The organism is Streptomyces sp. WAC05374 (assembly GCF_004353505.1).
Lineage (GTDB): Bacteria > Actinomycetota > Actinomycetes > Streptomycetales > Streptomycetaceae > Streptomyces.
Genome location: NZ_SMNQ01000012.1, coordinates 171,980 through 212,966, shown reverse-complemented (window position 1 = coordinate 212,966; position 40,987 = coordinate 171,980). Strand labels below are relative to the sequence as shown.

The following is a 40,987-nucleotide window of genomic DNA, read 5'->3' as shown; positions in this document are numbered from 1 at the left end:
ATCAACCTCACCCGCATCGACGCCTGGCTCACCGGCAGACCCCTCGCCCGCACCCGGACCTCACCCTTTGCAGCACTCCGCCCCGCTGGATGAAGCCCAGCGGGGCGGAATTAACCAACAGCGTCCGCGATCGGCCGGGGGCTGCCCCGCGTCAGTCCTCGGCCGCGGTCAGCGCCGCCACCAGCACCGGCGTGACCTGCTCGATCTGCCACTGCCGCGCCCCGTACCCGGCCAGCGCGCCCGAGACCGTCTCCTCCGAGATGTCCTTGGGCGGCTCCCAGCACACCCGGCGCACCGTGTCCGGTGTGATCAGGTTCTCCGGCGGAAGGTTCAGCGACTCGGCGAGCGCGGAGACGGCCGCACGGGCTGCGGACAGCCGCGCGGCGGCCACCGGGTCCTTCTCCGCCCACGCGCGCGGCGGGGGCGGGCCCTGCAGCGGCTGGCCGGGCTGCGGCAGCTCCATGTCCGGCAGCGCCTTCGCCCGGTCCACCGCCGCCTGCCACTGCTCGAGCTGGCGGCGGCCCATGCGGTGCCCGAACCCGGGCAGCGCCGTCAGCGCGTGCACGCTGGCGGGCAGGGCGAGCGCGGCCTCGACGATCGCCGCGTCACTGAGCACCTTGCCGGGCGACACGTCACGCCGCTGGGCGATCCGGTCACGGGCGGTCCACAGCTCCCGTACGACCGCCATCTGGCGCCGTCGGCGGACCTTGTGCATGCCGGAGGTCCGGCGCCAGGGGTCCTTGCGGGGCGGGGGCGGCGGGGCGGAGGCGATCGCGTCGAACTCCTGGTACGCCCACTCCAGCTTGCCCTGCCGGTCGAGCTCCTTCTCCAGTGCGTCACGCAGGTCGACGAGCAGCTCGACGTCCAGCGCGGCGTACCGGAGCCACGGCTCGGGCAGCGGGCGGGTGGACCAGTCCACGGCGGAGTGGCCCTTCTCCAGGGCGTACCCCAGCACCGACTCGACCATCGCGCCGAGGCCGACGCGCGGGAACCCCGCGAGACGGCCGGCCAGCTCGGTGTCGAAGAGCCGGGTGGGCACCATGCCTATTTCCCGCAGGCACGGCAGGTCCTGGCTCGCGGCGTGCAGGATCCACTCGGCGCCCGCCAGGGCCTCGCCGAGCCCGGACAGGTCCGGGCAGCCCACCGGGTCGATCAGCGCGCTGCCCGCGCCTTCCCGGCGCAACTGCACCAGGTAGGCCCGCTGGCCGTAGCGGTAGCCCGACGCGCGCTCGGCGTCGACGGCGACGGGGCCGGTGCCGCGTGCGAAGGCGGCGATCACTTCGGCGAGGGCATGCTCTTCGGCCACCACGGGCGGGATGCCCTCACGGGGCTCCAGCAGGGGGATCGGCGTCCCGTCGACCACGCCGTCTGCGACGCCGTGGTCCGGAGGGCCGCCCCCGGTGGTTCGCAGTGCTGTCTCTGCTGCGGTCTCTTGGGCGTCGGTCACCTGTCAAGGGTATCTGTGAACGGCAAGCGCCCGTCGACGGAACGTTCCGTCGACGGGCGCGGGGGTGGTGTGAACCGGTCAGTGGATGATTCCCGTACGAAGTGCCACGGCGACCATCCCGGCCCGGTCGCCGGTGCCCAGCTTGCGGGCGATGCGGGCCAGGTGGCTCTTGACGGTCAGCGCGGACAGGCCCATCGACACGCCGATGGCCTTGTTCGACTGGCCCTCCGCGACCAGCCGGAGCACCTCGACCTCGCGGCCGGAGAGCTCCCGGTAGCCGCCCGGGTGGCTCGGGGCGCCGGGGGGACGGCGGTGCAGCCGGGCGGCGGCGGCGCCGATGGGGGCGGCGCCGGGGCGGGTGGGGTGGCCGATGTTCGTGCGCGTACCTGTGACGACGTATCCCTTGACGCCGCCGGCGAGCGCGTTGCGTACGGCGCCGATGTCGTCGGCCGCCGAGAGGGCGAGCCCGTTCGGCCAGCCGGCGGCGCGGGTCTCGGACAGCAGGGTGAGCCCGGAGCCATCGGGCAGGTGGACGTCGGCAACGCAGATGTCGCGCGGGCTGCCGACGCGGGGACGAGCCTCCGCGATGGACGACGCCTCGATGACGTCACGCACTCCGAGAGCCCACAGGTGGCGGGTGACGGTGGAGCGGACGCGCGGGTCGGCCACGACGACCATGGCCGTCGGCTTGTTCGGGCGGTAGGCGACCAGGCTTGCGGGCTGCTCGAGGAGAACGGACACCAGGCCTCCTGGGAAGGTGCGGGACACAGCCGGCTCGGGGAAGAAGCCGGGCGAACCGTGTTTGAAGGGTCACAGACCTCTTCGGCAGCCCTGGCGTCCGCCTTTAGGGGAAGATCACGATTTAGTGAGTAACAATTGGGGCAATTCGGACGGGCGATCGATCATCCTACGAGCGCCCCATCCCACGCGGGGCGCCCGCCGGCCCGGCGGGGCCGCGCCCCTGAGCGCGGGTACGGCCCCATGAACGGCCACGGCAGGCGCCGCAGCCTACGCGCTCGGCACGCCGCTTAGGCCCACCCGGTGACCGCCGCGGCGCCACGTTGACGCGGCCCCCCGCCGGGCTTGCCCCCGTGGGTGGCCGGGCCGCGGGGCTAACCCCGCCCCGTTGCGGGTGGTCCGGCTGGGCCGGCCCACCCCGTGGTCTGCAGCCGTCCTGCTGGGACGGGTGGGCACAACGGGACTGGGGCGGTGCCTGTTCTCGGGGCCCACAGGGGCGGTGCCGTTCCGGCGGGCAACGCCGGTCGCGGGTCCGCCCCGGCCCGGAGGCCGACCGCGGGTGGTGGGGGTGGGCAGGGCCCGCCTGGTTACGGGTGCTGGGGGCCCCGGCGCTGGGGGAGCGAGACCACGGCCCCCGAACCGGCGTCCAGCGGCCCCGGCCCGGAAGGCGGCAGGCCCCCGATCTGGCACAGCAGGTCGCACCAGGCCGCCAGGTGCGCGGCGGTGTCCGGCACCCCGCCGCGGCCCTCGCGCGGCGTCCAGGACGCCCGGATCTCGATCTGCGTGGCCGGGCGGCGCTCGGCGAGTCCACCGAAGTAGTGAGACCCCGCACGGGTGACGGTGCCCGAGGCCTCCTCGTACGACAGGCCCCGCGCCTCCAGCGCGCCCGTCAGCCACGACCAGGACACCTCCGGCAGCAGCGGATCGGCCGCCATCTCCGGCTCCAGCTCCGCCCGCACCAGCGTCACCAGCCGAAAGGTGCCCTGCCACGCCTCGTGACCGGCCGGGTCGTGCAGCAGCACGAGACGGCCGTCCGCCAGGTCCTCCTCGCCCTCCACGACCGCGGCCTCCAGGGCGTACGCGTACGGGGCGAGCCGCTGCGGCGGGCGGGACGGCTCCACCTCGATCTCCGGCCGCAGCCGCGCCCCGCGCAGGGCCTCGACCGCCAGCCGGAAGGCGGGCGGGACGGACGTACCCTCCCTGTCTTCCGTTCCTTCGGCGCCGTCGGAGTGATCGGAGAACTGTCCCTGAGCCGCAGCCATGCGGGGAAGAGTAGGCGGAAGGACGGCCCCGCGCAGGGAGAGACACCCGCACCACGCCAGCCGCTTGGCCGTACATGCGAAGATTCTGGGCGTGAGTGCCAACGACAGCCCTTCGGGCGCCCAGCAGACGAAGACCTACGACTCCGCGTTCCTCAAGGCGTGCCGGCGGGAACCCGTGCCGCACACGCCCGTGTGGTTCATGCGGCAGGCGGGACGGTCGCTGCCCGAATACCTGAAGGTCCGCGAAGGCATCCCCATGCTGGAGTCGTGCATGCGGCCCGAGCTGGTCACCGAGATCACCCTCCAGCCGGTGCGGCGGCACAAGGTCGACGCCGCGATCTTCTTCAGCGACATCGTGGTGCCGCTGAAGGCCATCGGTGTCGACCTCGACATCAAGCCGGGCGTCGGCCCGGTCGTCGCCGAGCCGATCCGCCGCCGTGAGGACCTGGAGCGGCTGCGTGCCCTCACGCCCGAGGACGTCTCGTACGTCACCGAGGCGATCGGCATGCTCACCGGCGAGCTCGGCACCACCCCGCTCATCGGCTTCGCGGGCGCGCCGTTCACCCTCGCGAGCTACCTGGTGGAAGGCGGGCCCTCCCGCAACCACGAGCACACCAAGGCCCTCATGTACGGCGACCCCGAGCTGTGGGCCGACCTGCTGGACCGCCTCGCCGACATCACCGCCGCCTTCCTGAAGGTCCAGATCGAGGCGGGCGCCTCCGCGATCCAGCTCTTCGACTCCTGGGTCGGCGCCCTCGCCCCCGCCGACTACCGCCGCTCGGTCATGCCGGCCTCCACCAAGGTGTTCCGGGCGGTCGAGGAGTACGGCGTACCGCGCATCCACTTCGGCGTCGGCACGGGAGAGCTGCTCGGCCTCATGGGCGAGGCGGGCGCCGACGTGGTCGGCGTCGACTGGCGCGTCCCGCTGGACGAGGCCGCCCGCCGCGTCGGCCCCGGCAAGGCGCTCCAGGGCAACCTCGACCCGGCCGTCCTCTTCTCCACCCCCGAGGCCGTCGAGACCAAGACCCGCGAGGTCCTGGACGCCGCCGCCGGGCTGGAGGGCCACGTCTTCAACCTCGGCCACGGCGTCCTGCCGACCACCGACCCGGACGCCCTGACCCGTCTCGTGGAGTACGTCCACACGCGGACCGCCCGCTGACCGTCCCTACAGGGCGGTGACGTTCACCGACGCGATCCGGCCCGCCTCGTCGAACGACACCGTGACCGGTGCACCGTTCGGCAGGTCGGCGCCGATCGCGTCCGGCGACGGGCGCTGCGCGAGGCCGTGGTGGGCGAAGTACCCGCCCACCACCGCGCGCGGCACCGCGCCCTCGACGGCGCCCGCCCCGGTCAGCAGCACCCGCGGCAGGGTGACCGCGTCCGGCGCGGTGCGCGGCACCGACGGGTCGTCCGGGACCAGGTAGAGCCGCGTCCCGGGCGCCGCCTCCACCCCCAGGTACCCGGCGGCCGCGAGCACGCCCATGGCGCCGAACGCCAGGCGCTCCACCGCCATGCGCGGGTCCGGGAACGCGGACAGGTCCAGGCCCGCCTCCGTGAACTCCGGCACCCCGGCCCGCTCACCGCGCCGCCGCACCTCCGCCGAGGCGCCCACCACCGGCATGTCGCCGAACCCCGGGTTGGCCCAGCCCCACAGCCACGAGCCGTCGGACTCGTCGAACGTGCCGAGCACGGAGATCCGCAGGTCACGGCCGCCCTGCTGGTACAGGCACCGGCCGAGGTCGGCCGTCCAGGGGCCGGAGGGCATGAACGCGGTGAACACCTCGAGCTGCTCCCACCCCCACGCGGCATGGGGCTCGGTCGCACGGACGAAGGCGTCGCTGAATGAAGTGATCATGACGCCCGACCCTAACTGTCGTCCGTCACCCCGCCTTCCGCACCGCCGTCACCGCCTTGCGGGCCGCGACCTGGACCGGGTCCCAGACCGGGGAGAACGGCGGGGCGTACCCCAGGTCCAGGGCCGTGATCTGCTCGACCGTCATCCCCGCCGTCAGCGCCACCGCCGCGATGTCCACCCGCTTCGCCGCACCCTCCCGGCCCACGATCTGGCAGCCCAGCAGCCGGCCCGTGCGGCGCTCGGCGAGCATCTTGACCGTCATCGGCGCCGCCCCGGGGTAGTACCCGGCCCGGCTCGTCGACTCGACGGTCACCGTCACGAACCGGAGGCCCACCGCCTCCGCGTCCCTCTCGCGCAGCCCCGTGCGGGCGATCTCCAGCGAGCAGACCTTGCTGACCGCCGTACCGACGACCCCCGGGAACGTGCCGTACCCGCCGGCCACGTTGGCGCCGATGACCTGGCCGTGCTTGTTGGCGTGCGTGCCCAGCGGAATGTGCCGCTCCCGGCCCGACACCAGGTCCAGCACCTCGACGCAGTCACCGCCCGCCCAGATGTTCTCCCGGCCGCGCACCCGCATCGACAGGTCGGTGAGCAGCCCGCCGGACGCGCCGAGCGGCAGCCCCGCCTCCCGCGCCAGCGTCGTCTCGGGCGCCACGCCCATGCCGAGGACGACCACGTCCGCCGGGTACTCGGCGTCCTCGGTCGCCACCGCCCGCACCCGGCCGGCGTCGTCCGTGAGGATCTTGGTGACGTCCGCGCCGCCGACCGTGGTGATGCCGAGGCCGTCCATCGCCTCGTGCACCAGCCGCCCCATGTCCGGGTCGAGCGTCGACATCGGCTGCTCGCCCCGGTTGAGGACGGTCACCTCGTAGCCGCGGTTCAGCAGCGCCTCCGCCATCTCCACGCCGATGTACCCGGCGCCGACGACCACCGCCCGCCGCCCCGCCGTTCCGTTCAGCTCGGTCAGGGTGTCCAGCAGCGCCTGCCCGTCGTCCAGCGTCTGCACCCCGTGCACGCCCGCCGCGTCGATGCCCGGCAGCCGCGGCCGCACCGGGCGGGCCCCGGTCGCGACGACCAGCTTGTCGTAGCCCTCCCACGACTCGGCGCCCGACTCCGCGTCCCGTACGCGCACCCGCCCGCCGTCCGGGTCGATCGCGGTCACCTCCGTGCGCAGCCGCAGGTCGATGCCGCGCTCGCGGTGCGCCTCGGGCGTCCGCGCGACCAGTTGGTCCGGCCCGTCGACGTCACCACCGACCCAGTACGGAATGCCGCACGCCGAGTACGAGGTGAAGTGCCCCCGCTCGAACGCGACGATCTCCAGCTCGTCGACACCCCTCAGCCGGCGGGCCTGCGAGGCGGCGGACATGCCGGCCGCGTCCCCACCGATGATCACCAGTCGTTCCCGTCGCTGCTTTCCCATGCGGGACACGCTACGGCCCGCGCCTCCGCCACGACCGGTCACCGTCGGGAGCGGGAAGGGCGTTTGAGACAGTGGAGTCATGAACGCGGACACCGGGGACACCTCCCAGACCGGCCACGTCGTCGTCATCGGCGGCGGCATCGCGGGCCTCGCCGCCGCCCACCGGCTGATCACCGCCGGGCGGCGCGTGACCCTGCTGGAGGCCACCACGCGGCTCGGCGGCAAGCTGCAGTCGGGGGAGATCGAGGGCGCCCCCGTCGACCTCGGCGCCGAGTCGATGCTCGCCCGCCGCCCCGAGGCGACCGACCTCGCCCGCGCCGTCGGCCTCGGCGACCGGCTCCAGCCGCCCGCGACCGCCACCGCGGCCGTCTGGACCCGAGACGCGCTGCGGCCGATGCCCAAGGGCCATGTCATGGGCGTCCCCGGTGACGCGGCCGCCCTCGCCGGGCTGCTGTCCGCCGAGGGCCTCGCCCGGATCGAGCACGAGCGGGACCTGCCCCCGGCCGACCCCGCCGCCCTGGGCGACGACGTCGCCGTCGGCCGGTTCGTCGCCGAACGCCTCGGCCGCGAGGTCGTCGACCGGCTCGTCGAACCGCTCCTCGGCGGTGTGTACGCGGGCGACGCCTACGCCCTGTCCATGCGCGCCGCCGTGCCCAAGCTCTTCGACGCCGCCCGCACCCACGGCACCCTCACCGGGGCCGTACGCGCCCTCCAGCGCGGCGCGCAGGCGCAGACCGGGCCCGCGTTCATGGGCATCGCCGGCGGCATCGGCACCCTGCCCGGCGCCGTCGCCGGCGCCATCACCGCCCTCGGCGGCGAAGTCCTCACCGACACACCCGTCCACCGGCTCACCCGAGCGGCCGGAGGCGGCTGGGACGTCCGTACCGGCGACCGCGTCCTGCGCGCCGGCGCCGTGGTCGTCGCCACCCCCGCCTGGTCCGCCGCCGAACTGCTCGCCGCCGAGTCACCGGTCGCCGCCGCCGAGCTGGCCGCCGTCGAGTACGCCTCGATGGCACTGATCACCCTGGCCTTCCGGCGCGCCGACGTGGCGGACGCGCTGCCCGCGGGCTCCGGCTTCCTCGTCCCGCCCGTCGACGGCCGCACCATCAAGGCGTCCACCTTCTCGTCGCAGAAGTGGAAGTGGACCGACGAGGGCGCGAAGGACCTCGTGGTGCTGCGCACCTCGGTGGGCCGGTACGGCGAGGAGGAGCACCTGCACCGCGAGGACGCCGACCTCGTCACCGTGTCGCTGAAGGACCTCGGCGACGCCACCGGCCTGGCCGCGAGGCCCGTCGCCACCGAGGTCACCCGCTGGATCGGCGGCCTGCCGCAGTACCCCGTCGGCCACCTCGCCCGGGTCGCCCGCATCCGCGACGCCGTCGCCAAGCTGCCCGGCCTGCGCGTGTGCGGGGCCGTGTACGACGGCGTCGGCATCCCCGCGACCATCGCCAGCGCGCGGCGCGCGGCCGACGAGATCCTCGCCACGCCGACCCTGGCGCACGGCACCCTGAGTGACGAGCGAGAATAGCCCCATGAGTGCGCCCGAAAAGATCCCGAACGCCGGTAAGAAGGCGAAGGACCTCAACGAGGTCATCCGCTACACCCTGTGGTCCGTCTTCAAGCTGCGCGACGTCCTGCCCGAGGACCGGACCGGCTACGCCGACGAGGTCCAGGAGCTGTTCGACCAGCTCGCCGCCAAGGACATCACGGTCCGCGGCACGTACGACGTGTCCGGCCTGCGCGCCGACGCCGACCTGATGATCTGGTGGCACGCCGAGACCTCGGACGCGCTCCAGGAGGCGTACAACCTCTTCCGCCGCACCCGGCTCGGCCGCGCGCTTCAGCCGGTGTGGTCCAACATGGCGCTGCACCGCCCCGCCGAGTTCAACCGGTCGCACATCCCGGCGTTCCTCGCCGACGAGACTCCGCGCGACTACGTCTCGGTGTACCCCTTCGTGCGCTCCTACGACTGGTACCTGCTGCCCGACGAGGACCGGCGCCGGATGCTCGCCGACCACGGCAAGATGGCCCGCGGCTTCCCGGACGTGCGCGCCAACACGGTCGCCTCGTTCTCGCTGGGCGACTACGAGTGGATCCTCGCCTTCGAGGCGGACGAGCTGTACCGGATCGTGGACCTGATGCGCCACCTGCGCGCCTCCGAGGCGCGGATGCACGTGCGCGAAGAGGTCCCGTTCTACACCGGCCGGCGCAAGTCGGTCGCGGATCTGGTCGCGGGTCTCGCCTGACGGCCCTGACCCGACCGACCCGGTGACGGGCGGCGCGGTGTCCTCGACGGCCGGCCGCCCCTCACCCACCGACCCGGAAGATCAGACGGCGGGCCCGTACGCCCGCCGCTCCAGCGACACCGGGTCCGGCTCCGGGTGCGGCGCGCGTCCCGCGCGCCGCACCGGCGTCATCCCGGCCCGCGCCGCCCCGGCGTGAGCGCCGCCCGCAGCGCGGGGTCGTCCAGCGCGTGTATCCCGCCGATGGCGACGGCGGTGAGCGGGTCGCGCGGGCTCGCCCGCACCTTCCGCAGCAGGCTCTGCCCGGCGGGGGAGGCCCAGCGCGTGTACGGGTGGACCTCGACGCGCGCGATGACCAGGCACCCCAGCGTGAGGACGAGCGGCAGCGCGAACCAGGCCATCCCGCGGGCGTCCGGCCCGTGCCCGGCGGGGAGCAGCAGCGAGGTGGCCGCCGCCAGCGCGACGGTCAGGGCCGTCGAGCGGCGCACGTTCCGCAACGCCGCGACGATGCCGGACCGCGCGGCGTCGGGCACGGCGAGCCCGGCCGCGACCAGCCGGTCGGCGAGCGCCCGTACCGCCTCCGCGGCCGACGCCGACGCGCGTACCGCCGCTATCCGCGACTGCCCCTCGGGCCCTATCGCGCCGATCACGGAACGCTCCAGGGGGTCCGCGCCCTCCGGGTCCGGGTCGACCACGGTCGCCCAGCCGGTGTGCGCCAGCCACAGCCGTCGCCGCCGGTGCATCGACACCAGGGTCAGGTCGGTCACCCGCTGCGGGCCGCCGGCCAGGAACGCGGCCTCGTACAGGGTCAGTTCGCGGTCACGGTCCGGCGCGCCGGTGCCCACCGGCTGGGCGGCCTCGACGGCGGCCAGGCACAGCCGCGCGCAGCTTGCCGCCGCCGCGACCCACGTCACCAGCAGGAACGGGACCCAGAGCATGCCGGAGTTCTACGCGAGGCGGTGGGCCCGGCGCCACGGGGTTTTCACGATGTGGACGTCTCCAGGGCGGTGAGGTCCCCGAGGAGGCGCCGCACGGCGTCGTCGGCGAGCGCCCGGACCAGACTGTTGCGGGTGGTGGCGCGGACCTCGGCGGCGGCGGAGAAGAGGGCGCCGTGCTCCTCCCGCAGGAGCGTGGCGAACACCGGGCCGTAGGCCGTCCCGTGCGTCCCCGTCAGCCGCTCCAGCCAGCCGCCCTGCTCCGCCGTGGGCTGGGTCGGCAGCGGCAGCCGCAGCCGGGCGGCGACGTCACGGACGCGGACGCCGAGGTACGTGTGGTCGTCCGCGAGATGCCGCCCCGCGGTCTCGACGGCGCGGCTGGGGGCGCGCCCGGCGGCCTGCTGGGCGGCCGGGAGGGCCCAGAGGCCGGCCAGCCGGACACGGACGACGAAGTCGCGGTCGGCGGCGGACAGCGGGCCCCACCGGGTGGGTACGGAACCGGCCGCGAGGCGGTCGGGGGGCGTGCCGGAACGGTCGGCGTAGGACCAGACGGGGAAGACGAGGGCGGCGATGGTCGCCGTCAGGGCGACGACGACCAGGCCGGTGCCGGTGTGGTGTCGCATGGTGTGCCGCACGCTAGCGGGAGGCGCGGTGATCGTGCGGACGGTTGCGCGACCTCCGCCCAACTCCCTTCTGAACGCGGTACTTTGGAGGATTGCGGCCCCGTCAGTCGCCGCCTCCGCCGCCCCCGCCGCAGCTCGACCCTCCACCGCAGCTCGACCCCCCGCCGCTCGACCCGCTTCCGCAGCCCGATCCGCCGCCGCACGCCGAGCCGCTTCCGCCGCCCCCGCCGCAGCCGCCCCCGCAGCTCGACCCGCCCGAGTCGTCGCTCGCGCACCACACGACGACCGTCGTCATGGCCGTGTCGTCCTGGGTGCCCCCGCCGCCGCTCCTCGACCCGCGCATCCCCGCCGCCGCCTGCAACTGCTCCCGCAGGGCCGGGTCGGGCAGCGCGCGCAGCCCGTGCAGCGCCACCAGGTCCCCCGGCTCCGTCAGGTGGGCGTGGGCCCCGCGGTACGCGGCCAGGGCCCGGCGGCCCGCCCCGGTGATCCGCCGGCCGCTGACCGTGCCGCAGATGATCGCGACGACCACGCCCGCCACCAGCGCGGGCAGCACCTTGACGACGAAGGGGAACGGCATCTCACCGAAGTCGAGCGTGGCGTACTCGGCGACGGTCGCGGCGATGGACGCGAAGAAGAGCAGGAAGCACCCGACCGCCTGGACGGTGCTCCACCGGCGCCAGACGCGCGCCGCGCCGCGCGGCACGATCAGCCCGCGTGCCGCGAGCCGGTCGCCGACCTCCTGCACGGCGGGGTGGCGCATGGCGGCGAGCCGGACCACGTGCAGCGCCCCGCTGGGCGCGGCGGCCAGTTCGTGCAGCACGGCGCGCTCGACCGGGTCGTGGCCGACCGGGCGCACGACGTGCACGATGCCCGGCCCGCCCACGGTCACGCGGCCGTCCGCGTGCAGCGAGGCGAGGGCGGCGTCGACCACCCGGGCGGGCCCGCCGCCGAGGAACGCGGCCTCCACCCGGTAGTGGAGGGGACCGCCGGGCCCGCGCCGGGAGGCGGCCACCCCGTACACGAGCAGGGCGGAGGAGACGGCGACGGCGGCGTACAGGAGGACGGCGACGGTGTTCATCATGTTCACCGCCCCACCAGCGCGGCGCGGGCGGCACGCACCAGCCGGCCGGCCCGGCCGGGCGGCCGCACCCCGGAGCGCTCCTGCCACCACAGGGTGAGCCTCCGGCGGGCGGCGGGGTCGTCGGGCCGCCCGGCGATCAGGAGGTGCTCCGCGAAGTCGAGCGCGTCGCGCCGGTAGCCGGCGCGCATGGGGCGGGCGGCCGCGTAGGAGAGGAACGCGGCACGGTAGCCGTCGCCGAGTATCCGCGGCAGCTCGGGCGCGACCTTGGCGACCACCCCGGCCCGCTTGCCGGCCAGCGCCCGGCTCTGCACGCGAAGCCGCGCGTGGTCGAAGCCCTCCGGTGCGGGCGTCCCGGCGACCAGCGCCGACAGCAGCGCCGCCTGAGCGATCCCCACCCGCTCCCGCACCCCCGGTGCCACCGTGCCGGCCGCTCGCGCGCGGGACGGCGCCGCGGGAACGGCGTCCGCCGCGGGCGCGGCCCCCCGCACCGTGTCACGGATCGCCGCCAGCTCGGCCGCCAGCTCCCGCGCCGGGGGGAAGTCGTCGTCCCGCTCCAGCAGGACGCCCGGCGGGCTGACGCGGGAGGCCAGGTCCGACAGGATGTCCAGCACGGCGGGCGGCACCGGGTGGGCGTGCGAGTCGTGCCAGACGCCGTCCCGCTCCACCCCGCCCGCCACGTGGACGTACGCGATGGCCTCGACGGGCAGCTCGGCCAGCGCCTTCGCCGGGTCCTCGCCCCGGTTGACGTGGTTGGTGTGCAGGTTCGCCACGTCGATCAGGAGCCGGACCCCGGTGCGCTCCACCAGCTCCGCCAGGAACTGCCCCTCCGTCAGCTCCTCGCCGGGCCAGGAGAACAGCGCCGCTATGTTCTCCAGCGCCAGCGGCACCGGCAGCGCGTCCTGCGCGATGCGGACGTTCTCGCACAGCACGTCCAGCGCGTCCCAGGTGCGCGGCACCGGCAGCAGGTGGCCCGCCTCCAGCGCGGGCGACGCGGTGAGCGGCCCCCCGGCCCGTACGAAGGCGATGTGCTCCGTGACCAGCGGTGCCCCCAGCGCCGTGGCCTTCGCCGCCAGCTCGGCGAGCCGCCCCTCGTCGGGCCGGCCGGCGCCGCCCAGCCCCAGTGACACGCCGTGCGGGACGACCGTGACGCCCCGCTCGCGCAGCTTCAGCAGCGGGTCGGGGAGGTGGCCGACGCAGATGTTCTCCGCGACCACCTCCACCCAGTCCACCCCGGGCAGGCCCTCCACCGCGTCCGCGATCTCGGGCCGCCAGCCGATCCCGATCCCCAGCTCACGCCTCACCATGTCCCCCTCCTCGTGCGTCGGTCGGAGGGGTGATGGCCCCGGACATGGCCCCTCAATCCGAAAGAGCCCCAGTTCAGAGCTTCATTTGAGGTTCCGGGCGCGCGGTGCGGGCGTGACGCTAGGGACGGTTCGTGTTGATCGCGGTCGGCGGTCCGGGCTGCGTCGAGGGCCGGGACGTGAACGACTGGTCCGAGCCCGACGGCACGGCCGGGGAGGGGGCCGGCGGAAGGTTGCCGTTGGGCGCCGGCGGGCCGGACGGGCTCGCGGTCGACAGCCCCGCCGCCTCGTTGGCGATCGCGTCGAAGTCGACCTTGCCGGTCGCCTCGAGCATGGTGATGTGGTCCAGCACCGTCTGGTTGGCGTCGCTCGCGAGCTGCCGTATCAGGGTGTTGCGGGTGGTGTGCCGCACCTGGGCGACCAGGGCGAAGACCTTGCCGTGCGCGTTGCGCAGCAGGTTGGCGAACTTGCGCTCGTACTCCTCGCCGCTGGCCGCCGACAGCTCGCGCAGCCACCCCTGCTGCTGCTCGGACGGCTGGTTCGGCAGTTCGACGCCGAGCTTGGCCGCCACGTCGCGGGCCCGCTGGTCCAGGTCGGTGTGGCCGACGACGAGGTGGTCGCCGGCGTCCTTGATGGCCTGGCTGGGCGCCCGCTCGATGGCCTGCTGGCCGGCCGGCAGCTCCCACAGGCCGGCGAGCCGGACCTTCACCAGGAAGTCGCGGTCCGTCGCCGACAGCGGCCCCCACTGGGTCGCCACGGTCGTCGCGTTGAGGTTGGCCTGGCCGGTGCCGGAGCGGTCGGCGTACGACCAGACCGGGAACGCCAGCGCGCCGACCGTGACGACGAGGGCCGCGATGATGAGTGCCGAACCGTTGATGCGTCGCAACAGCAAGGTGGTGCCTCCCGAACCTGATGGCATTACTGGGAGGTACGTATACAGGCGGAGATACGTTCAGTTCACCTGGAGGGGGAAGTCGGCGACCACCGTGCACGACCCTGGCGCGATCTCCGTGAAGCCCGCGTCCCGCACCAACGGCCGTCCGCTTCCGGCCAGTTCGGCCCACCGGTCCGGGTGCGCGGTGCGCACCGCGAGGGGGAAACCGGCCTCCCGCCAGGCCGCGCGGTCCGCGTCCGTCATCGCCCACCACAGCAGTTGCGCGCCATGGCCGACCTGCGCCATCTCCTTGCCGGTCGACATGGTCAGCTCCGGGTTGAGCCACAGCAGCGCCTGCCCGGGCGCGGGCGGCGCCGGCTCACCGGTGTCGTCCAGCTCGGTCCCCGACACCTGGAGCTTGGCCAGCTCCTTGGGCCAGCCGTCCAGGGGCACCGGAGGGAAGACCCGCACCTCCGCGGTGGCGCCCGTGACCGTGATGCCGGGCAGGAGCGCGGCCTTGCGCCACTCGCCACCGCGCGCCCGGCGCACCACCTTGCGTATCCGCGCGTCCTGCCAGTCGCGCATCACGCGCGCCCACTCGCCGTCGCCCACCGACCGGTCGTCCGACAGCATCACCAGCACCGCGCGGGCGGCGGTCTCCAGCGCGTCGGTACGGGCGGGCGGCTCGCTCTTCTCCACCCGCACGACGAGGGGGAGAACGTACTCGGGGAGGTCATCACTGCTGCTCACCCCGCCAGTCTGCCAGGCACCGAAGACGGCTTTCTTGGCGGAATGGGTGGTTCCGGGACACGATGCCCGCATGAAGAGCGATCTTTTCGCGTCCGAGAACATGGCGCAGCAGGCGACCGTCCCCGGCATGACCCTCCAGAACGCGAAGTCGGTCAAGTACGTCGTCAACGGGGAGATGCACGCCCGGCAGGGATCGATGATCGCCTACCGGGGCAACCTCCAGTTCGAGCGCAAGGGCCAGGGCCTGGGCGGCATGCTCAAGCGCGCCGTCACCGGCGAGGGCCTGCCGCTGATGGCCGTCCGCGGCCAGGGCGAGGCGTGGTTCGCGCACGAGGCCCAGAACTGCTTCATCGTCGACATCGAGCAGGGCGACGCCCTCACCGTCAACGGCCGCAACGTCCTGTGCTTCGACGCCACCCTCTCCTACGACATCAAGACCGTGAAGGGCGCCGGAATGACCGGCGGCGGGCTCTTCAACAGCGTCTTCACCGGCTACGGCAAGCTCGCGGTGATCTGCGACGGCAACCCCGTCGTCATCCCGGTCACCACCCACCAGCCGGTGTACGTCGACACCGACGCCGTCGTCGGCTGGAGCGCCCAGCTCAGCACCTCGCTGCACCGCTCGCAGTCCCTCGGCTCGATGATCCGCGGCGGCTCCGGCGAGGCCGTGCAGCTCATGCTCCAGGGCGACGGCTTCGTGATCGTACGGCCCAGCGAGCTCACCCCCGAGAAGGCGAAGCAGTCCTGAACCTCCAGCGCGTGGGCCGCCGTTACGGCCTGACCGGGCCATGGGTGCTGCGGGACGTCCACCTCGGCGTCCCCGCCGGCACCCTGGTCCGGATCGAGGGCACCAACGGCAGCGGCAAGTCCACCCTCCTTCGGCTGGCCGCCGGTATCGACGCCCCCACCGAGGGACGCGTCACCGGCCGCCCGCCGCGCACCGCCTACGTACCCGAGCGCTTCCCCGCCGCGCTGCCGTTCACGGCCACCGGCTACCTCGTCCACCTCGGACGCGTCCAGGGACTCGGGCGCCGCGCGGCGGGGGAGCGGGCCGCCCGGTGGCTGGAGCGGTTCGGCGCCGGGGCGCACGCGCGCACCCCGCTGGCCGAGCTGTCCAAGGGCACCGGCCAGAAGGTCGCCGTGGCCCAGGCGCTGCTCGCCGACCCGGACCTGCTGGTGCTCGACGAGGCGTGGACCGGCCTCGACGCGGCCGCCCGCGCCGAACTGGACCGGGCGGTGCGGGAGCGGGTCGCGGCGGGCGGTGCCGTGCTCTTCGTCGACCACGACCCACGGCGCCTCGCGGGGGAGGCGGACGCGGTGTACGCGGTGAACGGCGGCCGTCTCGAGGCCCGCCCCCGTGCCGCGGGAGCCGCGGAGGCGACCGGAGCGGGGCGGCCGGTCCGGGTCACGGCGTCCGGCGGCCGGCTGCCCGGCCACCCGCTGCCCGGCCCACCCGCGTACGAGACCGGGACGGACGGCACCGTCACGTTCACCGTGCCCGCCGCCCACTCCGACGCGCTGCTGCGGGAGCTGCTGACCGCCCACCCGCCCTGGCACATCCACGGGGTCAGCCCCGCGACGACCGGAAGTCCCGCCCGATGACCGCGCTCCTGCACTACCAGACCGCCCTGCTGCTGCGCTCCCAGCGCTGGCTGCCGCCGGTCCTGCTCTACCTGGCCTTCCTGGCCATCGGCGTACGCGCCGGGGAGCCGGTCCTCGGCACGCTCGGGTACGTCACCGCGCCCCTGCTGCCGGTCACGGCCTGGCTCGTCCGGACCTGCCTGAACCAGGAGCCGCCCGCCGCCCGGCACGTCGCCTCGGCGGCGGCCGGCCGCACCCGGGTCCACCTCGCGGCGGTCCTCGCCGGCACCCTGTGCGGGGCCGTGCCCGGCGTGGCGGCCGTGCTGCTGGTCACGGCGACGGCCGGACCGGTCGGCGCCGACGGCCGTACCGCTGTCCCCCTGCCGTCCGCCGCCCTCGCCGGCCTGCTGACCGCGGCGATCTGTGTGCTGCTCGGCGCGGCCCTCGGCGCCCTGCTGACCCGTCCGCTGGTGCCCGCCCGGGGCTGGTCCACCGCCGCGATCACGGCGGCCGCGCTCCTGACGCTGGTGACCACCGGCTCGCCGGCCAACCACGCGCTCACCGCGCTGGTCACCGGCAACCGCACCGGGACGGTCCCGCTGCCGCTGCTCCCGCTGGCCGCCGCGGCGGTCCTCGCGGTGGCGGCGACGGCCCTCGCCTGCCGGCTCACCGCCGTGCGGGAGTGAGTACGCTCGTATACATGGACGATTCGTACTGCGAGACACCGGCTCCCGAGGACGCCGGGGCGCCCCGGGGCGGGCCGCCGTTCGCCGCGTGTGTCCTGTGCCAGGAACCGACCGAGTACCCGGAGTCGACCAAGGGCATCACGCTGTGCCCGGTCTGCGAGTGGCGGGAGGCCGAGCGCACCGCCTGCTCCGGCTAGCGACGGTCCGACCGGGACGCGCGCCAGGTGCGCCGGTCGTCGATGTCCGCGCGGCGGTCGCCGTGGATGTTGCGCACGATGCCCGGCTCCGCCAGGAAGTCGTGCGGGAAGCCCAGCGGCACCGCGCTCACCCGGTCGAGCCGCTCGACGGCCGCGGCGTCCAGCTCCACGTCGAGGCAGCCCAGGTTGTCGGCGAGCTGGTCGGGCCGGCCGGCGCCGATGAGGGGCACGATGTTGCCCGGGCGGCCGCGCAGCCAGGCCAGCGCCACCTGGGCGGGGCTCCAGCCGCCCTGGCCGGCGATCTCCTGGACGGCGGTGATGACGGCGGCCTCCCGCTCGTCCTCCCGGGCCCCGTCCGCCAGCCGGCCCGTCTCACCGCGGCGGTACTTCCCGGTGAGCTTGCCCGCCGCCAGCGGCGCCCACGCGAAGACCGCCTGGTCGAAGCCGCGGGCCTGGGGCAGCAGCTCCCGTTCGGGGGTGCGCTCCAGCAGGCTGTACCGGAGCTGCGAGCCGGCGAAGCTGGTCCAGCCGCGCAGCTCGGCGAGGGTGTTGGCCTGGGCGATCTCCCAGGCGGGCCAGTCGGACACGCCGAGGTAGAGCACCTTCCCGGCGCGTACGAGATCGTCCAGGGCCCGCATGAGTTCCTCGACCGGGGTCAGCTCGTCCCGCGCGTGCACCCACAGCACGTCCAGGCGGTCGGTGCGCAGCCGGCCGAGGCTGGCCTCCACCGACCGCACCAGGTTCTTGCGGTGGTTGCCGCCCGAGTTCATGTCGTCCGCGTCGGTGGCGCAGGTGTACTTGGAGGCCAGCACGAACCGGTCCCGGCGGCCCTCCAGCAGCCTGCCGAGGACCGTCTCCGAGGCGCCGGCGCCGTAGATGTCCGCCGTGTCGACGAAGTTGCCGCCCGCGTCGGCGTACATGTCGAGGATCCGGCCGTTCGGCTCGTCCTCGCCGTCGCCGCCCATGGTCATGGCGCCCAGGGCCAGCTCGCTCACGCGCAGGCCGGTCCGGCCGAAGAGTGTGTAACGCACGGTGTGTCCCCTCGTCAGGTCGTACGCGTGACGTTACGGGCTGGAGTGCACTGCAAGGCAAGGCGGTTCACGCGCCGCGGGCGGCCGCCATCAGCTCCGAGACCTTGACGAAGCGGTAGCCGCGCCTGCGCAGCTCGGGGACGATGCGGCGGACCGCCTGCTCGGTGACGGGGGCGGCGCTGCGGGTGCAGTGCATCACCACCAGCGAGCCCGGCCGTACGCCCGCCAGGACCTGCTCGGCGACCGCGTCCGCGTCGGTGGCGAAGGCGTCGCCGCCGATCACGTCCCACTGCACGGCGGTCACCCGGGCCTCGGCCAGCGCGCGCAGCGCTCCGTCGTCGTAACAGCCGCCGGGGAAGCGGAAGTACGGTACGACGTTGCGCGCCCCGGCCGCGCGGAAGGCGGTGAAGGCGCGGCGGACGTCGGCCGCCATGTCCGCGGGGGGCAGGGCGGGCAGCCCGTAGCAGGGGGCCTTGAAGGCGTGGTGGCTGTAGGAGTGGTTGGCGAGCTCGAAACGCGGGTCGTTGCCGATGGCCCTGGCCTGGTCGGGGTACTCCTCCGCCCAGCGTCCGGTCATGAAGACGGTCGCGTCGACCTCCAGGCGCCGGAGGGTGTCGATCAGCGCGGGGTTGTCGAACCGCTCGCCGCGCGCCGCCCTGGGGCCCTGGTCGGCCGTCATGTCGGCGTCGAAGGTGAGCGCCACGGTCCTGCCGGCCGTCACCGGCCCCCGCTCGAACACGGGCGTGAGGCCGCCGGGGCCGGGAGCCATGGTGGGAGGCACCCCGGCGGGGGAGGGGCTCGCCGCGGCGGACGGCCGTCCGGGTGTCGCGGGGCGGGTGACCGGGGCGCTGCCGCAGCCCACGAGAACGGTGCACAAAGCAGCCAAGAGCGACAGATTCCGCACAAGAGTAGTCACAAGCGGAAAATATATGATCATCGTGCGGGTGGTGTGCGTGCCGCTTCCGTCCGGAGTAGTCCAGCGCGAGGTCTCACCCCGAGCGGGTGATCGTGGAGGGGAACCCCACCCCGAAGGGACGGACGGACGCATGACCGAGGACACCGCGATACGGCCCCTCCTGGGTCCGCCGCCCGTGCGGCACTGGCCCGCCCTGGACATCACCGGCACGGACTTCGACCCCGTGCTCGCGGAACTGATGCGCGAAGGGCCGATCAGCCGCATCCAGCTTCCCCACGGCGAGGGCTGGGCCTGGCTGGTGACCCGCTACGACGACGTCAGGATGGTCACCAACGACCCGCGCTTCACCCGTGCGCCGATCACCGGCCGCCAGGTCACCCGGGTCGCGGCACACTTCCAGCCCCGCCGGGGATCGCTCGCCTTCGCCGACCAGCCCGACCACAACCGGCTGCGCGGCGCGGTCGCCCCGGCCTTCACCCGGCGCGGCGTGGAACGGCTGCGGGTCCTCGCCCGGGACACCCTGGACGAGATGGTGGACGCCCTGCTCGCCGACGGGCCGCCGGCGGACCTCACCGAGCGCGTCCTGGAGCCGTTCCCCCTCTCCGTGATCTGCGACGTCATGGGCGTGCCCGCCGCCGACCGCGAGGCGATGCGGGCCTGGACCCGGCGCATCGTCTCCCCGGAGGGCGACGCCGCCGCCACCGCCGAGGCCAAGGACGGCATGTACGGCTGGTTCACCCGGACGATCCGGTCGCGCTACGGCAGCACCGAGGAGGACGTCATCTCCCTGCTCGGCGCCGCGGTCGGGCGGGGCGACATCAGCGAGGAGGAGGCCATCGGGCTCGCGGGCCCGCTCCAGATCGGCGGGGAGGCCGTCACCGCCAACACCGGCCAGATGCTCTTCCTCCTGCTGACCCGCCCCCGGCTCCTCGAACGGCTCCGCACCGACCCGGCCGTCCGCCCCCGCGCCATCGACGAACTGCTGCGCCACATCCCGCACCGCAGCTCCGTCGGCCTGGCCCGGATCGCCCAGGAGGACGTGGACCTGCACGGGGTGCGGATCAGCGCGGGGGACGCCGTCTACGTCTCCTACCTCGCCGCCAACCGCGACCCCGGTGTCTTCCCCGATCCGGAGCGGATCGACGTCGACCGCACCCCCAACCCGCACGTCGCCTTCGGGCACGGACCGCACCACTGCATGGGCGCACTGCTCGCGCGCATGCAGACCGAGCTGCTGATCGACACCCTGCTGGACCGCCTGCCGGACCTGCGCCTCGCGGTCCCGCCCGAGCAGGTCCCCTGGCGGCGCGGCACCCTGATCCGCGGCCCGCGGGCGCTGCCCGTCACCTGGTGAAAGGCCGCCGCACCACCACCGGGCGGCGGCCCGCGCCGGACGCGCCGCCGCCCACGGCTCACCTCAGCGCCACGGCCCGGTCACCGCGAACGTGGTGCCCGGCCGGTAGCAGTTGACGTACATCGTCCCGCCGTCCGGGGAGAACGCGACACCGGCGAACTCGCCCCACTCCGGCTCCTGCGGCGTACCGATGTTCTGCGCGCCGCGCGCCATCGCGTACACCTCGCCCCGCCGGGTCAGCCCGTACACGTGCTGCGCCCCGTTGCCGTCCTCGCACACCATCAGCCCGCCGCCGGGCGCCAGGCAGATGTTGTCGGGTGACTCGCCCGGCAGCCGGACGTCGCTGCTGGGCCCGAACACGATGACCAGCGTGAGCCGTCGCCGGTGCGGCTCGTACTTCCACACCTGGCCGTAGTGGTCGCCGGCCGACCCCTCGGCGGCGCGGGCGTAGCTGGAGACGAAGTAGACCGAGCGCCCGCCCCAGTAGCACCCCTCCAGCTTCTGGGCGTGGGTGATGCCCCGGGGGCCGAAGTCCTGGAGCCGGATCGGCGTCTGCCGCGCCTGGCTGTCGGGCACGGGCACCCACTCGACGCCGTCGAACGCCGCGCCCGCCTCCTGGATGGCCGACAGGTCCGGCACGCCCGGCACCCGCATGGCCTCCAGCGCCCCGCCCGCGCGCAGCGAACCGGTGCCGGCGAGCGGCCGGTTGGGCAGGAAGCGGTAGAAGAGGCCGAACGGCCGCTGGAAGGCGTCCTCGGTCTCGTACACGATCCCGGTGTACGGGTCGACCGCCACGGCCTCGTGCTGGAAGCGGCCCATCGCGGTCAGCGGCACCGCTCCGGTGCGCAGCGGGTCGGCGGGGTGGACCTCGAAGACGAAGCCGTGGTCCTTGGTGTAGCCGTTGGTCCCGGCCCTGTCCTCCGTCTCCTCGCAGGTGAGCCAGGTGCCCCACGGGGTCAGCCCGCCCGAGCAGTTGACGGCGGTGCCCGCGATGGCGACGCGCTCGCCGAGCACGTGGTGGCGGCCGTCCAGTTCCAGCGCCGTGCAGCCGCCCTTCGCCGCCGGGTCGTAGGTCAGGCCCCGGACCGTGGGGACGCCGAGGGGGGCGGAGGCGCGGTTCTCGTGGTTGCGGACGAGGTGGACGCGGCCGCGGCGGCCGGCGAAGGCGCCCATGCCGTCGTGGTTGCCGGGGACCGTGCCCTCACCGGAGCGGAGGGGGTCGCCCTCCCGGGAGAGGACCTTGTACCGGAAGCCTCTGGGAAGGTCCAGCAGACCGGCCGGGTCCTGTATCAGCGGGCCGTAGCCGGCGTGGCCGAGGGCGGCGGAGGTGCCGGCGAAGAGCTCGGAGAAGGCGCCGGTGAAGGCGATGGTGGCCAGGGACGCACCGGTACCGGCCAGAACTTGACGTCGTGTTGCGGGCAGTCGATCGGACACGAGGCAACAACTCCCTGTGGGGAACAGGTGTGACGTGACCCGCACGTGTGTACCACGCACTGTGGTGACACGTGAACACTGCGGGCCACGTCGCCTCGTGTCGCGCCCGGCGTCAGACCAGACGGGCGGTGAGGGTGATCTCGGTGCCGGAGAGCGCCTGGCTGACCGGGCAGCCCGCCTTGGCCTCCTCGGCCGCCTTGGCGAAGCCCGCCTCGTCCAGGCCCGGGACCTCGCCGTCGACGGTGATGTGGATGCCGGTGATGCCCTTGCCGGGCTGGAAGGTCACGTCGGCCTTGGTGGTCAGCCGGGCCGGGGGGTTGCCGGCCTTGGTGAGGGCACCGGACAGGAACATCGAGAAGCAGCTCGAATGGGCGGCCGCGATCAGCTCCTCCGGGCTGGTCATGCCGTTCGGCTCCTCGGCGCGGGCGGGCCAGGAGACGGGGTACTGGCCGATCCCGGAGGAGTCGAGGGACACGGTGCCCGACCCCTCGGTGAGGTTGCCTTCCCAAACGGTGTGCGCGTGACGCGTGGTGGCCATGCCGAATTCCCTTCGGACGATGTACGACCCCAAATGGGTTATGCCACCCAAACCTACTGCTCGACCAGCCCCTTCGCGTCGCGCGCCAGCGCGGTGAGCCGCGAGATCGCCCGGAAGTACTTCTTCCGGTACCCGCCGTTCAGCATCTCGTCACTGAACAGCTTGTCGAACGGCAGCCCCGAGGCGAGGACCGGCACCTCCCGGTCGTACAGCCGGTCCGCCAGCACCACCAGACGCAGCGCGGTCGACTGGTCGGGCACGGGCCGCACGTCCGTGAGGCAGACCGCCCGGAGGTCGTCCGTCAGCGCGCCGTACCGGCTCGGGTGGACCCGGGCCAGGTGCTCCAGCAGGTGCGGGAAGTCGTCGAGCGACGCGCCCGGCGTGGCGTGCGCCGCCCTGGTGACCTGCTCGTCCGTGAACGGCGCCGGGGCCTCGGGCAGACCGCGGTGCCGGTAGTCCTCGCCGTCGATGCGCAGCGGCCGGAAGTGGGCGGACAGGCCCTGGATCTCGCGGAGGAAGTCCGCGGCGGCGAACCGGCCCTCGCCCAGCTTGCCGGGCAGGGTGTTGGACGTGGCGGCCAGGGCCACCCCGGCGTCGACCAGCTTGCCGAGCAGCGTCGACACCAGGACGGTGTCGCCCGGGTCGTCCAGCTCGAATTCGTCGATGCACAGCAGACGGTGCCCGCTGAGGGTCGCCACCGTCTGCTGGAACCCGAGCGCCCCGACCAGGTTGGTCAGCTCCACGAACGTGCCGAACGCCTTGAGGGACGGCTCGGCGGGCGTGGCGTGCCACAGGGAGGCCAGCAGGTGGGTCTTGCCGACGCCGTACCCGCCGTCCAGGTAGACCCCGCGCGGTCCGGTGGGCGCGGCGGGCTTCTTCTGGAACCAGCGGCGCCGCCCGGCCCCGGTCGCGTGCGCGCCGCCGAGCCCGGCCGCGAAGGAGCTCAGGACCGTCACCGCCTCGGACTGGCTCGGCTGGTTCGGGTCCGGGATGTAGGTGTCGAAGCGCACCGCGTCGAAGCGCGGCGGCGGCACCATCTCGGCGACCAGACGGTCTGCCGGGACGTGCGGCTCGCGGGCGCACAGGGACAGCGGGGCCGCTTCGGTGATGGCACGGGTCGACACAGTTACTCACTCTAATCGCCATGTCAGACTGCACGGCATGCGACGCCTGTTCCCTGTGACCGACCAGACACGCCCGACCGAGGACCGGGAATGGTCCCTCGACGAGCTGGCCGACGCCTACGCCTATCCGCGGCGCCCGTCCGGCACGCCCTGGCTGCGCGCCAACATGGTGTCGTCCCTGGACGGGGCGGCCCAGCACGAGGGGCGCTCCCAGCCCATCTCGTCCGACACCGACATGCGGGTGTTCGGCACCCTGCGGGGGCTGGCCGACGTGGTGATCGTCGGTGCCGAAACGGTACGGCTGGAGGGGTACCGCCCGGCACGCGCGCGTGAGGCGTTCGCCGAGCGGCGGGCGGCGGCCGGCCAGGGCCCGGCGCCCGCGATCGCGGTGGTCAGCGCCTCGCTGAACCTGGACTTCTCCGCCCCGCTGTTCACCGCGCCGCTCGTCCCGACGCTGCTGCTGACCGGCGCGGCGGCGCCGCCGGACCGGGTGCGGGAGGCCGAGCGGGCGGGCGCCGAGGTGATCGTCGCGGGCGACGGACCCGGTGTGGACCCCGGGCGGGCGCTCGCGGCCCTGGCCGGGCGCGGGCTGACGCGCCAGCTCACCGAGGGCGGGCCGCGCCTCCTCGGGCAGTTCGTGGCGGCCGGGGTGCTGGACGAGCTGTGCCTGACGGTGTCGCCGCTGCTGACCGCCGGGGATGCGCAGCGGATCTCGGGCGGGCCGGTGATCGCGGTGCCCGAGCGGTACGCGCTGGCCTCCCTGCTGGAGGAGGAGGGGTTCCTTTTCACCCGGTACACCCGGAGCTGACCAATTAGCGGAATAATCCGTTCCGCTTAGCTTCCGGTGGGCAGACTTACTCTCGCAGTCCCCGTGCGGACACGGGGAAGGATGGTTTCCGCAGAAGGGCTCCCCAGGTGTTCACAAGCGTTCTGATGATCGAGAAGCCGCTGTCGTCCGTGGACGTGGAGTTCGTCACCACCCTCCACGGCGACGAGAGGATGTCCTTCATCGTCCTGATGCAGCCCCGCGGCGACCAGGTCGTGCTGCTGCGGGCCATCGACGACGTCGCCCTGGGCGAGCTGAAGGAAGCCGTCAAGGAGGGCGAGGAGCACGCGGGCGAGGCCGCCGGGCTCACCGCCCAGCAGGGCCTGGAGCTCTCGCTGCGCGCCCTGCGCGCGGCCGGCTGCGACGCCGTCGGCCAGGTCGTCGAGGACCACCCGCTGGACAAGCTCAAGGCGGTCGTGGACGAGTCCGGCGCCGACGAGGTGATCGTGCTGACCAAGCCCCACTACGTCGAGGAGTTCTTCCACCGCGACTGGGCCTCCCGCGCCCGCCACAAGGTCGGCGTACCCGTGCTCAAGCTCTTCGCGCACAACGACGAGCCCGACACCGCATAGGCTGGGGCCCCTCACGTACGTCGCACCCCGGGGAGAGACACGCATGGCACCCGCCATTCCCGCCGCCATGATTCCCGCCGCCATGGAACGGCCGCACTTCATCGGCATCGGCGGCGCCGGAATGTCGGGCATCGCCAAGATCCTCGCCCAGCGCGGGGCCCTGGTCGCCGGCAGCGACGCGCGCGAGTCCGAGACCGCCGCGTCCCTGCGGGCCCTCGGCGCGACCGTCCACATCGGGCACGCCGCCGTCCACCTCGCGGACGACACCACCGCCGTCGTCGTCTCCAGCGCCATCCGCGCCGACAACCCCGAGCTGGCCCGCGCCACCGAGCTGGGCATCCCGGTCGTCCACCGCTCCGACGCGCTGGCCGCCCTGATGACCGGGCTGCGCGCGATCGCCGTCGCCGGCACCCACGGCAAGACGACCACGACCTCCATGCTCGCCGTCGCCCTCACCGAACTGGGCCTCGCCCCGTCGTACGCCATCGGCGGCGACCTCGCCGGGCCCGGCACCAACGCCCTGCACGGCGACGGCGAGATCTTCGTCGCCGAGGCCGACGAGAGCGACCGCAGCTTCCAGAAGTACGACCCCGAGGTCGCGATCGTCCTCAACGTCGAGCTGGACCACCACGCCAACTACGCGTCGATGGACGAGATCTACGAGTCCTTCGAGGCGTTCGTCGCCAAGATCCGCCCCGGCGGCACCCTCGTCGTCGGCGAGCACGCCGGCGCCCGCGAGCTCGCCCGCCGGGTCGCGGGCCGCGACGACCTGACGATCATCCGCGTCGGCGAGTCCGCCGACTCCGACGCCCGGATCCTCGCCATCACGCCCCGGGGCATGACCAGCGAGGTCACCGTCGCCCTCGACGGCACCGAGCACACCTTCACCGTCTCCGTGCCCGGCCGCCACTACGCCCACAACGCCGCCGCCGCCCTCGCCGCCGGCGCCCGCGTCGGCATCGACCCCGCCGCCCTGGCCCAGGCCCTCACCGCCTACACCGGCGTCGGCCGCCGCCTCCAGCTCAAGGGCGAGGCCGCCGGCGTCCAGGTCATCGACTCGTACGCCCACCACCCCACCGAGATGACCGCCGACCTCGAGGCCATGCGCTCCGCCGCCGGCTCCGAGCGCCGCCTCCTCGTCGTCTTCCAGCCGCACCTGTTCTCCCGCACCCAGGAGCTCGGCAAGGAGATGGGCCAGGCCCTCACCCTCGCCGACGCCTCGGCCGTCCTCGAGATCTACCCGGCCCGCGAGGACCCGATCCCCGGGATCACCAGCGCCCTGATCATCGACGCGGCCCGCGCCGCCGGCGCCGACGTCACCGCCGTGTCCGACAAGGACACCGTGCCGGACGTCGTCGCGGGAATGGCCAAGCCCGGCGATCTCGTTCTCACCATGGGCGCCGGGGACGTCACCGACCTCGGCCCGAGGATCCTGGCCCGCCTCGCGGACCGCGACTGAGGGAGAGCAGCATGGCGTACGACGTCGAGAAGCCGGACGAGCAGTGGCGCGCGGAGCTGTCCCCGGAGGAGTACCACGTCCTGCGCGAGGCCGGCACGGAGCGCCCCTTCACCGGTGAGTACACCGACACCAAGACCAAGGGCGTCTACTCCTGCCGCGCCTGCGGAGCCGAGCTGTTCACCTCCACGACCAAGTTCGAGTCCCACTGCGGGTGGCCGTCCTTCTACGACCCGAAGGACACCGACGCGGTCGAGCTGATCGAGGACCGCACCTACGGCATGGTCCGCACCGAGGTCCGCTGCGCCCGCTGCGGCTCGCATCTGGGGCACGTCTTCGAGGGCGAGGGGTACCCCACCCCGACGGACCAGCGGTACTGCATCAACTCGGTCTCGCTGAGGCTGACCCCCGACGAGGAGTGAGGACACGGCCCGCGCGCACCGCGCGGGCCGTTCCGTGAGTCACTCCGCCGCGGGCGGGTGGCCGGCGTCAGGACGGCGGGCGGGGTGCGGCCGGCGGGTGTGTCAGGGCAGCGAGTGCGGTGCGGCCGGAGGGTGGAGGATCTGTCCGGCGGCGAGCCGGCGGTAGGTGGCGCTGGTGGTGAGCAGGTCCTTGTGACGTCCCCGGGCGGTGGCGCGGCCGTCATGGAGGACGATGATCTGGTCGGCGTGCTGGACCGTGGACAGCCGGTGCGCGATCACCAGAAGGGCGCATTCCCGCGCGGCGTCCCTCATGACCTCGGTCAGCGCGGCTTCGTTGATGCTGTCCAGGTGCGAGGTCGGTTCGTCGAGCAGCAGGAGCGCCGGCCGGGCGAGCAGCGCGCGGGCCAGGGCGACCCGCTGGCGTTCACCCGCCGAGAGCGTGCCCCCGCGCGGGCCGAGCGTTCCCGACAGCCCGCCGGGCAGCCCGCGGACGACGCCCTCCAGCCGGGCCAGCTCGATGACGCGCCGCACCTCCGCGTCGGTGGCGTCGGGCGCGGCGTAGGTGATGTTGTCCCGGAGCGTGCCGTGGACGACGTGGGTGTCCTGGTCGACGACGGCGATGCGTTCCCGGCAGGCGGCGCGGCTCAGTTCGGTGGCGGGCAGACCGTCGAAGAGCAGACGTCCGGAGTCCGGTTCGTAGAACCTGGCGGCCAGCGCGAAGATCGTGCTCTTGCCGGCTCCCGACCGGCCGACCAGAGCGGTCTGACCGCGGCGGGGGACGGTGAAGGAGACGCCGCGCAGGACCGGCCGGTCCGGTGTGTAGCCGAAGCGGACGTCACACAGGGCGAGGGCCGGTGCTGGGTCCGGCTTCCCGCCGGTGCGGTCGGGCTTCCCGTCGGTGGGGTCCGGCTCCGCGCCGGTGTGGTCCGCCTCCCCGCCGGTGCGGACCGGCTCCCTCACGACGGCGGCCGGCGGGCGTACGGGGGCCCGGGTGGCCGGGCCGGGGGCGGTGTCCTTCCGCGGCCGCTCCCCGGGCGGCGCGGACGCGGGCCCGGTCGGTTCCACGGGCAGGTGGAGGGCCTCCTCGATGCGCTGGTAGGCACCCATGCCGCGCTGGATCAGACCCACCGCGCGGAAGACGGACGACAGCGGCAGCACCAGGTACGAGGCGTACAGCAGGAAGGCCACCAGGTCGCCGAGGGAGTTGGCGTGGCCGCTCACCCTGAGCCCGCCGATGACGAGGACGATGAGGAAGGAGCCCTGGACGGCGAGTTCGACGGCCGGGCTCATGACGGAGGCGAGCTTCGCGGTCCGTACCCCCGCGTCGTACGCCGTGTCGACCCGCTCTCCGATACGGGCCGCCTCCCGGTCCTCCGCACGGTGGACCCGGACCATCGGGAGCGCGCCGAGCGCCCGTTCCAGGTCGGCGGCGATCGCGCCGACCGACTCCTGCATGCGTTCGGAGGCGGCCCGGATGCCCTTGAGCAGGGAGGCGACGACCACGGCGGCCAGCGCCACGGTCAGGGCCACCAGGAGCAGCAGCAGCGGGTCGATCCACAGCATCAGCGCGACCGCGCCCGCCGCGACGAGGGCGCCCGTCACGAGGTCGACCAGCGCCTGGGACACCACTTCCCTCAGCAGGGTGGTGTCGGCGGTGACCCGGGAGATCAGGTCACCGCCGCGGTGCCGGTCGTACTCCCGCATCTCCAGCCGGAGCAGGCGCGCCACCAGCCCGTGCCGGAGCCGGCGTACGACGCCCTCGCCCATGCGCTCCAGGACGAAGCGGCCCACCGCGCCGGTCGCCGCCTCGGCCACGAACAGCACCGCCAGGGCCAGCAGGAGCGGCCACAGCACCTGCCCGCGGCCACTGGCGTCGACGGCCTGCTTGGCGACGAGCGGCTGGGCGAGACCCAGGGCCGAGCCGACCAGGGTGAGCACGGTGGCGACGACGATGGACGCCCGGTGCCCGGCGGTCAGCCGGTACATGGTCGCGACCGCGGCGCGGGTGGAGCGGTCGCCTTCCGTCGGTACGTCGGGGAGTGGGGGTGACTGGGGCTGTGCCCGGTTCTCCGGATGCGCCGACGGCTCCGGGTGTGGCGGTGACTCCGGATGTGGCTGTGGCGGTGCGGGGTCCGCGGTGCTGTCGGTCATCGGTCCGGGCGGCTCCTGGCCGCGACCGCGATCAGCCGGGTGAAGTAGCCGTCGGGGACGCCCTCCCCGACGGGCCGGCCGTCCGCCTCGATCCAGGCGTGGGCGTTGAAGGGCGGCACCGTGCTCACGCCCGTGCACCACGTCGGCCACGTCCCCGACAGGCGGCACAGCAGCGCGGCGCCCAGCGAGCGGGGCAGGCAGCCCTTGGGGCCCGCGCAGCGCAGGCTCACCGCGCACATGGCGTCCCGCGCGGCCTGGGCCTGGGCGGTGGTGGCCGGTGCGGCGCCCCGGCGCGCGACGTCCAGCACCGCCCGGATACGGCGCGGCGGCAGGAGCGCCAGCGCGACGGCGGGCAGGAGGACGGCACGGGCGCCCAGCCGCCGTGCGAAGGGGACACCGGTGGGCCTCTCCAGGGCGCTCGGCGTCGTCATTCGGCCAGCCCCGACGTCCGCAGCTCCGCCACCAGCGCCGCGACGTCCTCCTCCGCCCGCGCGCGGTCGATGTCGAACTCGGCCACCAGCGCGTCGGCCGCCGCCGCTTCGTCACCGCCCGCCATCAGCGTCCTGACCACCAGGGTGCCGGTGGGATTCAGCTCCCAGTACTCCCCGGCGCGTTCGTCCAGGAGCACCGTGCCGTAGTCCGTCTCCGCCGTGGAGACGTTGGCGCCGAACCGCAATGCCATGGTGTGCGTACCTTTCGCGTGGTCCAGTGCGGGAGTCGGTTCTCAAGGAGTCGTGCGGGCTGCGGCCTTGGTCGTACGGGGCAGTCCGCGCAGCCACACTTCGGCGGCGATGGTCGAGTAGAGGGTCGCGTGCTGGAGGTCGGGTGTGGAGGGCCGTTCGGCGAGGCGGCGCAGGGCTGCGCCGTCGACGAGGCCGAGTCGCTCGAGGTGGGAGTCCTCCCACAGGGCCCGGAGGTCCGCGCGGTGCCGGCGCAGTCCGTCGGCGGCGTCCATGGAGGCGGCGGCCTTGTTGGTGCGGCGCAGGCACGGGTCGGGCACGACGCCGCGCATGGCGGCGGCGAGGAGGGGTTTGTACTGCCAGGGCGTGACGCGTTCGCTCGGCCGGACGGCGAGGCACGTCTCGATGACGCGGTCGTCGAGGAAGGGTGAGGCCATCGGCACTCCGGCACGGGCCGCCATGCGGTCCCATTGGCGGATGATGCGGGTGCAGGAGCGGATCTGTTCCAGGTCGGCGTGCAGGCCGCGGTCCCGGTGGTGGGGTGCGGTGTCCTCGGCGGCCCGGCGCAGGGCCTGGCGGGCGATCTCCTCGGCGTCGGGGGTGACCCAGGGGAAGAGTCGCGGGGGCATGCCCCAGCCGAGGCTGGTGATGGCGGTCGGGGGCAGCGGGTCGCGCAGGTGCGTGGCCGTGTCGGCCAGCCAGGCGGGGTAGGGGCGCTGGTCGGCCAGGGCCTTGAGGGTGGTGGTGAGCGGCCACTGCCACAGGGCGCGGAAGCCGCGCAGTTGCCGCAGGGCGAACAGCGGGTGGGTGCGGGCCAGCCGGTGGTAGTAGGCCTCGGAGCACCAGGCGACGTGGTCGCCGCCGATGCCGGTCAGGTGCACGCGGCTGCCCCGCTCGGCCATGGCGGGCAGGTGGTGCAGGACGCGTGAGCGGTCCATGACGCCGATGGTCGGTTCGTCCAGCAGGTCGTCGATGGCCAGGAGATCGGTGTAGACGAGCGGGGAGGCGTCGGCGTCCCAGACGACGTGTTCCACGCCGGGCAGGGACTCGGCGGCCAGTGTGGCCCAGTGCAGGTCGGTGTCGGCGGGGTCGCGTCCCGGCCAGGTGCTGGCGACCACCCGCGCGGGGGAGCGCGCGGCCAGGAAGCAGATGGAGGTGGAGTCCAGGCCGCCGGACAGATCGCAGCTCACCACGCCGCCCTGCCGGGTACGGGCGTCCACCGCCGCCGTCAGCGCCTCACGCACCAGCGGCGCGCTCCCGGCGAGCGGCCGTACGGGCTCGGGCGGGGTCCACCAGCGCGAGTGGCGCACGGTACGCCCGTCCTGAGCGACGATCAGGGCGTCCTCCGGGCGTACGGCGGTGACGCCCTGCCACATCGGGGCCTCACCGAGCGGGTGGGGGACCGGCCACAGCAGGCGGAGGGCCAGTTGCTCCCGGTCCGGTTCGGCGCCGAGCGCACCGGCGAGCACGTCGGCCCGGCTGGCGGCCACCCGCACGCCGTCCACGGACGCGTGGAACACCAGCCGGAGCCCGGACGCGGTGCCCTGCACGCCGAGCCGCCCGTCGAGGGCGGCGACGAGGTGGAAGCTGCCGGGCAGCGTACGGGCCAGCGCGCCCAGTCCGGCGAGGTCACGCAGCCGGCCGGCATGGCGCTCGAGCTCCGTGGCGTCGATGGGACAGCAACCGATGACGGCGAGGGCCGTGTGGCCGGCGCGCGCGCTGACCATGTCCTGGTCGTGCCACTGCCCGACCAGCCAGGGCCGGCCCGAGGCGTGCTTCAGGACGCGCGTTCCGGGGCTGGAGAAGGAGCGGGCCACGGCGGCCGCGTCCTCACGGTCGGGAAAGACCGTGAAGTGCGCGTCGCCGGGGCCCGTCCCCGCACTCTCGTGCAGTTCAGTCATGACGTCGGGTCAGAACCGTCGGTCGTCAGTTCTTGCTCAGGAGCAGCCGGTCGTTGCCCGAGAAGCCCAGGAGCCCGGTCCTCTTGCGGAACGTCCCGAGCCTGGCGAGCGTCGGCGCTTCGTAAGCCTTCTTCATGACCTCTCCTCGTGTGCGGACGTCACGACCGCATCCCTGGCCGGCTGTGAACCGGAAGCCGGTTCACGGCTGCCTGCCCATGGCTCATCGGGAGCCACGGACGGGGAAGCGGCGTACGCAATAGCTATCCGCAAAGGGGAAGGCGCGGCAAGGTGACTAATCAGAATAATGCGATATGTAAAGCATGGATGCAGCCATGTTCAAGCCTGATGGATGGCGGTCTTCGTTCAATGGGAAACATTCCGTGCGCCGAAAGGAACAAAAGATCGAAAAATCGTTTTCACCTGCGTTCCGAAAGGCACTCCGCGTGCTCGGGCCGGGCGTATGCCGGTCGCGATGGCCCGGAGTCGCCGGAGTGCGCCCCGGATGCGCCGCTCCCCGGGGGCGCCGCTGTATCCGGCGCATATGGCTGAATCGCCACCCTGTGGTCGTCGCCTCGGCGGCACGCGAGATCGATGGGGGAACCTCAGTGCGGTCGTACGGCGAGTAAGTCCGGCGGTACGGCGGACAGGACGGGCCTCTGCCCGGGTGCACGGAATATGTGGGTGCACGGAATGGGTGCGCTCGCACCGGGGGAGGGAAGCTTCGTCGCATGTTTCGGGAACACCTGAGGACCGGCCGGAAAATGTGCCGGGGTATCGCCTCACGGCTGTCACGCAACGTGGGCATGACGAATGACCGGACCGGCAGGAGGTATTCGCTCCTGCAAGGGAATGATCGCGTCCGGTACGAGGTGACGCCTGTCGCGGCGGTGAAGCGGAACGAGCGGTCGCCGCGCCCGAGTGGGCGGGGGCGCGAGGCGCCACCTCATTGGGTGCCCCGAAAAGGCGCTCGCACACCTCCGCCGTTTCTGAAGCGGTGTCACTCGCCGCCTGCATGCCGCAGGAAGCGAAGGCCCGGGCGGCCGTCCAGGTCGACGTCGCCCACGGGCACGAATCCCGTGCGCGCCAGCACGGCGCGCGAGCCGGCGTTGTCCAGCGTGGTGACGGCACGCAGACTCGTCAGGCGGTACTCCGTGGCGGCCAGGGCGCAGACCTCACGCACGGCGGCCGTCGCCAGTCCGCGTCCGGCCGCCCGTTCGGCGATCCGGTACCCCAGCTCGGCCGAACCGTCCGCCACGTCGGCCAGGTTGACCCGCCCCAGCACCTCCCCGCCGTCGTCCACCACGACGTGGAAGAACAGCAGCCCCGCCTCCTGATCGGTCATCAACGCGTGGTGCCGCGCGTCGAAGTGGGTGAAGTAGTCGTCGCCACGGTCGGGGATCGAAGCGGCGAAGTAGGCGCGGTTCTCCCGCTCGAACCGGAGAAGAGCCGGGGCATGGTCGAACCGGAGGCGCTGGAGGAGAGGCATCGGGCAAGGTTACGCACCCGTGCTCCCGCCCCGGCGCCGGCCGGCTCCCCTCGGCCCGGGGCGGACGCGAGGTCCCTGTGGTGTCCGTGCCCTGGGTTCACCGCCGTACGACGCCTTCCGGCACTCGGCGCCTGCTCCAGGACCGGGGTGCCGGCTACACCCCCGGATGGCCCAGGGCGAGGGCCTCACCGGCGAGCTCCTCCGGAGCGGGCGCCCCGTCCAGGGCGGCCACGGCACGGTCGAGGGCGCGCCGTGCCGCGTCCGGGTCGCCGGCGTGACGCTCCAGGCGGACGAGCGTGGAGAACGCCGACACCCGGTCCGCGGGCGCGTCCTGGAGCGCCGCGTACAGCCGCTGGGCGCGGGCGGTGCCCGTTTACCCCGGCCGACCCTTCCGGCCCGTCCACCCCGGCCGACCCTTCCGGCCCGTCCACCCCTTCCGGCCCGTCCGGCCCAGCGCCGCCGGCCGCCCACGGCCGGGCCGGGGCTTCACAGCCGGCCGCGAGGACCGCGTCACGCACCGAAGGGCGCGGTTCGTCGTCGTGCATGAGCCGGTAGGCCCGGCCCTCCCGGGCATTGAGCAGCACGAAGTCCGGCTCCGTTCGCGCACCGGCGGCGTGCAGCCGGGCGAGCAGCTCGACCGGTGAACGCTCCGGGAGGCCGAGGCCCGCGCGCAGCTCGGCGCGGTCGGCGTCCAGCGTCGGCCCGTACCACTCGCGCAGCTCCTCCTCTTCCTCGGCGACCGCGGCCAGAACGCGCTCCTCGCCGTCCTCCGGCGCCACGCTCGCCGGACACGCGGGCAGGCCGATGAGGATGTCGAGCGCCTCCCGCACACCGGCGCCGATCAGCCCCGCGTCCCCCTCCGACGAGGCGTACAGCACGGGTCCGCCGTCGCAGACGAAATACGTGCCGCCCGTGTCGTCCCCGGCTATCGGCTCCAGCGACGCACCGGAGGCCAGCCGCACGTCCTCGCAGTGCTCGGTGCGGTGGATGTCGAAGCCGAAGGGGTACGCGGCCAGTTCGGCGAGGCGCGGCCGCGTGCGCAGCAGCTCCAGCAAGGGGTGCGTCATGTCACAGAACGTAACAGCCCCCACTGACAACGGCCCCGCCGCCGGGGCTCAGGCCGGCTGCAGCAGGTCCCACCGGTTGCCGTACAGGTCCTCGAAGACCGCCACCGTGCCGTACGGCTCGTGCCGGGGCTCCTCCAGGAACCGCACCCCGGCCGCCAGCATCCGGGCCCGGTCACCGGCGAAGTCCTCGGTGTGCAGGAAGAACCCGACGCGCCCGCCGGTCTGCGCCCCCACGCTCGCCTCCTGCTCCGCGCCCGCCGCGCGGGCCAGCACCAGCCCGGTCCCGGGCGCGGCGCCCTGGGGCCGGACCACGACCCACCGCGTCCCGTCCCCGCGGTCGGTGTCCTCGACCAGTTCGAAGCCGAGGGCACCCGTGTAGAAGCGGATGGCCTCGTCGTAGTCACGGACGACGAGAGTGATCAGGGCGATGTGCGGCATACCCGCGACGTTATACGTATGACAGCGGTCTGACCAGCAGGCGTGCGGAGTGCCACACTGCCCGCATGGACTCGCAGCAGCTCGAAGGCCTCACCGTCCGCGCCCGCCGCCTCGCCGCCCCGGGCGGCCGCCGCATCCTCGGCCTCGCCGGAGCACCCGGCGCGGGCAAGTCCACCCTGGCGGCCCGGCTGGTCGAACGCCTCGGCGGCCTCGCCGCCCTCGTCCCCATGGACGGTTTCCACCTCGCCCAGGCCGAGTTGCGCCGCCTGGGCCGCACCGCGCGCAAGGGCGCCCCCGACACGTTCGACGCCGCCGGGTACGCCGCCCTGCTCGCCCGCCTCCGCGCGGCCGAACCCGGCACGGTCGTCTACGCCCCCGCCTTCGACCGGGCCCTGGAGGAACCGGTCGCCGGAAGCATCCCGGTCGGCCCCGAGGTGCCGCTCGTCGTCACGGAGGGCAACTACCTCCTCCACGACGACGGCCCCTGGGCGGCCGTCCGTCCCCTCCTCGACGAGGTCTGGTTCCTGGAACTGGACGACCACCGCCGCGTCCACCGGCTCGTCGAACGCCATGTGCGGTTCGGCAAGGACCGCTCCCGCGCCGAGCGCTGGGTCAGGGACTCCGACGAGGCCAACGCCCGCCTCGTCACCGCCGGACGGGCCCGCGCCGACCTCGTCGTACCCATGAGCTGAACACGGCTCAGACCGCCCGGCCCGCCCCCGCGTGCCGCACCGCCGCCGACGCCAGCGCCCGTACGACCGGGTGCGGGCGCGTCCCGTCACCGGCCAGTTCCGGCTGGAACAGCGTGGCCAGGAAGAAGGGGTGCCCGGGCAGTTCCGCCATCCGCACCTGCCCGTCCCCGTCCTCGCCGGTGAACCGCAGCCCGTGCGCCCGCAGCACGTCCAGGTGGTCCCGGTCCGGGCCGTACGCGCACTGGTACCGCTCCACGAGCCGTTCGGCACCGATCACCGACTCGGCCAGCGACCCGGGGGTCACGCGCACCGCCCCCTCGTGGCCGGCGAGCGAGCACGCGAGCCGTCCGATCACCACGTCCCCGGGGGCGGCCGCGGGGTCGTTCTCGGCGTGCGCCGCCCGGGCCAGCCCGCAGACGTTGCGGGCGTACTCCAGCAGCGCGTGCTGGAAGCCGCCGCACGTCCCGAGGAACGGGATCTCCCGCTCGCGTGCGGTACGGATCGCCTCCAGCGCGCCCGCCTCACTGCGGTACGGGCTGCCGGGCAGCAGCCACACCGCGTCGAACCCCTCCACGGCACCGGGCTCGGCGGCGGCGTCGGTCGGCACCCAGTACGGGTCGAGCACGAGGCCGTCCCGCTCGGCGAGTGCGCCGAGGAGCAGCGGCACACGGACGTGGGACTCCACCGTGGCGGAGCGGTCGCCGACCAGGGCGATCCGGGCGACGGGCCCGGCGGAGTGCGGCGCGACAGGGCTGCCCGCTACGAGGTTCGTCATGCCCGACATGCTGGTCGGCGCCGCCCGTTCACGTCCAACGACGATTCCTGCACCCCCCATCAGGAACGCTGATGGCCCACGCGTACGGCCCGGCGACGGTTCTGGCCCCGGCCCGGCGAGGCGGGCGCCGGGCCGGGCAGGACACTGATGCCCATGGACCCGCACCTGCTCCGTACGTTCGTGACGGTGGCCCGGCTCGCCTCCTTCTCCGCGGCCGCCCGTGAACTGGGCTACACCCAGTCGGCCGTCTCCCAGCACGTGGCCGCCCTGGAGGGGGACCTCGGCGTGCCCCTGCTGGTCCGCCGTCCGGTCGCCCCCACCCGCGCCGGTGAACGCCTCCTGGAACACGCCCGGCCCCTGCTGCTCCGGCTCGACGCCGCACGCGCCGACCTCGCGCGCATGGCCGCCGAACCGGCCGGTGACCTGACCCTCGCCGCCGCCCCGCTCGCCGTCCACCCCGGCACCCTCGCCGCCCTGCCCGCCACCCGCGTCACCCTGCGCGTGCTGCCCCGCGACGAGATCCCCGACGCCCTGGCGGAAGGGGCGGCCGACCTCGGGCTCGTCGACGGACTGGCCGCCCCCAACGACCCGCTGCGGCTCCCGGACGTCGCCCCGCTCACCGCGACGCGGGTGGCCGAGGCCCCGCTCGCCGTCCACCTGCCGTCCGGTCACCCCCTCGCCCACCGCCCCGGGCTGCGCCTCGTCGACCTCCTCGACGCCCGGTGGCTCGACGCCCCGGCCGCCGGCCTGCCGCTCGACCGGCTCCGGGCGGTCCAGCCGGCCCCGGGCTTCCGCCCCGCCCTCCGCTACGACGGCAGCGACGTCCGCACCCTGACCGCCCTCGCGGCGGCCGGGCACGGCCTGACGCTCCTGCCGGTGACCGTCCCGCCGGCCCCCGGCGCCACCGCCGTGCCCCTCACCGCACCGCGCCTGGTGCACCGCACCGAACTCCTCCACAGCGGCGAACCGGCGGGCCCCGCCGCCACCGTGGCCGCCGCCCTGACCGCCGCCGGGAACGAACCGGGGGCCCGGCCGCCGCGCTGACCGCCGCCGGGAACGAACCGGGGGCCCGGCCGCCGCGCTGACCGCCGCCAGGAGCGAACCGGGGGCCCCGCCGCCGCGCTGACCGCCGCCAGGAGCGAACCGGCGGGCGCGGCCGGTCCGCGTATGTCGCTCGCGCCCGGCCGGACGCCCGGCGAGGATGGCCGTCATGGACAGCCGTAGCGACCTCGCGACCACCCCGTTCACCGCCGACGACTACCGCACCCGCATGGCCCGCGCCACCGAAGCCGCCACCGCTGCCGGGCTCGCCGGGCTCCTGGTCGCGCCCGGCCCCGACCTGGCCCACCTCACCGGCTACCGGCCCACCGCCGACACCGAGCGCCTCACCCTGCTCGTCCTCGCGCCCGGCCACGACCCCGTCCTCGTCGTGCCGGCCCTGGAGGCGCCCGACGCCGAACGGGCGCCCGGGGCCGCCGCGCTCACCCTCCGGGACTGGACCGACGGCACCGACCCGTACGCCGCCACCGCCCCGCTCCTCGACCCCAAGGGCCGCTTCGGGGTGAGCGACAACGCCTGGGCCATGCACCTGCTCGGGCTCCAGAAGGAGCTGCCGGACTCCTCGTACGCCGCGCTCAGCGACGCCCTGCCCATGCTGCGGGCGGTCAAGGACGCCTCCGAGCTGGCCCGGCTGGAGGCGGCGGGCGCGGCCGCCGACGAGGCGTACCGCGAGATCCTCCAGGTGCGGTTCGCCGGGCGCAAGGAGACGGAGATCGCCGCCGATCTGGCCGCGCTGCTGCGGCGGTTCGGCCACTCGCAGGTGGACTTCACCGTGGTCGGGTCGGGCCCCAACGGCGCCAACCCGCACCACGAGGCGGGGGAGCGCACCATCGAGGACGGCGACATGGTCGTCCTCGACTTCGGCGGCCTCAAGCACGGGTACGGCTCCGACACCACCCGTACCGTGCACGTCGGGGAGCCGACACCGGAGGAGCGGCGTGTCCACGACGTCGTGCGGGAGGCCCAGCAGGCCGGGTTCGAGGCGGTCGCGCCGGGCGCGGCGTGCCAGGACGTCGACCGGGCGGCCCGCGCGGTGATCACCGACGCCGGGTACGGCGAGTACTTCATCCACCGCACCGGCCACGGCATCGGCGTCACCACGCACGAGCCGCCGTACATGATCGAGGGCGAGGAGCAGCCCCTCGTCCCCGGCATGTGCTTCTCCATCGAGCCCGGGATCTACCTCCCGGGCCGCTTCGGCGTCCGCATCGAGGACATCGTCGCGGTCACCGCGGACGGCCGCGGGCGCCGCCTCAACACCACTCCGCGGGAACTCGCCCTCGTGCGGTAGCCCGGCTCACACGTCCGCGAGGATGACGCACGATTCCGGCGGCAGCGTCATCAGCCCGTCCCCGTTGGGCATCTCCACCGGCTCCCAGGCCGCCAGCACCCGCACACGGGTGCCGAGCGGGACACGGGCGGGCTCCTTGGCGAAGTTGACCGCGACGCGCAGGTCCCCGCGCCGGTACGCCAGCCAGCGCGCCTCCTCGTCGAACGCCACCCGCACCGCCGCCAGGTCGGGGTCCGTCAGGTCCGGCTGGGCGGCCCGCAGGGCGATCAGCTCCCGGTACCAGGCCAGCAGCCGGGCGTGCGGCTGACGCTCCCGCTCCGCCCAGTCGAGGCAGGACCGGTCCCGGGTGGCCGGGTCCTGGGGGTCCGGGACGTCCTCCTCCGCCCAGCCGTGGGCGGCGAACTCCCGCCGCCGCCCGTTGCGGACCGCCTCGGCCAGCCCGGGGTCGGTGTGGTCGGTGAAGAACTGCCACGGGGTGCTCGCCCCCCACTCCTCGCCCATGAACAGCATCGGGGTGAACGGCCCCGTCAGGACCAGGGCCGCGGCGCACGCCAGCAGCCCTGGGGAGCAGGACGCGGACAGCCGGTCGCCCGTCGCGCGGTTGCCGACCTGGTCATGGGTCTGGGAGTAGCCCAGGAAGCGGTGTGCCGGGGTCCGCACCCGGTCGACCGGCCGCCCGTGCGTGCGGCCGCGGAACGTCGAGTACGTGCCGTCGTGGAAGAAGACATGGCCCAGGGTCTTGGCGAGGGCGGCGAGCGGGGCGCGCGCGAAGTCCGCGTAGTAGCCCTGCGACTCGCCGGTCAGGGCGGTGTGCAGGGCGTGGTGGAAGTCGTCGTTCCACTGGGCGTGCAGGCCAAGGCCCCCCGCGTCGCGGGGCGTCGTGGTGCGCGGGTCGGCCAGGTCCGACTCGGCGATCAGGAACAGCTCCCGGCCCTGCTCGGCCGCCAGTGCGTCCACGGCCGCCGACAGCTCCTCCAGGAACGTCAGCGCCCGGGTGTCGGCCAGCGCGTGCACGGCGTCCAGCCGCAGGCCGTCGATCCGGTAGTCGCGCAGCCAGGCCAGCGCGCTGCCCAGCAGGAACGCCCGGACCTCGTCCGAGCCGGGCGCGTCCAGGTTCACCGCCGCGCCCCACGGGGTGTGGTGGGTGTCGGTGAAGTACGGGCCGAACGCCGGGAGGTAGTTGCCGGAGGGGCCCAGGTGGTTGTGGACCACGTCCAGCACCACGCCCAGGCCCAGGCCGTGCGCCGTGTCGACGAAGCGCTTGAGCGCCTCGGGCCCGCCGTACGGCTCGTGGACCGCCCACAGCGACACGCCCTCGTACCCCCAGCCGTGCCGGCCGGGGAAGGGGCACAGCGGCATCAGCTCCACGTGCGTGATGCCCAGCTCCACCAGGTGGTCCAGGCGGGCGGCCGCCGCGTCGAGGGTGCCCTCGGGCGTGTACGTGCCGATGTGCAGCTCGTACAGCACGGCGCCGCGCAGGCCGCGTGCCGGGGGGTCGTGCCGCCAGGTGTGCGCGGCGTGGTCGACGACCGCGCTCAGGCCGTCCGGCCCGTCCGGCTGGCGCCGCGAGCGCGGATCGGGCAGCACGGGGCCGCCGTCCAGCGCGTACCCGTAGCGGGCGCCGTCAGCGGCCTCCGCCTCGGCCGTCCACCAGCCGTCACGCTCCGGGTCACGCTCCAACGGGTGCGCCGCACCCTGGAGTTGGAGCTCGACCCGTTCCTCTGCCTGCGGCGCCCACACCTCGAACAGCACTGGTGATCCCCTCGTCGTCGTAACGCCCCAATCCTGGCAAGATCGAGATCGGGAAGCACGACACTTGGCCGAACGGACCTCGTATCAAGACCGTACCAACGGGGTCCGACAGCGGGGCCCGTCTGGACACCCCGGCCCGACCGGACCGACAATCACGACGTGACGTCCGCTTTCGAGTCCTCCACGTACCCCGCTCGGCTCTCCGACGCCGACCGGGACCGTGCCCTGGGGCTGCTGAGGGAAGGCGCCGCGCAGGGCAAGCTGTCGCACGACACGTTCCTGCGGCGCATGGAACTGGCCCTGGTGGCCCGCCGCCCCGACGAGCTGGCGGCCCTCACCGCGGACCTGCACACCGAAGGGCGCTGGTCCAAGCGGCTGTTCGGCGCGGTCGAACGGATGTCCGCCTTTCATGTCCGGCTGCGCCGGGCGTGGCAGGCCGAGCGGCTGCCGAAGCTGCTGCTGCCCGAGCCCGGACCGTACCCCCTGCGCATAGGGCGGGACCCGGCCAACGGGCTGCGGCTCAGCCACGAGACGGTCTCCCGGCTGCACGCCGAACTGAGCCTCCAGAGCGGGCTGTGGGTCCTGCGCGACCTGGGCTCCACCAACGGCACCACCGTGAACGGACAGCGGGTCACCGGCTCGGTCGTCGTCCAGGCCGGTGACATGGTGGCCTTCGGGCGCATGAGCTTCCGCCTCTCCGCCCGCTGACTCACCCGGCCGCCGCCTCCTCCGGGACGGGCCGGCGGCTGAGCAGGGCCACCGGCCGGGCCGCGAACAGCTCCGCCACCGGCACCGGCTCGCCGCCCCGGAACTCCCGGCCCGCGTCCACGGCGTCGAACCAGCGCCCCTTGGGCAGCGTCAGGGAGGTGTCGCCCCAGCCGCCGCCCTCCGCCAGCCGCAGCGACAGCCGGGTGACCGCCGTGACCACCTCGCCCGAGCGGCAGAAGGCCACGCAGTGCTCCGCCGCCGGACCGCTCGCCGCCAGCGGCCGGTACGTCCCCGACGCCCCGAACACGTCCGGGTACCGGC

Annotated in this window: 43 protein-coding genes (1 of these 43 only partly in view); 16 read left to right on the top strand and 27 right to left on the bottom strand. The window is 74.3% G+C overall.

What is annotated here, in order from left to right:
- Nucleotides 1-151: 151 nt before the first annotated feature.
- From E2B92_RS22660 to E2B92_RS22650, 3 genes are all read right to left on the bottom strand, one after another.
- Nucleotides 152-1,447: a ribonuclease D gene (locus E2B92_RS22660; protein ID WP_126889600.1), complete on the bottom strand. Its 1,296-nt coding sequence runs from the start codon at nucleotides 1,445-1,447 to the stop codon at nucleotides 152-154.
- Nucleotides 1,448-1,525: 78 nt separating this feature from the next.
- Nucleotides 1,526-2,188: a helix-turn-helix transcriptional regulator gene (locus E2B92_RS22655; RefSeq protein WP_073755186.1), complete on the bottom strand. Its 663-nt coding sequence runs from the start codon at nucleotides 2,186-2,188 to the stop codon at nucleotides 1,526-1,528.
- 584 nt (nucleotides 2,189-2,772) lie between these two features.
- Nucleotides 2,773-3,447, bottom strand: a complete 675-nt coding sequence (locus E2B92_RS22650) for a DUF3000 domain-containing protein (RefSeq protein WP_126888863.1) — start codon at nucleotides 3,445-3,447, stop codon at nucleotides 2,773-2,775.
- A 91-nt stretch (nucleotides 3,448-3,538) separates the two neighbouring features.
- Between E2B92_RS22650 and hemE the strand changes: the two genes are divergently transcribed.
- Complete coding sequence (gene hemE, locus E2B92_RS22645) at nucleotides 3,539-4,606, top strand: uroporphyrinogen decarboxylase (protein ID WP_126888864.1); 1,068 nt, start codon at nucleotides 3,539-3,541, stop codon at nucleotides 4,604-4,606.
- A gap of 6 nt (nucleotides 4,607-4,612) precedes the next feature.
- On the opposite strand, the gene E2B92_RS22640 is transcribed toward hemE, so the two are convergent.
- Entirely contained in the window at nucleotides 4,613-5,302 is a 690-nt protein-coding gene (locus tag E2B92_RS22640) for a DUF6882 domain-containing protein (RefSeq protein ID WP_126888865.1), read from the bottom strand.
- A gap of 25 nt (nucleotides 5,303-5,327) precedes the next feature.
- The gene (locus tag E2B92_RS22635; protein ID WP_126888866.1) at nucleotides 5,328-6,722 is read right to left on the bottom strand and encodes an FAD-dependent oxidoreductase; all 1,395 of its coding nucleotides are present in this window, start codon (nucleotides 6,720-6,722) and stop codon (nucleotides 5,328-5,330) included.
- Nucleotides 6,723-6,801: 79 nt separating this feature from the next.
- Here E2B92_RS22635 and hemG point away from each other — a divergent pair, with 79 nt between their 5' ends.
- Together hemG and hemQ are read left to right on the top strand one after the other, a co-directional pair.
- Nucleotides 6,802-8,250 (top strand): protoporphyrinogen oxidase, encoded by a 1,449-nt coding sequence (gene hemG / locus E2B92_RS22630; protein WP_126888867.1) that lies wholly within the window; start codon nucleotides 6,802-6,804, stop codon nucleotides 8,248-8,250.
- Between the two features lie 4 nt (nucleotides 8,251-8,254).
- Nucleotides 8,255-8,968, top strand: a complete 714-nt coding sequence (gene hemQ, locus E2B92_RS22625; RefSeq protein ID WP_126888868.1) for a hydrogen peroxide-dependent heme synthase — start codon at nucleotides 8,255-8,257, stop codon at nucleotides 8,966-8,968.
- Nucleotides 8,969-9,135: 167 nt separating this feature from the next.
- On the opposite strand, the gene E2B92_RS22620 is transcribed toward hemQ, so the two are convergent.
- From E2B92_RS22620 to E2B92_RS22595, 6 genes are all read right to left on the bottom strand, one after another.
- Nucleotides 9,136-9,903 (bottom strand): TIGR04222 domain-containing membrane protein, encoded by a 768-nt coding sequence (locus E2B92_RS22620; RefSeq protein WP_126888869.1) that lies wholly within the window; start codon nucleotides 9,901-9,903, stop codon nucleotides 9,136-9,138.
- A gap of 44 nt (nucleotides 9,904-9,947) precedes the next feature.
- Nucleotides 9,948-10,523: a DUF4142 domain-containing protein gene (locus E2B92_RS22615; protein ID WP_126888870.1), complete on the bottom strand. Its 576-nt coding sequence runs from the start codon at nucleotides 10,521-10,523 to the stop codon at nucleotides 9,948-9,950.
- A 103-nt stretch (nucleotides 10,524-10,626) separates the two neighbouring features.
- The gene (locus E2B92_RS22610) at nucleotides 10,627-11,604 is read right to left on the bottom strand and encodes a TIGR04222 domain-containing membrane protein (RefSeq protein ID WP_443070298.1); all 978 of its coding nucleotides are present in this window, start codon (nucleotides 11,602-11,604) and stop codon (nucleotides 10,627-10,629) included.
- Nucleotides 11,605-11,606: 2 nt separating this feature from the next.
- Entirely contained in the window at nucleotides 11,607-12,908 is a 1,302-nt protein-coding gene (locus E2B92_RS22605; protein ID WP_126884219.1) for a DUF692 domain-containing protein, read from the bottom strand.
- Nucleotides 12,909-13,026: 118 nt separating this feature from the next.
- On the bottom strand, nucleotides 13,027-13,791 hold the full coding sequence (locus E2B92_RS22600) for a DUF4142 domain-containing protein (RefSeq protein ID WP_185923533.1): 765 nt from the start codon (nucleotides 13,789-13,791) through the stop codon (nucleotides 13,027-13,029).
- 66 nt (nucleotides 13,792-13,857) lie between these two features.
- Nucleotides 13,858-14,529, bottom strand: coding sequence for a peptidyl-tRNA hydrolase (locus tag E2B92_RS22595; protein WP_399431133.1), 672 nt, complete (start codon nucleotides 14,527-14,529; stop codon nucleotides 13,858-13,860).
- Nucleotides 14,530-14,599: 70 nt separating this feature from the next.
- Between E2B92_RS22595 and E2B92_RS22590 the strand changes: the two genes are divergently transcribed.
- Genes E2B92_RS22590 through E2B92_RS22575 form a run of 4 tightly spaced genes read left to right on the top strand, consistent with a single transcriptional unit; the run spans nucleotide 14,600 to nucleotide 16,993 of the window.
- Entirely contained in the window at nucleotides 14,600-15,277 is a 678-nt protein-coding gene (locus E2B92_RS22590) for an AIM24 family protein (RefSeq protein ID WP_126884217.1), read from the top strand.
- Nucleotides 15,274-16,131, top strand: a complete 858-nt coding sequence (locus tag E2B92_RS22585; protein WP_126884224.1) for an ATP-binding cassette domain-containing protein — start codon at nucleotides 15,274-15,276, stop codon at nucleotides 16,129-16,131. Before E2B92_RS22590 ends, E2B92_RS22585 begins: the two co-directional genes overlap by 4 nt.
- Nucleotides 16,128-16,796, top strand: coding sequence for an ABC transporter (locus tag E2B92_RS22580; protein WP_126884216.1), 669 nt, complete (start codon nucleotides 16,128-16,130; stop codon nucleotides 16,794-16,796). The genes E2B92_RS22585 and E2B92_RS22580 overlap by 4 nt, the downstream gene beginning before the upstream one ends.
- Nucleotides 16,797-16,810: 14 nt before the next feature.
- Nucleotides 16,811-16,993 carry a hypothetical protein gene (locus E2B92_RS22575; RefSeq protein WP_126884215.1) on the top strand — a complete coding sequence of 61 codons (183 nt, stop codon included), beginning with the start codon at nucleotides 16,811-16,813 and terminating at the stop codon, nucleotides 16,991-16,993.
- Here E2B92_RS22575 and E2B92_RS22570 read toward each other — a convergent pair.
- Both E2B92_RS22570 and E2B92_RS22565 read right to left on the bottom strand, forming a co-directional pair.
- The gene (locus E2B92_RS22570) at nucleotides 16,990-18,024 is read right to left on the bottom strand and encodes an aldo/keto reductase (RefSeq protein ID WP_126884214.1); all 1,035 of its coding nucleotides are present in this window, start codon (nucleotides 18,022-18,024) and stop codon (nucleotides 16,990-16,992) included. The genes E2B92_RS22575 and E2B92_RS22570 overlap by 4 nt on opposite strands.
- 67 nt (nucleotides 18,025-18,091) lie before the next feature.
- Nucleotides 18,092-18,961: a polysaccharide deacetylase family protein gene (locus E2B92_RS22565; protein ID WP_126884213.1), complete on the bottom strand. Its 870-nt coding sequence runs from the start codon at nucleotides 18,959-18,961 to the stop codon at nucleotides 18,092-18,094.
- A 109-nt stretch (nucleotides 18,962-19,070) separates the two neighbouring features.
- On the opposite strand from E2B92_RS22565, the gene E2B92_RS22560 reads away from it, so the two are divergent.
- Nucleotides 19,071-20,294 carry a cytochrome P450 gene (locus tag E2B92_RS22560; protein ID WP_126884212.1) on the top strand — a complete coding sequence of 408 codons (1,224 nt, stop codon included), beginning with the start codon at nucleotides 19,071-19,073 and terminating at the stop codon, nucleotides 20,292-20,294.
- A gap of 63 nt (nucleotides 20,295-20,357) precedes the next feature.
- On the opposite strand, the gene E2B92_RS22555 is transcribed toward E2B92_RS22560, so the two are convergent.
- From E2B92_RS22555 to zapE, 3 genes are all read right to left on the bottom strand, one after another.
- Nucleotides 20,358-21,728 carry an alkaline phosphatase PhoX gene (locus E2B92_RS22555; protein ID WP_235023923.1) on the bottom strand — a complete coding sequence of 457 codons (1,371 nt, stop codon included), beginning with the start codon at nucleotides 21,726-21,728 and terminating at the stop codon, nucleotides 20,358-20,360.
- Between the two features lie 112 nt (nucleotides 21,729-21,840).
- On the bottom strand, nucleotides 21,841-22,266 hold the full coding sequence (locus tag E2B92_RS22550; RefSeq protein ID WP_126884211.1) for an OsmC family protein: 426 nt from the start codon (nucleotides 22,264-22,266) through the stop codon (nucleotides 21,841-21,843).
- A gap of 53 nt (nucleotides 22,267-22,319) precedes the next feature.
- The gene (gene zapE, locus E2B92_RS22545) at nucleotides 22,320-23,390 is read right to left on the bottom strand and encodes a cell division protein ZapE (RefSeq protein WP_126884210.1); all 1,071 of its coding nucleotides are present in this window, start codon (nucleotides 23,388-23,390) and stop codon (nucleotides 22,320-22,322) included.
- Between the two features lie 37 nt (nucleotides 23,391-23,427).
- Between zapE and E2B92_RS22540 the strand changes: the two genes are divergently transcribed.
- From E2B92_RS22540 to msrB, 4 genes are all read left to right on the top strand, one after another.
- A complete protein-coding gene (locus E2B92_RS22540) occupies nucleotides 23,428-24,198 on the top strand; it encodes a pyrimidine reductase family protein (protein ID WP_126884209.1) in 771 nt (256 codons plus the stop codon).
- Nucleotides 24,199-24,305: 107 nt separating this feature from the next.
- The gene (locus E2B92_RS22535; protein ID WP_126884208.1) at nucleotides 24,306-24,788 is read left to right on the top strand and encodes an indole-3-glycerol phosphate synthase; all 483 of its coding nucleotides are present in this window, start codon (nucleotides 24,306-24,308) and stop codon (nucleotides 24,786-24,788) included.
- Nucleotides 24,789-24,831: 43 nt separating this feature from the next.
- Nucleotides 24,832-26,247: a UDP-N-acetylmuramate--L-alanine ligase gene (gene murC, locus E2B92_RS22530; RefSeq protein WP_126884207.1), complete on the top strand. Its 1,416-nt coding sequence runs from the start codon at nucleotides 24,832-24,834 to the stop codon at nucleotides 26,245-26,247.
- 11 nt (nucleotides 26,248-26,258) lie between these two features.
- Complete coding sequence (gene msrB / locus E2B92_RS22525; RefSeq protein WP_126884206.1) at nucleotides 26,259-26,666, top strand: peptide-methionine (R)-S-oxide reductase MsrB; 408 nt, start codon at nucleotides 26,259-26,261, stop codon at nucleotides 26,664-26,666.
- A gap of 102 nt (nucleotides 26,667-26,768) precedes the next feature.
- Here the strand turns inward: msrB and E2B92_RS22520 are convergent, their stop codons facing one another.
- From E2B92_RS22520 to E2B92_RS22485, 8 genes are all read right to left on the bottom strand, one after another.
- Entirely contained in the window at nucleotides 26,769-28,652 is a 1,884-nt protein-coding gene (locus E2B92_RS22520) for an ABC transporter transmembrane domain-containing protein (protein ID WP_126884205.1), read from the bottom strand.
- 161 nt (nucleotides 28,653-28,813) lie between these two features.
- Complete coding sequence (locus tag E2B92_RS22515; RefSeq protein ID WP_126884204.1) at nucleotides 28,814-29,248, bottom strand: lasso peptide biosynthesis B2 protein; 435 nt, start codon at nucleotides 29,246-29,248, stop codon at nucleotides 28,814-28,816.
- Complete coding sequence (locus tag E2B92_RS22510; RefSeq protein ID WP_126884203.1) at nucleotides 29,245-29,499, bottom strand: lasso peptide biosynthesis PqqD family chaperone; 255 nt, start codon at nucleotides 29,497-29,499, stop codon at nucleotides 29,245-29,247. Before E2B92_RS22510 ends, E2B92_RS22515 begins: the two co-directional genes overlap by 4 nt.
- A gap of 42 nt (nucleotides 29,500-29,541) precedes the next feature.
- The gene (locus tag E2B92_RS22505) at nucleotides 29,542-31,398 is read right to left on the bottom strand and encodes a lasso peptide isopeptide bond-forming cyclase (protein WP_126884202.1); all 1,857 of its coding nucleotides are present in this window, start codon (nucleotides 31,396-31,398) and stop codon (nucleotides 29,542-29,544) included.
- Nucleotides 31,399-31,423: 25 nt separating this feature from the next.
- Nucleotides 31,424-31,534, bottom strand: a complete 111-nt coding sequence (locus E2B92_RS22500; RefSeq protein ID WP_126884201.1) for a keywimysin-related RiPP — start codon at nucleotides 31,532-31,534, stop codon at nucleotides 31,424-31,426.
- Nucleotides 31,535-32,395: 861 nt separating this feature from the next.
- Complete coding sequence (locus E2B92_RS22495; protein ID WP_126884200.1) at nucleotides 32,396-32,884, bottom strand: GNAT family N-acetyltransferase; 489 nt, start codon at nucleotides 32,882-32,884, stop codon at nucleotides 32,396-32,398.
- Between the two features lie 185 nt (nucleotides 32,885-33,069).
- Nucleotides 33,070-33,951, bottom strand: a complete 882-nt coding sequence (locus E2B92_RS22490) for a hypothetical protein (protein WP_126884199.1) — start codon at nucleotides 33,949-33,951, stop codon at nucleotides 33,070-33,072.
- Between the two features lie 48 nt (nucleotides 33,952-33,999).
- Complete coding sequence (locus E2B92_RS22485) at nucleotides 34,000-34,389, bottom strand: VOC family protein (RefSeq protein WP_126884198.1); 390 nt, start codon at nucleotides 34,387-34,389, stop codon at nucleotides 34,000-34,002.
- A gap of 65 nt (nucleotides 34,390-34,454) precedes the next feature.
- Here E2B92_RS22485 and E2B92_RS22480 point away from each other — a divergent pair, with 65 nt between their 5' ends.
- Complete coding sequence (locus E2B92_RS22480; protein ID WP_126884197.1) at nucleotides 34,455-35,081, top strand: nucleoside/nucleotide kinase family protein; 627 nt, start codon at nucleotides 34,455-34,457, stop codon at nucleotides 35,079-35,081.
- Between the two features lie 7 nt (nucleotides 35,082-35,088).
- On the opposite strand, the gene E2B92_RS22475 is transcribed toward E2B92_RS22480, so the two are convergent.
- Nucleotides 35,089-35,856: a CTP synthase C-terminal region-related (seleno)protein gene (locus E2B92_RS22475; protein WP_235023922.1), complete on the bottom strand. Its 768-nt coding sequence runs from the start codon at nucleotides 35,854-35,856 to the stop codon at nucleotides 35,089-35,091.
- Between the two features lie 153 nt (nucleotides 35,857-36,009).
- On the opposite strand from E2B92_RS22475, the gene E2B92_RS22470 reads away from it, so the two are divergent.
- Together E2B92_RS22470 and E2B92_RS22465 are read left to right on the top strand one after the other, a co-directional pair.
- Nucleotides 36,010-36,900 carry a LysR family transcriptional regulator gene (locus tag E2B92_RS22470; RefSeq protein ID WP_126884195.1) on the top strand — a complete coding sequence of 297 codons (891 nt, stop codon included), beginning with the start codon at nucleotides 36,010-36,012 and terminating at the stop codon, nucleotides 36,898-36,900.
- Nucleotides 36,901-37,066: 166 nt separating this feature from the next.
- Nucleotides 37,067-38,206, top strand: coding sequence for an aminopeptidase P family protein (locus tag E2B92_RS22465; RefSeq protein WP_126884194.1), 1,140 nt, complete (start codon nucleotides 37,067-37,069; stop codon nucleotides 38,204-38,206).
- Nucleotides 38,207-38,212: 6 nt separating this feature from the next.
- Here E2B92_RS22465 and treZ read toward each other — a convergent pair whose 3' ends face one another.
- Nucleotides 38,213-39,958 carry a malto-oligosyltrehalose trehalohydrolase gene (gene treZ, locus E2B92_RS22460; protein WP_126884193.1) on the bottom strand — a complete coding sequence of 582 codons (1,746 nt, stop codon included), beginning with the start codon at nucleotides 39,956-39,958 and terminating at the stop codon, nucleotides 38,213-38,215.
- A 159-nt stretch (nucleotides 39,959-40,117) separates the two neighbouring features.
- Between treZ and E2B92_RS22455 the strand changes: the two genes are divergently transcribed.
- The gene (locus E2B92_RS22455; protein ID WP_126884192.1) at nucleotides 40,118-40,666 is read left to right on the top strand and encodes a DUF1707 and FHA domain-containing protein; all 549 of its coding nucleotides are present in this window, start codon (nucleotides 40,118-40,120) and stop codon (nucleotides 40,664-40,666) included.
- 1 nt (nucleotide 40,667) lies between these two features.
- Here E2B92_RS22455 and treY read toward each other — a convergent pair whose 3' ends face one another.
- On the bottom strand, nucleotides 40,668-40,987 hold the end of the coding sequence (gene treY, locus E2B92_RS22450) for a malto-oligosyltrehalose synthase (protein ID WP_126884191.1). The gene runs 2,017 nt beyond the window's last position; only the last 320 of its 2,337 coding nucleotides appear in the window; the start codon falls outside the window, past its right edge — the gene reads right to left on this strand; it ends in the stop codon at nucleotides 40,668-40,670.

What these genes read in the sequence shown, in the direction of transcription:
- E2B92_RS22650 (WP_126888863.1), bottom strand. Translation starts at nt 3,447, where the DNA reads ATGGCTGCGGCTCAGGGACAGTTCTCCGATCACTCCGACGGCGCCGAA.
- E2B92_RS22640 (WP_126888865.1), bottom strand. Translation starts at nt 5,302, where the DNA reads ATGATCACTTCATTCAGCGACGCCTTCGTCCGTGCGACCGAGCCCCAT.
- E2B92_RS22635 (WP_126888866.1), bottom strand. Translation starts at nt 6,722, where the DNA reads ATGGGAAAGCAGCGACGGGAACGACTGGTGATCATCGGTGGGGACGCG.
- hemG (WP_126888867.1), top strand. Translation starts at nt 6,802, where the DNA reads ATGAACGCGGACACCGGGGACACCTCCCAGACCGGCCACGTCGTCGTC.
- hemQ (WP_126888868.1), top strand. Translation starts at nt 8,255, where the DNA reads ATGAGTGCGCCCGAAAAGATCCCGAACGCCGGTAAGAAGGCGAAGGAC.
- E2B92_RS22620 (WP_126888869.1), bottom strand. Translation starts at nt 9,903, where the DNA reads ATGCTCTGGGTCCCGTTCCTGCTGGTGACGTGGGTCGCGGCGGCGGCA.
- E2B92_RS22615 (WP_126888870.1), bottom strand. Translation starts at nt 10,523, where the DNA reads ATGCGACACCACACCGGCACCGGCCTGGTCGTCGTCGCCCTGACGGCG.
- E2B92_RS22610 (WP_443070298.1), bottom strand. Translation starts at nt 11,604, where the DNA reads ATGATGAACACCGTCGCCGTCCTCCTGTACGCCGCCGTCGCCGTCTCC.
- E2B92_RS22605 (WP_126884219.1), bottom strand. Translation starts at nt 12,908, where the DNA reads ATGGTGAGGCGTGAGCTGGGGATCGGGATCGGCTGGCGGCCCGAGATC.
- E2B92_RS22590 (WP_126884217.1), top strand. Translation starts at nt 14,600, where the DNA reads ATGAAGAGCGATCTTTTCGCGTCCGAGAACATGGCGCAGCAGGCGACC.
- E2B92_RS22580 (WP_126884216.1), top strand. Translation starts at nt 16,128, where the DNA reads ATGACCGCGCTCCTGCACTACCAGACCGCCCTGCTGCTGCGCTCCCAG.
- E2B92_RS22575 (WP_126884215.1), top strand. Translation starts at nt 16,811, where the DNA reads ATGGACGATTCGTACTGCGAGACACCGGCTCCCGAGGACGCCGGGGCG.
- E2B92_RS22565 (WP_126884213.1), bottom strand. Translation starts at nt 18,961, where the DNA reads ATGATCATATATTTTCCGCTTGTGACTACTCTTGTGCGGAATCTGTCG.
- E2B92_RS22560 (WP_126884212.1), top strand. Translation starts at nt 19,071, where the DNA reads ATGACCGAGGACACCGCGATACGGCCCCTCCTGGGTCCGCCGCCCGTG.
- E2B92_RS22550 (WP_126884211.1), bottom strand. Translation starts at nt 22,266, where the DNA reads ATGGCCACCACGCGTCACGCGCACACCGTTTGGGAAGGCAACCTCACC.
- E2B92_RS22540 (WP_126884209.1), top strand. Translation starts at nt 23,428, where the DNA reads ATGCGACGCCTGTTCCCTGTGACCGACCAGACACGCCCGACCGAGGAC.
- murC (WP_126884207.1), top strand. Translation starts at nt 24,832, where the DNA reads ATGGCACCCGCCATTCCCGCCGCCATGATTCCCGCCGCCATGGAACGG.
- msrB (WP_126884206.1), top strand. Translation starts at nt 26,259, where the DNA reads ATGGCGTACGACGTCGAGAAGCCGGACGAGCAGTGGCGCGCGGAGCTG.
- E2B92_RS22520 (WP_126884205.1), bottom strand. Translation starts at nt 28,652, where the DNA reads ATGTACCGGCTGACCGCCGGGCACCGGGCGTCCATCGTCGTCGCCACC.
- E2B92_RS22515 (WP_126884204.1), bottom strand. Translation starts at nt 29,248, where the DNA reads ATGACGACGCCGAGCGCCCTGGAGAGGCCCACCGGTGTCCCCTTCGCA.
- E2B92_RS22510 (WP_126884203.1), bottom strand. Translation starts at nt 29,499, where the DNA reads ATGGCATTGCGGTTCGGCGCCAACGTCTCCACGGCGGAGACGGACTAC.
- E2B92_RS22505 (WP_126884202.1), bottom strand. Translation starts at nt 31,398, where the DNA reads ATGACTGAACTGCACGAGAGTGCGGGGACGGGCCCCGGCGACGCGCAC.
- E2B92_RS22500 (WP_126884201.1), bottom strand. Translation starts at nt 31,534, where the DNA reads ATGAAGAAGGCTTACGAAGCGCCGACGCTCGCCAGGCTCGGGACGTTC.
- E2B92_RS22495 (WP_126884200.1), bottom strand. Translation starts at nt 32,884, where the DNA reads ATGCCTCTCCTCCAGCGCCTCCGGTTCGACCATGCCCCGGCTCTTCTC.
- E2B92_RS22490 (WP_126884199.1), bottom strand. Translation starts at nt 33,951, where the DNA reads ATGACGCACCCCTTGCTGGAGCTGCTGCGCACGCGGCCGCGCCTCGCC.
- E2B92_RS22485 (WP_126884198.1), bottom strand. Translation starts at nt 34,389, where the DNA reads ATGCCGCACATCGCCCTGATCACTCTCGTCGTCCGTGACTACGACGAG.
- E2B92_RS22480 (WP_126884197.1), top strand. Translation starts at nt 34,455, where the DNA reads ATGGACTCGCAGCAGCTCGAAGGCCTCACCGTCCGCGCCCGCCGCCTC.
- E2B92_RS22475 (WP_235023922.1), bottom strand. Translation starts at nt 35,856, where the DNA reads ATGACGAACCTCGTAGCGGGCAGCCCTGTCGCGCCGCACTCCGCCGGG.
- E2B92_RS22470 (WP_126884195.1), top strand. Translation starts at nt 36,010, where the DNA reads ATGGACCCGCACCTGCTCCGTACGTTCGTGACGGTGGCCCGGCTCGCC.
- E2B92_RS22465 (WP_126884194.1), top strand. Translation starts at nt 37,067, where the DNA reads ATGGACAGCCGTAGCGACCTCGCGACCACCCCGTTCACCGCCGACGAC.